Raw genomic sequence first — 57,671 nt, forward strand, 5'->3', positions numbered from 1 at the left:
TGCTTGGTCACTCACATCAGGTGTGCTGATTTTGAGTAAGTCGCTAATCTCACAATCCAGTAACTTGGCTATCTGAGCTAAGCGTGCCAATGTCGGCGCGATATGGCCAGTTTCAATCCTACTGACTGTTTCTTTTTCAATGTCCATGCGCTCGGCTAATTGTGCCTGAGTCAATCCCTTGGCTTTCCTGCGAATCGCAATAATCCCACCGACTTCACGAGCCAATTGCTTTTCTGGACTAATTTCTTCTTGTTGCATGACACACCCCGTCATATTAGATCTTGAACTGTGATCTTTTTACGTCAACCTTGGAATGACTCAATGCGTTAATGTAAAATGACATATTAAATCATTATTTGTTGATTTTATAGGTCTATTCAATTAATGGTTGCACGTTACCTATCTCGACAAATAGAAAGAAAAAGCTATGCAATGTCCTTACTGCAAGTCAGATCACACGAAAAAACTTTCCACTATTTACTACGCAGGAACAACGGTCTCAAAAGGAACAGGTTTTGCCATTGGTTCTCAGCCCGGTCAATTTGGCACGGTCAATACCACCACGATATCAAGAACAATTGAAGCTGAAAACGCAAAAGCGCCAGAGAAATGGTCTTATTTCAGTATCTTTGCCGCGTTTATTATGTGGATAGTGCCAATGATCGGTCTGGGTATGGCTGGGAGTCGTTTTGTGCCCGTCCCATTCCTCATTGCTATGGCCTACGTTATTTATCGCTTTCCTAGCATTCACCACCAGCGTAAATACGTCTATCCAGAATTAATGTGCTTCTATAACAGTACAAGCAAGTGCATGAACTGCAATATGACTTTTCAGGATAATTTTGAATTGAATCCTGCGGTGTATGACTGGACGTGGAAAAGGTTCATTCGTGAAAATTTCAGTTTTACAAAAAAATCTATTTTGCTTTTAGGCGCTGGTGCTGCATACGCTCTGTACCCATTTGTTTTCCAGCTTGTAACCTGGCACACAATTCTTTTTGACGTGCATTTCACACACTTCTTTATGTCAGTCATTCTCATCATTTCAGGGTTGATTGTGGCGAAAAAATCCAAGCAAAAAGTAGCTGGGTAATACCAACCTAATTCTCATTTCGTCAATTTCAAACACTCAATTAAACTCAAGGACAACAACATGAAATTCAGCCTCATAGTGGTAACTCTATTCACTTTCGCACTGTCAGCCTGTGGTGGCGGCAATTCAAGCGGCAGTAATGGCAACAATCAACCTGCTATGACCACTGCAACCGATACCGAAATTATTGCGAACGTCAAATCTAGCAATATTAATTTTTTACCGATTATTTATCCAGTGAACCGACCAGCAGGAACTTGGCGGTGGCCTTCAACACCGAATCAGCATGTGCTTGTCTATATTCCTGTTCCAGCGAGTGGTAACGCGACTGAACAAGACTATGCAAGCAAGGCACAAAATGCCATTACGCAAATCAATACGAAATTGAGGAATCTTTTGATCTTAGAACCTGTTTCAGCAATGCCAGCTAATGGGAATTTCATTCAGGTTGGTTATGGCACGTCATTTGTACCTGTAGGATCGACCGATTACCAAAGTTACTGCGCCAATGTGTCGGAAGGTCCCAATATGGGGAACGTGATTCAACCCGATAGCCAAAATGGGATTAAGTCAAAACCTGTCTACCTAAACCTTGGGAATGGTCACTGCGACGTGACGCAAGCTATTGTGGCTCATGAGTTTGGACACGCACTGGGGCTTGCTAATCACTTCAATGGATTTGGTATTGGTGACTCTACTTCTACGGCGTTTTGGGACGTGCTGGCAACCTTGTACGGCAATCCGCAATCAACGACTGCACAGAACCTTCTGGTTCGCCGGGCTGGAAATTAATTGACTGTTTCAAGCTGATCAGCGTTTTAGCCCAGAGCGACGACTGAGTTCGCTAATCGTTTTTCTTTACCAAATGGAGTGGTATAAAACCGCTGCTCGATACCGTACAACAAAAATTTCAATTCTTCATCGTTTGATATTTCAAATTTACTCGCCTTATCATCAAACTTTAGTTTCCCCCCACAGTAGCTTTCAACGTAGGTATGCATATTTGATTTTTCTTGATCCGACATAGTCGCAAGTGTAGCTGCTGCAAGTGCAATTCGTTTGCGATTTGGCTTAGAGACCTTTTCCTCGTTATAGTCCGCAGTCAACTCAATGAATGATTCTTCCAAAAATTGTTTAACTTCAGCGTTTGTTGCTTCCTTATACAGTTCATCAATTCCTGTAAATATGCTTGATATAGTTGCCAAGTTGCGGAATATAAGAGTGTCCGAGGCTTTAAAATATACGGCATCTGGTTGAGTATTAATCACCAGCCGATCCTGCCCCTCTTGCACTTCCGCGACTTCTCCAAATACGAGCGTTTTCCTGCGAATAAACAATGAAGGGCTAATTTTCTGAAAATAAAAGTCATCACCTTGGACAGAAAAAACATAGGCAATTTTGATGAACTGCGCTTTTTTTAAATCGTCATAATCTTTTGAGTCAAAAACCTTTTTGAGTAAATCGATGCAATATGTTTGCTGACTAAACTGCTCAACTTTAAACCATGAATCTTCGTCCAGATTGTGGTCTGGATTGTATTGGATACAGTTTGGCAAATTCACAGCAATGGTGTCGAAAAGGCTTAGATCCGAAACCAGTTTAAAAAATGGCGTCTTGAGACGCCCTTTGACCTTAGCCAATGCATAATCCATCTTTAATTTCGCTCTATAAAGGTGTAGTCGTTAATCCGATATGCCACAGAAATATCAATCTCATCTGGCTTCTTGTATTGCTGTCGGCTAATCAGGAAAATAGCTGTGCCGCTGTTAGTTTTTATGTTGTAGAACTCGTATCTGAAGATCAAGAATAACGGATTAAAGTACAACGCTTGAGATAAAAAAGTAAAGAGAAATAACACGCCATAAACGAACCAGAGTGTTTCCCAGTTACCGACACTCAGGGCAACAAAGAAATAGCCGAAATAGCTCGGTAAAAAGCTATTGTTCGCATGTTCAATGCTTTGGATAGTTCCTTTTTTAAACTCGTCTTTTCCAAGCCTAGAACTAAGCAAAATACTCAGCCCGGTGAGGAGAACTGGAACACAAAAGTAAACCACATAAGAAACTACATTAGGTAACTGCACCAACCAAGGTTTACTCTCAAAAACACATTTCAAGGTGAGACCTTTTTGCACCAGAAACACGATCACGAGCAAGGAAGTAGCATTAAATGTTAGCAGCAGCCTGAACGCGATATTTATCATTTCACGGTCACTTGGCCGTTCATTAGCATGGGCAGTAGCCATTCTCTAAGATTGATTAGATCACGATTTTCAAGACTTTTTTCAAAAATCATTTTGTTATAGCTAGAAACAATATCGTCGTATTTTTTCAAGAGGTCAAATGTTGGGTATGCCAATGAAAGGCCATGCAGATCATCTTTAGTAATAGATCCAAAGGTTGTACCTTCAGAATTACGTCGATCGAAGATTTGCTTGAAATACTTCATCACATAGAAAAGAAAACCGTTAAATCCAGTCTTGCTATTTAGAGCAGCCAAACCACGCCCTATACAACAATCACTATTTGCAATGTTCATATCACCAACTGGGGCGCGAACACTTAACAAAATATCGCCTCTCTTTGCCATTCTGGCTGGAGCTGTGGTGTACTGGCGTATTGTTGGGAAGAGCCAGCCAAAATCTGTAGACCCTTGAAAGAAAATAGTACCGTTACCCTCTTCGTTGTAAGAACTGCCTTCGGGCGATTGCCCCATGGTGATGTTGGCAATATCTGACAGTATTTTGTCGCTCCATCCTTCAGGTATTTCCCGTTTCAAAGTTGAGTTGAAGACCATCGCCCCCCCGGTAGTTTTGTAAGGCTTACCTTTGGTATCGGGGAAGTCAAACTGTACAAACCAGTAATCGAAAAGGGTTTTTGCCATTGCCTCCAACTCGGCATTGATGCGGTTATTAAGTGCGATTTTCTTATCGATAGCATAAAGAGATGCGACCACTTTTTTCTGGTCTTTAATCTCTATGGGAATCCTAACTGGATACTTGTTAAGAGATACAAGGTCGACACCTGTTTGTCCGCCAGTTCGTGCAGATAATTTATCAACATATTGAAAGACTGATTCTTGCTTTAAGAAATAATACAAGAATTCAGTATCAATACCTTTTTTTGGTTTAGCCTTTAGTAGTGCTACGTTATAGGCTCCTTTTAGACCTCGGCAAATTTGGAAAATAGGTGGACCGTATCTCCCGATCATGACATCTTGCTCATCGCAAAATTTTTTCGTCGAATTTTCTAGTATAAATGTGGGAAACGAATCAGTTTTATAATCACGCGTCTGTATTAATCTCACATAGCCTGGCTTGAGTTCATTGATAAACTCAGATTTTGGTGGTTGACTACCGCCAACAAAATCACAAATATCTTCAACTCTTAGATTACTAACCTCCATGTTTCAATCCCGCCAATTGTTTTTTTATCTCTGCTTCCAAGTCGCGGGATTGATCAAAAAGGTTATTCAAACTGTCAGTAAAGTCTTTCATCGTCGTCGCAAACTGATCTTGAGTTAAATCCGCGTATTCAATCTTTACATCGAAATACTGCCCTGCACTCAGGCTATAGTTTTTCTTCGCAATATCGTCATAGCTAACAGTCACAGAAAAATCTTCTACCGCCTCCTTGACGGTGAATACATCAATGATGCGTTGTTCTTCCTCAGAGGTTAGTACCGTTTTTTGGTTTTTACCGTCTTTGATTTTTTGACCAAGCTTAGAAGCGTCTATCAAAACAACGTCACCTTTGTTGCTGTCATCAATGAATAGAATTGAAACGTTAGTACCAGTAGTCGCAAAAATATTGGAAGGCATCGACACAACGCCTGCAAGCATTTTGTGTTTAACCAAATGTTCGCGAATACTTTTATCAATGCCTGATTGGGCGATAATAAAACCAGTCGGCACCACCACAGCCGCTTTGCCTCCTGCCCTAAGTGAATAAATAATATGTTGCAAGAACAATTGGTAGATCGCCATTTTGTCCTTAGCAGTTTTCGGCTCATTTGGAATACCAGCAAAAAAACGCTCTTTGTTCACCTTGGTGTCCAGCTCACTGCGAAAGTCACTGAAGTCCAATTTAAATGGTGGGTTAGAGACAATGTAGTCAAAACGTTTTAGCTCTTTACCGTCTTTATGGTAAGGATGTAGTACCGTATTACCTTGAATGACATTTGGAATAGAATGCACCAGATTATTCAAAATCAGGTTTAAGCGTAGCAAATTAGAAGATTTTTGTGAAATGTCCTGCGTATAAATGCTGCAACGATTTTCACCAATAGCATGTGCGACGTTCATCAATAATGTGCCAGAACCGGCGGATGGATCGTAACAACTCACGTTCTTCACCTTGCCACGCTGATTTTGCGGCACCAAAATTTCTGCCATAATGCGTGCCACTGCATGCGGGGTAAAGTATTCAGCGTACTTGCCGCCTGAATTGCTGTTGTAATCTTTAATCAGGTATTCAAAGATCGTGGCATAAAAATCGAATTTTTGGGTAAAAATCCGTTCGAAACTGAACTCCACCAGCTTATTAATAATTGCACGGCAAAAGGCGTCGCGCTTTGATTCGTCTGCAATATATTGACTCAGTCGGTCAAACAAAACAACTTTTGCACCACCGTCGGTTTTAACTGCGAATACCTCATTATTGGTGACCGCAATATCCATCAAAGTGTCGTCAAACAATTTGGCAAAATCTGCCGCATTTTGCTGACTGAACAAATAACTGATGAAGTGACTAGGCTTTAAACGAGCTGTATCAGCACCCATTTGCAATTGGAGCATATCCTGTTCATCTTCGCTCATTCGGATGAGCGCTTCTTCCCACTTTTCGGCTTTGGCTATTGCCTTATCGATTTTTTTTGCCTCATAGGCAAATTTATCATTGAGAAACTTGTACAGAAAAATCTGGGTAATGATTTTGAACTCATTACCGTCATTGCCTAATCCGTAATTAGCGCAAATGCTTTTTAAGCTGTCGATTAGGACTTTTGTTTTTTCTCTAAATTCTAGCTCTACCACGTACGTGCTCCAGTATTAAATTCTTTTAGGTATTCAGCAACAACCAAATGGTTGATGTAACGCGAAGCGTCACCATTCAGTTTGATTTGTTGTTGTGTCATAAAACGATTGATGACTAGCGGCATCATCTGACGTTCAAAATAGTTTTCGTTATCTAGTATTTGGGTATTATTCAGCACCTGCTCATCGGCATCCTGTTTAACGCCTGTGAGGGCCTCGAAAATTTTACGTTCAGAATCAGTGATTCCTTCACGCTCCTGCAAGCGTTTATGAATGCGGGTGTATTTAGCATCGCCATGATATTTTTGGCGTAACTGGTTGTTCTGACGATTAAGTTCTTTCACCCGCTCATGGATTTTATTGAGTGCATCGATATTAGCGACCATTTCATCTTGGGTGACCTCACTAAGATTTTTTTTCTTAAATAAGCGTTGAAGCTCCTCTTTTAAGGTGACGAATTTTGGGTCTTGTTGGTCAAAGTTACTAGCCAACGCTTCGCGGGTTTGTCGCAACGTGTTTTTCAGTTTGTCAGCTAATACCAGCTCTTCTTCGCCTATTTTCACAAATTTGAAAATGACGTCTTCCAGCGCTCGATTCAGTAAATTCGTCGTATCGGTCCCTTGCTCTAAATCCTCTTTCAAGTTGAGCAAATCAAGGTGGTTGCTGGTTTCACGATAGAGAACGTTGAGTTTGGCAAAATCTAACTCATTAAGGAAGCTATATTCACCTTGCAGGCGGATCAGGTTATAAAGACTTTTTGCATCTGCCAATGCTTTCTTAATTGCCAGCACAGCTTCTCTATTTTGTATTTCACTGATTTGATCAGCAAATATCTCTGCGTTTTGAATATCAAAACGGAATAGCACGTCTTTAATAAGCTCAATCTCTTGTTTGATTTCTTCCTGAGACTTAAACAGTTTGGAATAATGCTCGATTTCATCACCCAACTCTGACTGAAGCTCGTCAAAGTACGCTTTATTGGTTTCGTCAAATTCTTTACGAATGTCGGCAAAATCCACCACATATCCGTAGCGAAAATCCTTGTAGGTACGGTTAACCCGAGTTAGCGCTTGTAGGAGATTGTGCTTGCGAATTACCCGACCAAGATAAAGTTTTTTAAGACGCTTAGCATCAAAACCAGTGAGTAGCATGTTATAGACAAACAGAAAGTCAATTTTTCCTGATTTAAAATCATCGACCCAATCTTTACGTTCCTGTTTTGTTCCTATGTCATGCAAGATTAATGCGGATTTTTTTACTTTATTTGCTTGCTTTATTGATTCCGCATAGGTCGGTGGTGCTTGCTCTGCAATGGTCAATGGAGTGCCGACGTCACCAACAATGGTTGTCGTGCTAAACGGTTTTTCAGCATAGACAGCATTAAATACTTCAAACAAGTTTTTGGCCTGTTGAGAACTGTCGCAAATCACCATGCCGCCGATAGAAGAATCATTCAGCGCACCTCTGCTTTTTTCGAAATCACTGATGATGTAGTCCAACATGGGTTCAACAAAGCTTGGATGTGCGTAGATTACCTCCCGATCTACCTCGCCCATTTTGACTTCAACTTCTTCTAACGCTTTTTGCAGCACCAGCTTGTAATTGGTAGCTATTTCTTCACGGATTAGCCGTAAGGTGTAACCATCAGCAATTGAAGCGTTGTAATAATATTTATGGATATAGTCGCCAAACAATGCCCGCGAATTATAGTCATCACCCAGAAGTGGCGTCCCCGTTAAACCGATTTTTATCGCGTTGGTATCAGACTGACTTAAATTGGCTAGAAAGCTACCCTTGGGATTGTAGCTACGGTGGACTTCATCTAGGAAATACACTCGTTGAATACTGACATCGTAATCTATCGTTGATATGACATCTGGATCGTCTTGGAATTTTTGGATATTAACGACAGTAATTTCAGGCTTCCCAGAATGATTATGAATCACCTGTGTGGCCTTAATATCGCGAGCGAAAGCTTCACGGGAACTGACGGTATGAACTATCAGCCCACGAGCTGTAAATTCACGCTGTGCTTGTTGAAGTAAATCAAGGCGATCAACAATAAAGTAAAACTTCGGAACGACCTGTTTTTTTTGAAAATAATCAGTTAAAAACTTTACGTTGTAAAAAGCTAGCGCCGTTTTTCCACTGCCTTGAGTATGCCAAATAATACCCTTTTTGACTCCTTGATCCAGCTTGTTTTCTACAGCTTTTGTAGCGAATAATTGTGGGTAGCGCATGATGTGCTTTTGTAAGCCATCAGTCTCCGATACGTACGTCAGCGCATAACGCAAAATAAATGCCAAGCGCTCTTTGCTCAACAAAGAGCTGCAAACTCGATTGGTGGGTCGATTTGGATCTTTATTGGTAATGTATTCTGGATTGCTGCGGATTACTTCCAAGTTGTTATCCTTGAGAATCGCTAGTTCATCATCCGAAGATAGGGGCTTCAGTAATGCTGTGAGATTTAAGACTTCTTCCTCACGAAAATAATTAAACACAGGCTTGTGGTAAGAACTGCTCGCATAAAAAGCGCCTTGAACCGGCTCAGGATCACCGTCGTCATACTCCATGTTATTGGAGAAGATCATAAATTGAGTGATATTGGCAAAGCGCTTAAATTTTTGGTTTTGAAAACGTTTATTAATGCGATCGCGTTCAGCCAAGACACCTTCACGGTTATTCGGTTTTTTTACCTCAATAAAAACCAGAGGCATGCCGTTGATTAACAGTGTAATGTCTGGTCTGAATTCTTCGTCACCATTTTGGCAAGTAAGTTCAGTCACTACATGAAAGCTGTTATTACCAAAATTCTCAAAGTCGATTAACCTAGTGTTGGAGCGGTCGGATAATTTTTCAAAAAAAGCACGTCCAAGATCCTCGTTGTCCAGCAACAGCTTCACATCTTCGAGCAAACGAGCGACATTGTCTGATTCAATACCCGGATTAATTCTTGTGATGGCTTGCGAAAACAGCTCAGGAAAAATATTGGTATCCAAATCCCATGTTTGATCCTTGAGTGACAAGTAACGATACCCCAATCTTACCAAGTGAAGAATTGTTGGAATTTTTACTCGTGTATCTTCGTTAAACTTCATAGCTCTCCACATTTAAAATTAAGTTTGCTTCTTAGGTCTGTATTTTCAAGCAAGCAGCAGGTACAGGCTTTCAATTGTCTAGTAAATACATTACTAGCTGTTTTCTAAATATTGTATTGGTCCGATTACATAACCCTCAAAAGTCGTCGGGTAAGTAACGATTCCATATCTCTTCTAACATCGACAATGACATGCACATAAATAGTGTCTTGCCTTACTTCGTAAATGAGACGATTCATTCCAGATAAGACTTGTCTGTATTGTGTGAGGTTTAGTTTTTCAATTTCGTCTGGAATGCAACCAGTCTGCGGAAAATTTTGCAGATTACGGATTGCTTCTTTTATCTTGGCGTAGGTAGTGCTCCAAGTCTCAGCGGCAAAGTTCTTGAGAATATAGGCTCTGAGTTCTTTCAGATCTTGCTCAGCCGAATCGAGTATGACGACTCTGAAGCCCATTAGTGATCTGCCTTGTCCAGTTCGGCAAACATATCCTCAGCGTCGCGATATTTGCCTTGCTCAATTTCACGATTGCCGAGCGCCAGAATTTTGAGCAGTGCGAGTGTTTCTTCTTGTTCTTCAAAGCTCTTCACGTCCATGACAACCAGCTTGGCTTCGCCATTCTGTGTAATCAACATAGGCTCACGATTTTCCGTAATGTCTTTGATAATTTCAGCAGCGTGACTCTTGAGGTAGCTGATAGGCTTTACCTGAGTTGAGAATTTCATGATCAGATCTCTATTGCAAAGGAATAAAGACTAATTTTAGTCCTAATTAAGACTCATGTACATAGTCGGAATTTTTATTTTGACAATAAAATCAATAATATTTGCACCCATAAAGAATGTAAGTATGCATGGACAGCCCGGACGCTTGGACCTATTAAATTTTCAATCGTGGAAGATGAACCTGTTCCGAACCACCAGCACTACTGCCATCTGATTTTTCAACGACATAACTTTTAATGACATTGCTGTCGTTGACAATCTTCAGCGTTGGTTTGCAATCGCGTATGACTTCAAGGTCGGATTTGCTTGGTTTGTATCCTGTAATTTGTTCTGGTCGGAATGCACCTGACAAAATTGCTTGCAGAAATACTTGTGACTTGAATTCATCACTGCCAGTCAAGTGAAGCCCTAGCCAGCCCTTTTCTATGGCTAACTTGATAGCAATCTTGACTTCCTCGTCTGTACCATTCGCTATTTTTATTTGACTACCGTAATCATAAATTTTGCCGCCACCATTGAGATTGATTTGAAAACAGATACCGATATCGGTGTCAATCTCGTCCACGCTAGTGCAATCGCTGGCAAATATTTCCAACAAAATCGGAATGTAAGTTCTGACAAAAATCGCTTCACGGTATTTTCTATTGTTCTTTGTGTCGGTGGAATTTAAGAATAAATGCTTGGATTTTTTTGCTTGAATAATTTCTTGTTGGCTTGGACTGGTTTCACCTTCCAATTTCAATGAAGTGATGAATTGCTTACTTTTTTCGTTACTCATATTTTTCTCCTTGATTAGTGTGTTGAGTGCCTTTCGTTTTGAGGTAATACCTCGTTTGTCCATCGCATGACAATTTGCACCGACATGCACAGTCGGAATTTGGTCTAGTCCCTGGTCTTGTAAACTGCGGTGGCCAATGCGACTTTTACTTGATGCAATGGATAATCTTCTGTTGCAATGCTTTGCCCACTGCTCGCGCCATCCTTCCAATTGCTCTTTACTGTTCCAATCACGATTTTTCTTACCGAATCCGTCGTTAGTGATATTGACTTCACGGGTGGTCAGCAAAATATGAGCATGGGGATTTCCTTTTTTATTGTGAATGACGACATCGGCAATCATGCCTTTGCTAGTTAGCTGTGTATGTACAAATCGTTCAAGCAAAATAATCTGCTGTGAAGCGCTCAACTCAATCGGTAAGGCGACTTCTATTTCACGGGCTACCTGTGCATCCTTTCTGGTTTCGGACTGCTCTACGGCATTCCAAAGCTGTTCACGGTCTTTCATCCATTGCGGTGCATTGGGTGGTGTGAAGATACGGCGATAAGACACTTCTTTTTTGCGGGTGTAATCAAAGGTTTGACCCGTGCGGTTATCATGGATTTTTTCTCCAGCACGATAAGCGGCTGCTGCCGTAGCACTTCTGCCCGTGGTTCGGGTAATGAGTTTTACACTCAAGTGGTAAATAGCCATATTCATTCTCCTGAACGTCTTTGTTTGGGCATTCAGCTTTGAGCACACGTTGAGAGATTTATCCTCAACGTATAAGTGCGCTGTTCTGCTCTTGACGTTTCTTTTTTGTTTGTTATTTATGTACTACAGCGTGAATTTGAAATGTCAACGCTCGCACAATAAAAACAGGAGATAAAAATGAGCAAACCGAATTTAGACAAACTACTTCAGCAAAGAGCTGAGCTTGAGGCTCGCATTCAGCAAACAAGAAATTATGAAATGGCAGAGGAAAGAAAACGAGATACCAGGCGAAAAATATTGGCTGGTGCTTATGTGATTAAGCTGGCTGAGAATGACTTGAAAAAATTAGGTAGGGAACTGATTTCAGCAGGAATGCTTGAACCAAGGGACTATGCTTTATTTGGAGTGGATAATGATTCTGCTGACTTTGATTCTAATCGCTTGTCCTTGGAGTGATTGATTTTTACGGCAAGATTAGAAAAGTGCATGGACGGGCTGGACACCTGGGCAGACTAGGCAGAAAATCAAAAAATCATAACTTTCTGCCTAGCTGTAGAGGCTAACTCTTAACCATAAAATGCCTGTTCAATTTCGTTTTTTTCAAAAGCAACTTGTTCTACCAAGTCTTCGTTGCAAAAAACTCCAGTCGTTAAATTGATACAACGGACTCGTTTTTTATCGACCCCTTTTCCAAGCATAATTCGTGTTGCTTTGATTTCCGAAAACTCAGTGTGAAGACGGGTAAAAAACTGTTGACCAGCACATGCCTGAAATCCATTTTCACGACAAAACTCTTTATAGTTCTCGAAAAGAATAGCTTTGTCGGTATAAGGCTGATCATCATCGGAATAGCTAACCCCATTTGATTCAACCCAGTTTGTCACATTGTTGGATTCAACTTTCGCTGAGCGAACGGCTTGCTTGGAAGCTTCAGGAATGGTGAACATTCGGTTTTTTTCCAACCTTTGTAAACCTGCCAAAGCCCAATCTAAAACAATGTGTAATTCGGATTGAATGATTTCTTGGTCAAGGTCAAGAACGAGCTTGTCACCTGTAAAAGTCTGGTTCCATTCAACTACATGCAGACGGCGCCAGAAGGCATCGGACTGGTCGGTTAATGCTGGCAAGTGATTGGCACAAATAATGAATTTGGCGATATTCTGATAGCTCAATACATCTTTGAACTTTCGGTCAATTGAGGTCGTGCCACCGGAAATCAAGGACTTCAAAACCTGCTGGTTAATTTTCCCTTTTGGTGTTTCGTCGCAGACGACCAAGGTTGCACCGACTAAATTAGATAAATTAAAACCGTCAAGTTTATCTAACTGCATGGCAACGGCTTTTTCATGCAATGCCATGACAATGTTCAACATCGTGCTCTTGCCATTGCTGCCCTTTGCACCAATCCACAAATGCCCGGTCTGGTGTTTGACATGGGAACACAAGGTATAACCCACATAGGTTTGCACCAGCTCCCGGACTGCTGGATCAGGCAAGGAGGATTCAATAAACCTAGCAAACAATGAGTTGGCGGGAACAGGTACTGGAACATACTCGCCAAATGGTGCAATCGTTTTAACTGGCACACAATGGGTAACTCCGATATGTCGTTCTGGACTGTTCAATGTAATAGAAAAATCATTGTTGAACTTAAACCAGCCACCATGCACTGGAACAATAGTGCCTTTTGGTTTTGGTGGTAACGATTTTACCAATAACAGGGCGGTCTTTACACAGCTCACTGCTGTTCCCGCTTGGGCTCGCTGTGGCACATTTTTACCCAACCACATTAAAGCATGTCGGGAATTTTCGGAATCCGTCTGCAACTTCCAGAAGCTGGAGTTCCAGCAGTAGATCAATTCGTCTTTTTTTGTGACGGAATGGTCGCTTTCCATTTTTTGAGCATATTGAAATTCTGCTGCAATTTTTGTTTTACTCGTACCAGTTGCAGTGTTTTGTCCTCCCACTGGTGTACGGTTGGTTGGGAAATTCATTGTTCCCACCGTGACAGGTGTGTCACCAAATGGGTCCAAAGATTCTTCATTTAAATTGACTGTTGTGTACATGATTTTTTCCATTATTTAAGTTATTTTTTTCCATGGATACGGTGGAATTCCAAAATCTGCACCCGCAGACCTGAACCGTTGTGTCACCGTGAACCCCGCATAACGGGGTTCTACACATAGGTGCGTCGCTGAATATTTTGTCGATTAATGTAAGGTCGTCGCTGTACCGTCTTTGTCTTGGACGATAATTTTTAGGGCAAGACTGTTTCCTTGAGAGACAAGCTCAATATCAATGATGTCGCTGATTAAATGACCTTTTTGGGCGACATCCACCAAAATACCCATCATGAGTCCCAAGGCTTCACCTGACATTTCTTCACTCAAGGCTTCACCGACTGATGCCCAGAATCCCATGCTGCCTTGGCGAGTCATGTTATCAAGCGGTGTCTGCAACTGTTCTGCTGTATCACGAATGGTTTTAATGCCGCTAATGGCACAGCCAATCATATAAATTTCGTGCGTTTTGGTATTCATTTTTACTGCTCCTTTAAGTGAGTTAGGGTTGTTATTTTTATTACCTGTCGTCGCTATGCTGGAGTCTTCGTCGCTTTGTATTTCAAATTTCGTCGCTGTATTTTTACTGATTTGTATGACCTACGAATACTGATTCAGTTAGTTGTACAGTGCCTCGTAGTAAGCACTGCCAAAGTCTTGGTATCGCTCAAATTGCCCGTCTTCTGGAAGATCGGTGTAACCTGCTGCAACCCTCGCTTCGGCCCATCTAATCGTTTCGCAACGAGCGATATAAGGTGGCAATCCTCGCTTGGGCTGGTAATCCTGAAGAAAACCGTCAATGGCTAATTCCTCGTTAGAAGCACGGACGATTTTTTCTTCAAACATACCCATATCCCAATAGCCGATCAGATAGTCTTTTTCGGTGAATTCCTCGTCGGTCACGATATGGATATAATCGCTCCATTCCTCTTCTGTTAGCTCGCTGGATGTACTCATATCCAAGTCACCAAACCAATCGTCAAAATCGAATTCATTGTTAATTTCAGTGTTCATATTTTTTCCTTTATATAAGTTGTGTTTGCGGGGAAAATTATATAAATTTTGCGCATATATGAATATTGAACGTTCTGGCAAAACAAGGCTTGGTAAAATTGCAACAGTTTCTGTTGTAAAAAAATTCCCTATTTATTGTTGAAATCGAAAATGAACAATAGTAAAAAAACTGATAAAAAATTGACGGGATTACCGAAATTAAAGACCCAGCTTTGGTTAGCTTCAGTCATAGAAGGTAGCCATCAAGTATCCCTTGAGAAAACGCTTTATTGGCTGTATGAAAAAGGGTTGGAAGGCGATTCAAACAAGTGGTATCGGTATAGTTCTTGTTCTTCCACGCCACGACCAGAACTCATTGCAGCGGTAGATAAAATATTGCCTGGCACAGCAAAAATATACCGCTCAGGGTCTGAGCGCTTTCCACTGTTTCTTGTGCTGGAAAAGAATGAAGGTGCTTGTAAAAGGGTGGTGTCTAGCTTGCTTGCGGATGCAAGGCTATATCAGTCAGAAAAAAGTGTGGCTGAAAAATGTCGTACGCTGCTTCAATATATGGTTGAGTACCAATTTGAAGAAGCGTGGTGCGGTTCGCCCGTAGACCTAGATAAGTTAGTCGTCAGTCCAACCAACAATGCGATTGCAAAGAGCTACAAGGATAAAAATCTGAATAGACGTACCGTGCTGGCAATCGTCGCGCTGTGGATACTTGCACAGTCTGGTGAAGACCCCAAGGCAATTAATTACACGGATTATTTTTTGCTGGGAATTTTATACGAGCCACTGACGGATAATTTCGGGAAACTTATTGCGGAATTTATTCAAGAGATGTATCGGGAGGCTGGGTAGATAAAGACAGCCTGTCCGGGTGGCCGGGCTGTCCATGTGGATTTCTAGTTGTGGGAATAAATCTGTCTACTGCATATCGGTTGTTATGCTTTTTCGACTTAGAAAATGATGCTACCGCTGGTGCGGCAAGCCTGATAATGTCCAGCCTAAATCACCGCTTTCATCCAAGTAGATTGATGTGTTCATAAAAACCCAAAAAAATGGCCTCTCATAGAGAGACCATTCAAAATAGTTCGGTGCCTAGGTTTGACGCGCTCAAAGCACGCTTACGATTATGACGGAATTTGTCGCAAATTCTCTGGGCGTTAGCTACTTACACCGAATCCGTCACTACGAACTCACTTTACACGTTTAAAGGTGTACATGTACACCACGCCATCAAAAATTTCCCCTCTGTAGCCCACTTCTGATTCCTATAAGAAATTATAGCCAATTATTTGTTTTCAAAAAAATAATTTTACTACTCTCGCAAATGAAAACGCCGGAATTCTATTTGGAACACCAAAACCACGATTTCTTGGACAGATTATTGCTGTTTATTTTAGTCCGAAATCCAGCGGCGATTTGGTGAAAGTGAGGCCAGCACTAGCGCGGCAGCCGATACCAATTTTTGGGTACTGGTAATTTAGAAAAAATGGCGTCAAAATGTGGCATTAAGTGTTCCAAACAAGTGGAACACCTGTTGGTAGCGATTTTGTGATTAACACCTATATAAATCAATCACTTAGGTGTTTTGGTAGCCCGTCCGCCCCGGGCCACCAAGAACAATTACAATCAAATCAATAAGATACGATTGAATTTAATAAAAATTAGCTTCTCTAGGGAAGCTTTTTTTATGTCTTTCTGACAAATTTCTGACACTCGTACTACACCTTCCCGAGCAACCTTGAGCTTGATCATTATTATCTGCAGCACCTCTGCTCGCAAATCGAGGAACTTGAAACTCACCCCATACGACAATTAGCACTGCCTATGTAACTTAGGCTAACGAACACATTGTTACTCCTTTTATATGAGCTAGTACGCTAATCGATTCTTAATAATTAATCGAACTACTATCATATAAATTCAGCACAGAAAATTATTATTTAATCATTACATTCCTCTAGCACTATCTAGTAAACGATGACCTCATGGGCTACACTAAAAACTGTAACTTGTTGAAAATAAACGACAAAGCGATATCTGAATCAAAGGCTTGTGTTATTATTTAATTAATAACTTATTGACATGTAAAACTTGGGGTCGGCATCTATCATGAATCAGACATTACCAGCGGAGACAATGGAAACAGAGAAACACCGCTTTATCCTTGAAATGTTAGGATTTTCTGATGCGGAAAAAACCATGCTGTCCTCTACGTTCCGCCTAACGGGAAGACGTTCATTCTGTTACGCAGAACCAAGCAGCGAGCATGACCGCGCTGATATTTACCTGGTGAATACTGATAATGCCGAAGCAATACAACAATTAGAGAAACGCTCTCCTAGCATCCATGCGCCAGCAGTACTGATTGGGCGCACTGCAACAGAAACTGCCAGTTGGCCGCTCATACAAAAACCGATACATTGGATGCGTTTGTTTGGGCAGTTAGATGATTTGATGCAAGCGGCGCTGTTAGAACGTAACCGCCGCACACAAAACATCAACCAACATTGGGATGGGCAAACCTACCGTCGCAACATCGATAAAAAATTGGCGCCAGAGTCCCCAATCGCCGCTCCTAAAAAGCCTGTTGAATCCGTTTTAGTCGTCGATGACAGCGCTACCGTCCGGGCATTTATGCGCATCAAATTAGCGCCGTTTCATTTTGATGTGGATTATGCCGAGAACGGCGAGCAAGCAATTGCGATGGCCGAGATTAAAAAATATACCTGTATTTTTCTCGATATTATGATGCCTGGCATTGACGGCTATAAGGTCTGTAAACATATCAAAGCCAACCCGTCAACTAAAAACACCGCTGTAGTGATGCTGAGCAGCAAATCTTCTGCATTTGATAAATTCCGCGGCGCTTGGGCAGGTTGCGATACTTATCTGGGGAAACCAGTTGATGAAAATGATTTGCTCGCAACGATCGCCCGCTTTTTACCAAGTTCTCGTGAGATGCATGTTGGGCAGGCTACGCTAGCCTGACATCAACAGTCTGAGTAGCAATCACACCTGATATCTACTCAATATGTATCCAATTAAAGATCCGGCGGTAGCAAAAATATTTGAAAGCTAACCGCTACCAATCCGCCAAAAGCTCTTGTTGCTGAGAGATCTTATTTTATCGACGGCGGCTGCGACTGAAGGTGTGGGTAAGATCGAAGAAACGCTGAAATGGGGCGAACCTGCGTATCTGACCAGCGCCAGCAAAAGTGGCAGCACAATCCGCATCGCATGGAAGGCTGCTTATCCGTCAAAATATGCGATGTACTTCAAGTGCCATACAACTCTGATCGACAGCTTCCGTACATTGTTTCCAAATGATTTCGTCTTTGAGGGTAACCGCCGCATTGTCTTTGCAGAAGAAGCCGTGTTACCCACAGAGTATCTATCGTTTTGTATAGCCGCAGCACTCACTTATCACATCTGTAAAAATACGCCTCAGCACAAGCTATCGTCTTGAGCCGCATGGGTCTTTATTCTCTGTACCAAGCGCCCCACTAAAACACCGGCAGCAATGCTGGCCAAAAGATGCTTCATTGTATGGCCGCTAATAACACTACCTAGCTGAAAGATGTCGTGATCGTATATTTCTGTCACCTTCGCAAGGATATATAAAAGCAAGGCGCCACCAAAAGCAATACGATCCGATTTAGGCGCCCGATAAATCGTTTGCCAAAGCGGAATTAATATCAGCGGCAATCCTTGCAAAAACAAATATGGACGCAAATCTCCAGCACCGTATGCGTCAGTGACGTACCACCATGCGACGCTAAAAATAGCAAAGAGAACGAGTACATTTGCATCTGTTTTGCGATTTACGTTTGGCACATTCTCCGCTCTCACCGCAGAAAGCAATCCAGCGCAGGCGAATGCAATCGGTAAGCGATCCCATAGCAAGCGCGCATTATCGGGGGCAAGGTGGTAAAAGCCCGAGCCCAATGCCGTCAATAGCAAACCTGCTAAAAATAATCGATAACCAATCCAACCTGCTTCGATACTTGCGTGTTTTCGCATTGGCCACAAACGATACATGCCCCAAATGGCAACGACAGCGAAACCAAGGTTAGAAAAAACATCGGCTGCATGCGGCACACCAAGAAAATCCGATAGATCGGCAAACTCGTGATAATGCGCCAGCTGCTCGATTGGGCCATGTGCAATGAGTAAAACGCCACATAAAGTAGTGAATAAAAATGGCAAGCAAATAAAAATGCGCCTCAAAGTAAGCCCCCTGATTGATGAATGTTGATTCATCAGAAGCTTGCCCCTGTCTCGAATAAAATGATACCTTCTTTAAAATAGTTCTGATTTTTATTAAACTAAGCATCAAATATCAATACTCAATATAAGCTCAAACTAAGCTAAAACTAAATTCAAACGAAGGCAAAAACCCAATGACAGAAGTAAAGCAATTGGTCGCGACGCTCAAAAAACAGTTACGACTGCAAGGTAAAACTTATAAAGATGTGGCGATCGCTTTTAACTTGTCGGAGCCTAGTATTAAGCGGCTTTTTACTTCAGGACGCTTCCCAGTTGATCGCCTGGTGCAGCTTAGTAATCTGCTCGGCTTTACCTTGGCAGAATTAGCGCAAGAGGCTAGCGCGACCGAGCCGCGACTAAGAACGCTCAGCGATGCGCAAGAAAAAGAATTGATCTCCGATCCCAAGTTGCTGTTAGTTGCTGTGTGTGCGCTCAACCACTGGAGCCTAAACGATATCGTAGGTAGATATCAATTGACTGAGACGGAGTGTCTGCAAAAGCTATTACGACTAGATCGTTTACAACTCATCGCCTTATTGCCAGGTAATCGCATTCGTCTGAACGTCGCACGTGACTTTGACTGGCTTGCAAACGGACCTATTAAACGTTACTTCCAAGAGCAAGGTTTAACCGATTTTTTGAACAGTCCTTTTTTAGAAAGCGATGAAACTCTGAGTTTCTCAAGCGCCATGCTGACCGAAAATGCCATCACAAAAATGCAAAGCGAACTGAGACAACTACGTTTGAAATTTGCAGAGTTGCATCAAGAAAGTTTATCTTCACCTTTGCCCAAACGTCGTGGCAATGGATTATTACTTGCGATGCGCGAATGGGAGCCGATGGCGTTTGTTGAGCTTCGCCGCTAACTTGCAGGTAACTTAAAACATGAGTGGAATTACGCGATGGTTTGCACCCCTCACGCTGCACTAAACACTAAGCACAGGCAAGGCAGTCGTATCTTTAATCTGCTGCAAAGCAAAGCTCGACTTTACATCCAATACCGCCGGATGTCGTAATAGCGTTTCCATCATAAAACGGGAAAAGTGATCCATATTCTCGACATGGACTCTGAGCAAATAATCCATCTCTCCCGTCATCGCATAGCAAGCGACGATTTCTGGCCACTGATCTACCGATGCGGCAAAATCATTACGCGGTGAGCGGGATGCGCCTTTACCCGGCGCGTCGTTATGCTTTTCTAGCCGGACATTGACATAGGCGAGCAAACCCAAGCCAATTTTGGCGGGCTCTAGCAGTGCGACATACTTGCGGATCACGCCGCTGTCCTCCAGCCGCTTGATGCGCCGCAGGCAAGGCGATGGTGACAAATTAACGCGCTCAGCCACCTCTTGATTAGTCAATCGTCCGTCGGCCTGCAAGATCGCCAGAATCTTACGGTCAATTTTATCCAATGGAACTGTCGTCATAGTCTGCCAATAATTAATCAATATCAGCAATATTATTGCTTAAAAAAGAAATTTATTGGGTAATTTTGCAATTTAATGGCGTGATTGGCGGACTATACTGAGATCTTAATCTGTGTCAAAAAATCGCTCGATTGGATGACCTTGATTGCCGCCTTCCAGCGCCTGCGGTGTGTTTTAAAGAATTGATAGATTCAATTGAATCAACTGACGAATCAACTCACTCACTTTGCGCGGACAACTGTATTATTTTTTGACGACTTAAATTTAGGAGACAAGCATGGAATTCCAGCCTTGGGACAACCCGATGGGTACTGACGGATTTGAATTTATCGAATACGCCGCAACCGAGCCAAAAGAAGTCGGCGAATTATTTGAACGTATGGGCTTTACCGCCATCGCCAAACACCGCACCAAAGATGTCACGCTGTATCGCCAAGGCGGCGTCAACTTCATCATCAACGCCGAGCCAGATTCATTTGCCCAGCGTTTTGCCCGCAAACATGGTCCATCTGTTTGTGCGTTTGCCTTCCGTGTTAAAGATGCCAACGCAGCGTATAAACGCGCATTGGAGCTCGGCGCATGGGGTTTCGACAATAAAACTGGCCCGATGGAACTGAACATTCCAGCTATCAAAGGCATCGGTGATTCTCTGATCTATTTTGTTGACCGCTGGCATGGCAAAGATGGCGCGCAACCGGGCACTATCGGTAACATCAGCATTTACGACGCAGACTTTGTCGCCATCCCGGGCGCGGATCAACATCCGGTTGGCAATGGCCTGACCTACATCGATCATTTGACGCACAACGTCCACCGTGGCCGTATGAAAGAATGGGCTGATTATTACGAAAGCCTGTTCAATTTCCGTGAAGTCCGTTACTTCGATATCGCCGGTAAGCACACCGGTTTAAAATCCAAAGCAATGACCTCCCCTTGCGGCAAAATCCGTATTCCTATCAATGAATCATCGGATGACAAATCCCAAATCGCGGAATACCTAGATCTGTACCACGGTGAAGGCGTACAACATATTGCGATGGGTACAGACAATGTGTACAAAACCGTCGCCGATATGAAAAACGATGGCGTCGTGTTCCAAGACACGATCGAAACCTATTACGATCTGATCGACCGTCGTTTGCCTAACCATGGTGAGAACCTGGAAGAATTGCGCAAGCTGCGTATCTTGGTCGATGGCCATAGCAGCGAGAATAAACGCGAACTGTTATTGCAGATTTTTACGACGACCGTGATCGGCCCAATCTTCTTTGAAATCATCCAGCGTAAAGGTGATCAGGGTTTTGGTGAAGGTAATTTCCGCGCTCTGTTTGAATCAATTGAACTTGATCAGATACGCCGCGGCGTGCTCAAAGACGACACAGCACCAGCGTAAGCGCCAAGCTACATCAAACCAGATTGCACGCTTGGTTTGCAAAGGCTAACAGGATAGTCAGCGATGTTCTGTTAGCCTTTTTGTCTATCAAAGAAGAGGAAAAATCATGTTGACAGCAACTGCAACTGCGAGCGTTACTAGAGAAGAATTTTTGGCTACCGTGGCTGAAAAATCCTATGGCGCCGTGCTGCGTGGCGACTACAGTCTGGCCGATACGCGCTATGTTGTGCAGCAAGACTGGGATGCCTACACCGAAGCTGAGCATGATCTGTGGCGCAAACTGTATCAACGTCAGGCGGCTCTATTGCCCGGTCGTGCCTGCAATGAATTTATCGATGCCTTGAATAAAATGGATGCGGCCAATGGCATCCCCAACTTTGAACAAACCTCAGAAGAATTATTTAAAGCGACCGGCTGGCGCATCGTTGCGGTACCCGGTCTGATACCTGAGTTGTCATTTTTTGAGCATCTGGCCAATCGCCGTTTTCCGGTCACAGTGTGGCTGCGTACACCGGAAGAATTTAACTACATTGTTGAGCCGGACGTATTCCATGATTACTTCGGCCATGTGCCTATGCTATTCAATCCGGTGTTTGCCGACTACATGCAGTTATATGGCAAAGGCGGTTTAAAGGCGATGGACTTAGGCGGGCTGGATTATCTAGCACGGCTGTATTGGTACACGGTGGAATTTGGCCTGATCAACACAGCGGAAGGCGTGCGCATTTATGGCGCCGGGATTTTATCTTCGGGTGGCGAGGTGGAATTTTGCCTGAAACCGAATACCAGTTCCCATCATATTCATCTGGACATACAACGCTGTCTGCGCACCTTGTACAAAATCGATTCGTATCAGGAAACCTATTTTGTCATTAACAGTTTCCAAGAATTGTTTGAGGGTACGGCACCCGATTTTGCACCTTACTACGACAAGCTCAAGCAACTTGACGCTTTGCCAGCAAACACCTTACTTGAAGGTGAGATCGAACTCGTCAGTTAAACTCAGATTGACAATCAGGTGCTCCAACTTCGGGCGTATATTCTTTGAATAGTACGCTCTTTTTTTGTCTGTCGATTTACCACAAATAAATATACTCCCCTATGAAATTTATAAAATAGACTTATTGCCCAACGATTACTTGGACAATTTAAATATACCTATAGGGAGTATTTAATAAGCAAAGAGTAATTATTCTGCTTTCGCTTCAGCATAAGTCGCTAAATAAGCCAGAAACGCAGAGGCAATCGGTGATAAACGCTTGCCATGCAAAGTCACGATATACCAGTTGGCATGGATAGGAAAACCTTCTACCTTAAGCACACGCAGAGCGTCATCAATCAACGCCTCGCCTAAAGCGTTACGCGATACGACAGAGATGCCCATGCCACCGGCGACCGCCTGTTTGATCGCCTCGTTGCTACCCAGCTCCAGACGAACTTGCGGCTGAAAATGTTGCGCGGCAAAAAATCGATCACAGGCTAACCGTGTTCCCGAACCTTGCTCACGCAAAATAAATCGTTCTGTCGCCAATTCAGCAAGCTGGATATGGTTCTGTTGTACCAGACGATGCGTCGCTGGTGCGATCACTTCTAACAGATTAGGCAGAAACACTTGCTGATCAATATCAATGTCGGTCGGCGGCATAGACATGATGTAGAGGTCATCACGGTTATCGCGCAATCGCTGCACGACGCCGTCACGGTTTAACACCTCTAAAGCGATGTCAATTTCTGGATATTGCTCACAAAACGCACCTAGCAGACGGGGAATAAAATATTTTGCCGTACTGACCACAGCAACCCGCAAGCGGCCTCGCGTCAGCCCCTTCATCGCATCAATCCGCTGCTCATATGAGGACAGCTCATCCACCATCATGCGCGCGGATTTCGCCAATTCTTCCCCCGCCGGGGTCAGCGACAATCGCTTGCCGATGACTTCATACAGCGGCAGACCAACCGCGTCGGTTAATTCCCGCAGCTGCATAGAAACCGTTGGCTGCGTCACATGAAAAGCTCTGGCAGTCGCGGTAATGCTCTTCAATTCAGCGAGAGATAAAAATAAGTTGAGTTGCCGGAATGTGACGTTCATCTAGTTTTGATTATGGTTAATGCTAAATAAATTGATTTTACCTGATGAATTATTCCACATAAGATGCGCCCAGTCCAACTACTCACATACTCTTATGCAAAGCATCTTAGACCCCGCGATCTTATTTTTTGCCTTTGGTATTTTTGCCGGCATGATCAAATCCAATTTAGATATCCCGCCTCAGCTCTCACGCTTTTTATCGCTCTATCTGTTAATGGCATTAGGTTTAAAAGGCGGATTTGCGTTAGCGCATTCGGGACTGACGCCCCAAATTGTCAGCAGCCTTGGATGCGCAATCTTGCTGGCGGTGCTGGTACCAGCGCTTGGCTATCAATTGCTAAAACGCTTTATCAATCACTATGACGCTGCCGCGATCGCGGCCACTTATGGATCGGTGAGTGCAGTGACATTTATCACCGCCGTGCAGTATCTGGAAAACCATCATCTGGCCTATGGCGGTCATATGGCAGCGGCGATGGCGCTGATGGAGTCCCCCGCAATTATCATGGCAGTGATCTTTGCTAATACCTTGCGAAAAAAATCGGCTAGCGGTTCGCCCCATCCAACCTCGCTCAGCAAGGTGCTGCACGAATCGTTGACCGACGGCGCGCAGTTACTATTGCTCGGTTCGATGGTGGTGGGAATTATTTCAGGCGAGAGCGGCAAGGCTGCCATGCGACCTTTTTCGGGCGATTTATTTAAAGGCATGCTCGCCTTTTTCTTGCTCGATATGGGTTTGATGGCAGCGCGTAAATTACCTGAAATCAAAGGCCAATCGCCATGGATTATCGCCTATGCCATCGTCACGCCGCTATGTCATGCGGCATTAGCTTTGGGTCTGGCATGCTTGCTGAAACTACCCGCAGGCGACGCCAGTTTGTTGATGGTATTGGCTGCCAGCGCATCGTATATCGCGGTACCTGCGGTATTACGCTACACCATCCCCGAAGCCAATCCCTCGCTGTATTTGGGTATGTCGCTGGGCATCACTTTTCCACTGAATATTTTTTTGGGAATCCCTTTGTATATCGCCATTGCGCATCAGGTCATTGGCGTCGGGTGACTTGACTGGCGGACAGGAAATCCGGCGTAATATCCATCTGCATCAGATGGCATGAATTAAACCCGGATATCCCATTCGACCGTTATCACTTCGTAGAAAAGCAGATGGCGTGCGGCCTTAAGAGGAATAACGCCACAGCAGTATGAGTAGATAACTTGTCGCTGTTCCAATGGAAAACTGGGCTTAAGGCATCGTCATTTAAGGCGTCGTGAATATCATCACTGACGCTGCAAAACCCATAAATCTACTAGTTCATTTTCTGTATCCAACTGAGGTCCCACGCACTTGAAATGGAGTTTTTGTACAACGCGAGCAGAGGCAAGATTATCGGGAAGGATTTCAGCGACGACTTGCGCTGCCCCCATACTAAATGCATCGTCGACCAACTGTCGGATCGCGGTTGTTGCCGCACCTTGGCCACGGTAATTGGTAGAAATGCTATAGCCGATTTCTACCGACCCTTGTTTGAGTTCGCTCTTAAATCCACAGCTTCCGATAATCATATTGTCCGGTTCTTTGACAATATAAAAAACCCGGCACCATTGTTCCGATTGTCCCTCACTAATTTGCGTTAAGGCCCGCGCGGCAACAAATGCCGGAGGTAGTGCGTCCTCTGCAAATGCATACTGCAAATCGCCAGGGTTGTGTGACTGAGCTAACTCGGTCAATTCTGGCAATGTGATAGGAACAATGAAGACGGACACCGGAGCATGCTCCTTGTTGTAATGCGTTTGGAAACGATACATGCCATGCGTAAATTATGCACGACGTGCGTGATGTGCGCGATGTACATATGCGAGGAACAACACATTTAGCGTGCCGCAAAAAAATTATGGCATCTGCTTATCTTGGTCGTGCGTGAACTGCTGAACAACGCTCTGTCCCGGTAAATCCAAGATCGCTAATTGTCGTCTGGATAAAATCGATTCTAATTTTTTTTGCAAACTCATTAGCTTAAATGGCCGGACGATATAGCCATCAGCACCTGCTTGCGCCGCAGCCATAATATTTTCTTTATTTGCTTGCGCTGTGTACATCAAGATAGGGAGCTGACTGGTCTCTGGATTTTGCCTGATCGAGCGTATCAGGTCTAATCCGTTCATCAATGGCATGGCGCAATCGGTAACCACAAAACCGATGGGAGAACCTAACAGTTTTGCCGACTTAAAGGCACGTAATGCCATTTCACCATTCTGGGCTTCAGAGATGCGGGTATAACCGATTTCTTTTAACAGGGCGATCAAAATCAGACGCATATTCAGATCGTCGTTGACCACCAAAAAATGAAGCTCAGTATTCATAAAGTCTTTTTTATAGCAGTACACGTTTACCCATCAGTCACATCGGTACGAGATAACTATTCCATCTTGCGTTTGAAAACATCAACGCATTTTCAATACTAGGGCTTACGCAAAATTGTCCGAACAAGGCGCGGCTACGACGTTAGTACTTTGTTACAGCCAAGAGCTACAAGGCAGCTGGGGCGGTCTTGCGTAAGTGCTAAATATACGACGGAACTACTTATTTCTTTGTACGTTACCCAACGCAAATTGAATAGGAAGGATATAACCAATCTACAAGCCAACAAATGATGCTAAAGCAAGGTACGACCTTATGTGAGACAACACACAAACTACGGCCTAGAGACGGCGTATGATCATTTTATGGTTACCTCACTGACCCCTTTATCGACAATTACACCTCTGGTGTTACCGACCATTGTGCAAAATCCGTCGGCTTCAAACACGCCCATCGTGACTGCCACTCCAGCCGTCGGATTGGTGCCTGACGCACTGCCGGTGGATAGCGCAATACCCTTGAGCCCGACCATTATTCAAGCTTTGCCATCATCGGACGGAATTGATGCAGTCGGTACAGCCAGTATTGTCGATTTATCAGCAGCGGCGCAAAGTCTTGCAGGGACCAGTGACACTGCGGCGGCAACGCTGGCTAGCATTGCTAGCAGCGACCCTTTACTGGTTGAGCAACAAATTACTGAGCAGTTGCTCGCCGCAGCATCGGCTTTGCGTAACCAGCAATCGAGTACTGCTTTATATTCAGCACAAACTGTGGAGCAAGAAGCGGCAAGTAATGCTGCCCTGCAAAGCACACTCGCAGACGTAGCACTGGCGAGCGCAATTGAAGAATCCACCAGCGCTGGCGCAACTTCAGATACATCAACAAAAGCAAATAGCGCCGCGCCCCAAACAAGCACGACGCAAGCATCGATAACAAGTGCTCCAGCCACCCCGGCAGACGTCAGCACCCCAGTCGTGACGGACACGACGCTGACACCGGCTACGGTTACCACCTTGACGACAGGCTTGACCGATCAAGCAGAAACTCCGGCAGAACTAGTAAATGCGGCAAACACAGCAAACACAGTAACCACATCCACTAATACCGCCGACGCCGAACTACAACTACTAATCAATTCGCTGACAGTTCCCTCCAGCGATCCGGTAGTTGCTGCGGCGATTGCAGCGCATTATCTGGCCAACGGTATTGGTACCAAGAAAATCGACGTCGATGAAGATGCACCGCCCGAGAGCGACAACGAAGTGGAAGCGATCACGCCAATCGCACCCACGCCGCTGGATCTGCATGGTGGTACCAGAGATGATGCTGCCAACGGCGTCACTTGGCATTGGAAACCTGTCAACCCGATTCAGCGGTAACTCAATTAACCAAAAAACAAAAAATATACTCCCCTCTAGTAATATTAAGATGTCCATATAATTACTGGGCATCAAGCCATATTTATTAAAAATAATTGGGAGTATATTATCTTATGTCTAAAAATCTACAAACGCCAGTACACGCCATCCTCACGCTTCATCAACATATTGGTAATCATTTCTCGTCGCAACGTCGCGTAGTCTTCGTGGTATTGCAGAAAAAACTGATTGATTTCTGATTCTGCGTAACGTCGTTCAGTTTGCAGTTGATTGACCAGCCAGCGCAAAATCACGAGCCGCTTTTTACGTTGATCGGGGATTTTTGTCAGGCGATTATTTTGGATAAAAGTGTGTATTACGCGCTGCGATTCTGCGTCTGTCGACTCCAGATCCAACAGCGTTTGTCGCGCATCCCAGGCTGCGTTAAAACGCTCGATGCGACTAGTTTGTAGTCGCTGTTGCGATAGCGCCAGCCAGCTTGCCGAACCATAACCAAGAACAAGATCGTTTGCGATTGGCTGCCACCATGCTGCATCCGTACTCACACCCAAGGCATGCAAATACTCGGCTTTAACGACGATAAACTGAAGTCGGTAAGGTAGCAAATACGATGCTGGGTCTGACTGCAACTGCAACTGCAACTGCGCTTCTGCATAACTGGCATACCAATGATTGGTGTAGCCGCTAACTTCTTTACCATGCCAGAAGTCACCAAAATCATCCTTTAAATCTCCCGTCTGGACTTCTCCACCGAGCACAGCACGCGCATGCTCCCAATGCTGAAAGCCTGCGTCAGCGGCAGCCAGATTCAAACAATGTCGCAATTGCCATGTCTCCGGCAAGGTCCAGTTGTGCTGCCGGCTCAGCAACAATGCACGTTTAGTCGCGGCGACATTATTGGTTTGCAATAGCTTGATTAACAGCCGGGTGCGGGTCTTGATTTCTGTCGTCAGCGCATTCATAGCGATGCTCCTGAAATAGTTTCAGAAAATCGCAGTACAGAGCATGGTGACAAAGCAGTGGTAAGGTAAAACTGGGAAACGAGAATTAACATGATAAGGCTCCTGTTCGCTTATCGACGACCCGCTGACGTCAAACGAAACTTGGATTCATCACATTAAAAAAGAATGGATTGCAGGGTGAGAGCCTCTTGTGCGGGCAGGCGCCCCAGAGCACCTGTGCCGCGATTGTAGGATGTGATGAAGGTGCGTGTCAACTAACGTGAACTAAGCAAATCCACACTGCGTATAAATAAGTTGTACCGATTTCTGCTTGAACCCAGCTTTCCCATTAGACCGCTACTAACTACTTCGCAAAAAACGCGCAAAAAACGCAGACGGCGTCCGGTCTTCAGAGGGATAACACGACCGCGATTTGAGTGGGAGCGCTACAGCGACAATTGCACCTTTGGCGAACTGCCTGGCGTTGTTGCTCCTCCTAGCAAGATGCAGCTTGCGTCGTCGCGTCTAGCCAGTCAGTCCGCCAAAGGCACACTTGTCGCTGTTCTAATGGAAAATCTGGGTTAAATTTCAAGCTGAAATTCTGCTCATTTAGGACTGACGCAAAAAACAAAACCCCTCACCACAGAGGCACAGAGGAACAACAAAGAAAGAGAAAGGCAAGATTTCGCTGTTCTCATGATTTTCTCTGTGCCTCAGTGTCTCTGTGGTGAGAGGTCTTGATGTTTTATATTAAGCGATCTGGTTCCATGTGAATGGCAGCGAGTAGCTTTCCGTTTTTGCGTAGTCCTATTAATAAATGCTAGACTCGCCGGGAGGCCGGGTTTTAAAACGCTTGTGTGCCCAAAAATATTCCGCTGGTGCTTTCAAGATTTCGGCTTCGATAAACGTGTTCATAAAACGGGTTGCGGCAATCATATCTTCACCAGGATAATTTTCCCAAGCGGGATGAAATGTCACTTTCCAACCCTGATAATCAGGCAGCATTGTTGCAATCACGGGGATCACTTTGGCGTGGGTCGTCGCTGCAATTCTGGCGGTTGCGGTGAGGGTCGCAGCAGGTGTGCCAAAGAAGGGAATAAACTCAGCATCCTTAGGACCGAAGTCCATATCGGGCAGCATAAAAAAGGGCAGGCCTTCACGCATCGCACGGATGATAGGCTTGACTCCCTCGGCACGCGAAAATAGTTTTACCGGACGAAACCGCGAGCGACCTTTGCGCAAGGCCTGATCAAATACTTTGCTGCGCTGCTGGGTATAAATGGAGCATAAAGAAGACTCCAGCATGACCGCCACACCAGCTACATCTAGGCTGACAAAATGCGGACACATCAAAATCGTCGGTCCTTCTTGTATGCTGGCGAGAGGGACTGCGGGATCAATCTGAATTAGCTTTTTTAAGCGTTGTTCTGACGCCCACCACAAGATGCCGCGCTCCAATACGCTGCGTGCATAAGCCTGAAAATGTTGCCGGGCGAGTTTGACTCTTTCTTCCTCGCTTAAGTGCGGCAAACACAGTCGCAGATTCGTCAAAGTGATATGACGACGTGATTTGATGATGCGAAAAAGGAGCACACCGACAGCATCCCCAAAACGTCCTAATACCGGCAAAGGCAACCAATGCAACAACCACATGAAACCCAAGACCAATTTCATGCAACGTCCCTGTAAATCGTATTTGCATCGGTGGGGCCGCTCACCCCATCAGGTACTTTATAGCGGTTATAACTCCAGAAATATTGGGCTGGACTATGCGCAATTAATTTCTCCATCGCCGCATTAATGGCTTGTGCTTGCTCCGTCGCATCACCAGTCAGCTCTTCATCAAACGCGACAAATCGAATGATATATCCACGTCCAAACGACAAGCGCTCTGCGTAAGTCAATATCAGCGGTGCGCCTGTCATCGTTTGTAATTTGGCCGACAAGGTCATGGTGTACGCCGGCTTACCAAAAAATCTGGCCCATACGCCCTCACCTTGCTGTGGTACCTGATCTGGCAACAGACCAATCGCCTCCCCTTTTTTTAAGGCTTTTGCCATTGTTCTGACACCCAATAAATTCGCAGGCGCCAAGATCAAATTCTCACGCGCTCTTGCACCTTCGATCAGGGGTTTTAACGCAGCTTTGCGTGGCGGCCGATATAAGGCAGTTAAACGGGTTCGGGCAGCGATAGCCTGGGCGATGATTTCAAAACAGCCGAGATGTGGCGTGAGTAAAATCACACCTTTTTTAGCATCTAAGGCCGCTTGCACGATGTCCCAATTTTCTACCGATGCGGTACGCAAAACCCGCTCCGGGTTGGCGCACCAGATGAAGGGAAGTTCCAGGACGTTTTTTCCGGCCTCCCGCACTGCGGTAGAAATATGCGTGGTAAAACCTGCGCGGGTAATATTGGCTTGCAAACGACGGCGATACGATCCGGAAAAAAGATAAACCAGCCAGCCCAATGCGGCGCCAATGGCATGCAAAACAGGCAATGGGAAAATCGACAAAAATCGGAATAAAGCGACGAGCATAATGTCTCTCAGCATGAGAAAAATGAGCACTAACCCAAAACTCGTTCAGGAAAACCTTGGCAAACCCGGGCAAATTAGACATAGTGCAGAGAAGAGGCGTAAAATATCACATTCTTAGTGACGACTATTGCAAAATTAAACTCGGCACCAATATCAATCCTAATAAATTGATATCAATGCAAAAATTAAACTGACAATTGTTTTCATGACGTAAAGCAGTAACCGCCGAGTTAACAGACAACTTGCGAGGCGGTATACAAGTTCCGCTAAAGCGTCGCAGGTTCTCTTTCCGACTGCGGCATGTTTAATACGGTCATTTTTTACAAGGAGCCTGCGATGGCTAATGATTTTCTCTTCACCTCTGAATCGGTCTCTGAAGGACATCCCGACAAAGTCGCCGATCAAATTTCCGATGCAATCCTCGATGCGATTTTTGAGCAAGACCCGCTGTCACGCGTGGCGGCTGAAACATTGGTCAACACTGGCTTAGTTGTTCTGGCAGGCGAAATTACCACCAATGCCCATGTCGATTACATTCAGGTTGCACGCGACACCATCAAACGCATAGGCTATGACAATACTGAATTTGGTATTGACTACAAAGGCTGCGCGGTATTGGTTGCTTACGACAAGCAATCGAATGACATCGCGCAAGGCGTGGATCAGGCCAGCGACGATCATCTCAACACCGGTGCCGGTGATCAGGGATTGATGTTTGGTTATGCCTGCGACGAAACACCTGAACTGATGCCAGCACCGATCTACTATGCACATCGTTTGGTCGAACGTCAGGCGCAGTTGCGCAAAGATGGGCGCTTGCCGTTCTTGCGTCCAGATGCCAAGAGCCAGGTCACGATGCGTTATGTCGATGGCAAACCGCACAGCATTGATACCGTCGTGTTGTCGACACAACATAGCCCCGATCAAAGCGATGGCACTAAGATGAAGTCGTCTTTTATCGAAGCCGTCATTGAAGAAATTATCAAACCAGTACTACCAAAAGACTGGCTGAAAGACACCAAGTTTTTAATTAATCCGACCGGACGTTTTGTCATCGGGGGACCGCAAGGCGATTGCGGCTTAACTGGCCGTAAAATTATTGTCGATACCTACGGTGGCGCTTGTCCACATGGTGGCGGCGCATTCTCCGGCAAAGACCCTACTAAAGTGGATCGCTCCGCAGCTTACGCAGCACGCTATGTGGCAAAAAATATCGTCGCAGCCGGATTGGCAAAACAATGCCAGATCCAAGTGGCCTATGCGATTGGTGTAGCACGTCCGATGAACGTGACGGTTTATACCGAAGGCACAGGGGTGATCCCGGATGATCAGATCGCTGCTCTGGTGAATGAGTATTTTGACCTACGTCCAAAAGGCATTATTCAGATGCTGGATCTGCTGCGCCCGATTTATTCTAAAACGGCGGCGTATGGTCACTTTGGTCGTGAAGAACCGGAGTTCACCTGGGAACGCACTGACAAAGCAGTGTTGTTGCGTAAAGCGGCTGGTTTGTAATTTTTTCGATACGTATTAAGTTGTAAGGTTGACGCATGCGATGGTGGACTCAGTTGGACGGTAATAATTTATCCAGTTCTACCTCGTCCGTCATTGCATGTGTCAGCCTGATGTTATTGATTTCATCAGCTAATGCGTCAGTCGTTACTGGCGCTGTTACTAATACTGCTGCAGCTAGTGCAGCGGCTAGTGCAAGCAACAGCGCGAGCAAGCCGCCTCTAGCGTCCACCTTATCCCCCAATCCCAAAGTCATCACCGACTGGTGCACGCCACTGGTGGCACGCTTGCCTAAAGTGTCGCTCAATGATTGCCGCAACAGTAAGGTAATGCCGACTGGGGCGAAATCCGTGAATGGCTTCCCGATTTTGGCGCGCGATTTTGAGGCGGTCTCTAAAATTATCACTAAAGCGGATACTAAACCTGACACTAAACGTAAGCCAGCCATCAAAATTCTGCTAATCGGCGGTATTCATGGTGATGAAAAAACAGCGTCGGCGATCGTATTTAAGTGGCTGGACAGTATGCAAAAACCTGCCGCGCAAGAATTTCAGTGGAAGGTCGCACCCATCGTCAACCCGGATGGTTTGCTGGCGGCCAAATCCAAACGTGTGAACGCGCATGGCGTTGACTTAAATCGTAATTTTCCGACGCCGAATTGGGAACAAGATGCGCCGCGTTATTGGGCCAACACCACACGCAGCGATCCGCGCCGCTTCCCCGGCAAAGCGCCGATCTCGGAGCCAGAAAGTCGCTGGGTATTTGATACGATAGAAAAATTCAAGCCCGACGTCATCATCTCGGTGCATGCCCCGTTTGGCGTACTGGATTTTGATGGCCCGGTCACACCGCCGATCCGCTTTGGCCGCCTGATGTTCAACCGGGTTGGCGTATATCCAGGCTCGCTAGGCAATTACAGTGGTGTCCACAAAGACATTCCAGTGGTCACGATAGAGCTACCCAACGCCACCGTCATGCCGCCAGACGCCGAAGTCCAGCGCATCTGGCAAGACATGCTGGGCTGGATCAAACGCAATGTGCCTGCGCAAGCTAAATTAGCACAGCGCTAACTGCAAAATCACTATACTCCCCCTATTTTTTATAAAAATAGGCTGATTGTCCAATAATTCTATGGACAATTAAATATACATATTAGGAGTATATTAAAATCAATCAAATCACTTTCCGCTCACAGAATCGCTAAAAGTGAGTTAAACCGACAACAGCTATGCCTCAGACATCACTCCATTGCCGCAGCAAATTGTGATAATGCCCGGTCAAACTCAAGACTTCATCACAGTCACCTAAACGTCCGCGCAGCTTTTGAATATTCTGGTCTAGCTCAAACAACATCCCGCGCCGGCTGTCGTCGCGCACCATACTTTGGGTCCAGAAAAAAGAGCAAATACGCGCACCCTGTGTCACCGGCTCTACTCGATGCAGGCTGCTGGACGGATAGACAATCAAATCACCGGCGGGCAATTTGACCTCATGCGTGCCATAGGTATCGACGACGACCAGCTCGCCACCCTCATACTCTTCCGGGTCGCATAGAAAAAGTGTGGAAGATATATCAGTACGCATATACGCAGCACCCGACAGTTTGCGTACCGCACCGTCGATATGTAAGCCGTAATGTTCGCCGCCTTCGTAAGAATTAAATAGTGGCGGGATTGTCCGCAAAGGTAAGGTGGCAGCGAAGAATAAAGGGTTACGCGCCAGCGCGGCCAACACCGTCTCTCCCAGTTCTATGCTGAGCGGTGAACTCTCTGGGAGTTGCCGATTGCGCTTGACTTGCGCACCCTGCTCGCCGACGGTGGCTTTGCCATCAATCCAGTCTGACTGATCCAGTTTTGCTCTGATCTGCGCGACCTGATCACGGGTCAATACTTCCGGTATGTGCAACATCATCGTATCTGCTCCTTGTCATGCAAAAGCCCCTCGTGCAGACGAAGGGCTTTTGATTGCGTTATTTCTTGTTGGCTATTTAGCTCTGGCTATTCATTTATAACAATCAACATAGCCAGAAACTAAAGTTTCAAGTTCAATTAAAACTTAATATTCGCCATCAAAGTTGCTGAGCGTGGCGTACCCGGCGTGTACCGGTACCCGCTTTTATTGATCGCTGCAACATAGGCCTTATCGCCTAGGTTATACATGTTCAATTGCAGATCGATATTTTTATTAATAGCATAACTCGCCATTGCATCCACCACCCAATACGAATTGGTATAAGCCGGTGTGCCGACCGCACCATCAGTGCCACGCAACAAAGAATCAACAAAACGTGCGCCGCCACCGAGCTTCACACCGAATGGCAATTCATACGAGGTCCATGCGGTGAAAGCTTGTTTTGGCGTGTAGGCCAGATTGTTGATACCGCTGGCAGTGGTGATTTTTCCGCTCTCTACTTTGGTGTCCATCTTGGTATAACCTGCACTAACTAACCAGGTTTTAGTGATCGCGCCGGTCACACCCAATTCCACACCTTGTACCCGCTTTTTACCCGTTTGGTAGTACAGCAGATCGACCAGATTTTGCTCCACTTCATTCGACACTTCGGTACGATACAAGGCCGCGGTAAACGACAACTTTTGATCTAACAAATCCCATTTGGTACCGATCTCAGCATTCTTGGTCTCTTGCGGATCAAACTTAGGATTTGCAGCGCTGCTCGCCGAGGCACTTAAAGCAAAGTTAGAACCGCCCGGCGGCTGTTTGGACGTGGCATAGGACACATACACACTGCTGGCTTCGGTCGGTTTATACAGACCACCGACTTTCCAGTTCACCAGATTACCATCCATATTTAAATTGGTCGGGATCAAGGTATTGACTGGCAAAGTAGGATTAGCAGCCAGCGTCGATAAACTAGTGGCAGAATAATCTGTGCTGTAGTGATCAATCCTGACACCACCGCTTAATTGCCATTGCGGATTAAATTTTAAGGTGTCAAACGCATAGGCACTCACCGTGGTAGTTGCACCGCGGGTGAACACGCCGTTGCGCACTAAATTCAAGCCGCTGACAGGATCATTTGGATTGGGATTATAGAAGTTGGCGGCTGGCAGCGTGCCTGTGCCGCTGTAGCCAAAGGTGTTTTGTTTTTCGTTGGTCAGTTCAACACCAGTCAACACCGTATGCTGGAGTCCTTTCGTATCAAAATCAAGCAACAGATTGGTTTGATTCGTCAAAATTTCATTTTTTTGATCCTTGAGCGTACGGATGCTACGCGCCAAAGTCCAGGTAGATTTGTCACTTGCAGATGGCGTCACCAGATTCGCAGTCGAGCCCATGAAGGCAGTCAACAAATAATTTTGCGAGGTTTTGCCGTAGCGGGTGGTGTTGATCAATTTCGCTTTAGGATTAAAGTCATGTTCTATCCGCCCCGTCAACATATCGGCTTTGACTTTATCAAAATCGCTCGCTGATCCGTAGAAATTTTTTGGATCGACCATCGGCGCAGTCGAGAGGAAAGGACGTTTAGGATCCGGACTGCTGTAGCCAGGCAAACCTATTGTTGGCACGCCGCCATCCGGCACATTATTTTGATCAACATGCAGGTAATTCAGATAAATCCGGGTCGGACTACCAAGCCCAAATGCCAGCGACGGTGCGACACCCCAGCGTTTATTTTTGACTTCGTTACGGCTGGCGCTGCCACTATCTTCATCCATCACATTTAAGCGAAATGCGGTGCCTGTCTCTGCATTGATGACTTTATTCCAGTCCGCCGTAACGCGCTTTTGACTGCCGCTACCGAATTTGACCGAGCCGTAAGTCGCATCATCTTTTTGCGCTTGTTTACTCACCAGATTGATTGATCCGGTCGGTGCACTACGACCGCTATCGGTCCCTGCAGCGCCTTTTAATACATCGATCTGCTCGATATTGAACAAGTCGCGCGAGATTGATCCCAGATCGCGCACGCCGTCTACATAAATACTGCTGGAAGAATCAAAACCGCGCATATAGACCGCATCGCCTGTATTCGTGCTGCCGTTTTCACCCAGGAAGAATGCACCAACGCCAGGGGTATTTTGCAAAGCTTGGGTCAAGGTCACTGCGCCTTGTTGCTCTATCAGCTCGCGCTTAATCACGGTAATCGTTTGCGGGGTATCGACCAGAGGCTGGGTATATTTTGGCGATGAAGCCTTGTCCGCTTTAAAATCATTTTCTTGTTTCGACGTCACTTTGACTTCTGGCAAAGTCGTATCAGCCGCCTGCGCAAGTGCTGGCAGCATCACAGCAGCGATCGCTGCGGCGGTCAAAGTTTGATTGAATTGGGGGCGTGCATGCTTACGACTTTTAATGTGTGACATCTTCGTTCCTGAAATATAGGTTAAAAAACCTGAAATAAAAAATCTGAAAAGCCCTGTCCGGGCGTATCTGTAGCGATGCAGGCATAACTGGACGACCGATGCTAAATATTGAGGCAACACCGATCCCAAGCATTGAATGCCAGAGCGTGTTGAACATGATCAGAGTTGATAAGCGCAGATCGGTAAGATTGCGCTACCGCCAGTTGCACTTTGCAAAAAAGGTGGCTGGCAGACAGAGGGGGAAGAATGTCGAAGCTGGCTTGGGTCTAGTACGTTTGTAACGAGATGTAATTTTAAATGAGAATCATTCTTAATCGCAAGAGAAATTTTTATTATTTCATCCCTAAAAAAGAGCTCGGCAACATCGCAGGACAAAACCAGTATCGTTTTTTATCTGCACACACTATCCAAAGAATCCAACTCACGGAAAAAATGATGAACTAAAAGCATAATTAACTTGTCCATCAGCACTGCTTAATTCGATAATCAGCCTGTCTGCATCGAAGTAAGTCACACAGGATGTTTAGTAGCGTTTCGGAAGTCAACATACACAAAAATAACGACAAGGAAAATAATGGAACACAAAGTAAAATCAAAAAAACCTGCTGTGCTCATCGCCTCATTCAGTCTTGCGCTATTGGGTTTAGCAACCGCAAGTATCAGTCAAGCACAAACTACGGCGGCAGGCGTAATGACAGAATCAGCAGTCGCTGCCGATCCGCAGCAATGGCTGGAAGATGTCACCGGCGAGAAAGCCCTGGATTGGGTCAAGGCACGTAATCAGGTTACACGCAGCAAATTGGATAGCGATGCTGGTTTCATCAAGCTGCGCAGTGATTTGCAAGTCGTGCTGAACTCCAAAGACCGGATCCCGACCGTGAACAAAATGGGAAATTATTATTACAATTTTTGGATGGATGCCGATCATCCACGCGGCGTCTGGCGCAAAACGACGCTGGACGAATATCGCAAACCCCAACCAAAATGGGAAACCGTGCTCGATATCGATGCACTGGCAAAAGTAGAGAATGAAAATTGGGTATTTAAAAACAGTAACTGCCGCGATCCTGTCTACGACCGATGCTTAATTCAATTATCACGTGGCGGCGCAGATGCGGTCGTGATGCGCGAATTTGATCTGACCACACAGAGCTTTATCAAAGACGGTTTTACCCTGCCGGAAGCCAAGATGAACATCGATTGGCGCGATAAAGATACGCTATTCGTCGGAACCAATTTTGGCGAAGGCTCACTGACGGATTCTGGCTATCCGCGCATCGTCAAAGAGTGGAAACGTGGCACACCGATCAGCTCCGCCAAGACTTTATTGGCAGGTGAAAAAACCGATATCTCGGTCTCAGCCCGAAGCTACGATCAAGATGGTATTCATCACGAAATCGTCAGCAGAGGTGTGACCTTCTACACGTCGGAAGAATATTTAAAAGAAGGTAGCAAGCTAACGCGATTAGATGTGCCAGCAAAATCCAATATCAGTTTCTTTGGCAAACAATTCGTCGTTAGCCTACGTGAAGCATGGATCACTGGCGGCAAGACCTACGCCACTGGCAGCCTGCTGGCGATTGATTTTGACGCGTATAAAAAAGGCAAACGTAATTTCAATGTATTGTTCCAGCCGACGGATACAAGCTCACTCAATGGTGAGGCGATTACTAAACATTATCTGCTGGTGCAGTCATTGAATAATGTCAAAAGTAATCTGACTGAATGGCAGCTAAAAAAGGGCAAATGGGTCTCACGTGAAGTCGCCCTGCCCACACTAGGTAGCGTCGGTGTCAGCGCGATTGATGCCAATCACTCTGACGATTATTTCCTGAGCTACTCCGACTATCTGACTCCTAGCGTTTACATTTTGGCGCATGCGGGTAACGATCAGCGCGAAACCTTAAAATCTGCCCCTAGCTTTTTTGATGCAACGCCTTACGAGACCGTACAAAAGTTTGCAACCTCCAAAGACGGCACCAAAGTCCCCTATTTTATGGTGCGCAATAAAGACGTGAAATACGATGGCAATAATCCAACATTGTTATACGGTTATGGCGGCTTTGAGATTTCGCTGACACCGGCCTACTCCGGTAGTCTGGGTAAGACCTGGCTAGAAAAAGGCGGCGTCTATGTGGTGGCCAATATCCGTGGCGGTGGCGAATACGGTCCGCGCTGGCATGAAGCTGCATTAAAAGAAAACCGTCAGCGTGCGTATGATGATTTTGCCGCAGTCGCGGACGACCTGATCGCCAGCAAAATCACTAGTCCACAACATCTGGGCGCGATGGGTGGCAGCAATGGTGGCTTACTCGCCGGTGTTGCCCTGACCCAGCATCCAGAATTGTTCAATGCCGTCGTAAGTCAGGTGCCATTGCTAGACATGCAGCGCTTTAACAAACTGCTGGCAGGGGCGTCGTGGATGGGGGAATATGGCAATCCAGATATCCCTGCTGAATGGGATTACATCTCACGCTACTCACCATACCAAAACGTCAAAGCAGGCGTTAAATATCCGAATGTCTTGTTCATCACATCAACCCGCGATGACCGGGTACATCCAGGACATGCTCGTAAGATGGCGGCAAAAATGATCAGTCAGGGACATGACAATGTCTGGTATTACGAGAATATTGAAGGCGGTCACGGCGGTGCGGCAAACAACGCACAACGCGCAGATATGGCAGCGATTACCTATTCGTTTTTGTGGAATATGTTGAAGCGGGATAATGCCGACGTGGTGATTAAGCGTTAGTTTTATCTATTACTTTTCTGCGCTGGTGTTGGCAATAAATGTGCGCATTGAGTTGAAAAGCCGCTGGTATTGAAGCCAGCGGCTTTTTTTTATAATACCGGACAAGGTTCACTTTATCACTGCAATACAAATTAAGCGGATAAATATACTCCTAGTATGTATATTTAAATAGTCCAAGTAATTATTGGGCATCTAGGAATTTTTCAGATTTTTTCGTGGGAGTATATGTATATACTTCTAAGATATGCGTAGCGATTTACACCAAATATGGGCTTCAGTTGCCCTATATTGCCATCGATTTCTGAGGCCAAAATTACGGCGAAAAATTCAAATGCTGTATCATCGTTGACTCTGAAGTTACCGGATTCTCCTACCCAAGAAATACCTGGGAAACTTGTTTTCACTCGCTTCGATCGCAATTCCGCTTCAAGATCACCCAATCCAATCGAATACCTTATGAGTTTGTACCAACTACTTGCCCAATTTATCAAACAACACAAAAGGCACTATATAGCTGCAGGCGCAATGTTACTCAGCGTCGCAATATTGACTGTGCTAATCCCGCGCAAAGTCGGCGCGGTGATTGATGCGATGGTGGCGCACACCTTAGATAGCCGCGGGCTGGCGATGCAGTTGGGGCAACTGATATTAATGGGGGTAGCGATTTACTTTCTGCGCGTGGGCTGGCGCTTACAATTGTTTGCGGCGTCCTATCAATTGGGCGTGCAATTACGCACCAGGCTATATCAGCGCTTGAGTTTACAAGGTGCGCCGTTTTTTCAGCAGCAACGCACTGGCGACTTAATGGCGCTGGGCACCAATGATGCTGATGCGATTGAACTGGCGTCAGGGGAAGCCATGCTGGCGGGGTTTGATGGCACGATGACTTTTGCATTGGTGATCGGCATGATGTTGCTGGGTGTCGATTGGCGACTGGCGCTGGTGGCATTGCTGCCCTTCCCTTTTATGGCGTGGGCGTTTAAGAAAATCACCCATCATGTGCATGACGCATCCCGTGACTCTTTAAACCGGTTTAGTAAGCTCAACGATCAGGTACAAGAAACTCTGGCAGGCGTGCGTACCTTGCGCGCCCTCGGCCTGGAGCAGCGCAGCGCAGCCCAATTTGCTGAACTGGCGGAGCAGGCTGCGGATGCCAGTCTGAGCGCACAGCGCTGGGAAGCCGCTTACGAACCAGCGGTCGGTGTTGCACTGACTACCGCGGGTGCGCTGACGCTGGCAATGGGTGGATATCTGGTCTGGAATCAACAAATGACGATCGGTACCTTAACCAGCTTTACGATGTATTTAGGTCAGTTGATCTGGCCGATGTTTGCCGCAGGTTGGGTATTGTCCTTGCTAGAACGTGGCAAAGCCGCATGGAATCGTTTGCAGCCTGTTCTGGCAGCGGAACTTAGTGTGCAGGATCATGGTCAGATCACCACATCGCCGCAGGGTAGTTTGCGTTTCCAGGACATCAGTTTTTCGTACCCTGGACAATCTGCCATCGCGCTGGATCATGTGTCGTTTAACTTAGACGAGGGAAAAACGCTGGGCATCGTCGGACATACAGGATCGGGCAAATCGACAATTATCCGTTTGATACTGCGGCAATACGATATCGCTGCCACTGGGAAAGGTTCGCTAGGTTCGCTGCGTTGGGGCGAACATGCGCAATCGGATTATCGCTTGCATAGTTTACGGCTGGCGATCAATTGGGTATCGCAGGAACCCTTTTTGTTCTCTGCATCGATTGCTCATAATATCGCTTTGGGCAATCCAGACGCGACCCGTGAACAGATTATTCACGCCGCTACGCTGGCAGCCGTACATGAGGATATTGTGCGCTTCCCGCAGGGCTATGACACACCGGTAGGTGAGCGCGGTGTGACGCTTTCTGGTGGACAGCGTCAACGGGTTGCGATTGCTCGCGCTTTACTGACCGATAGTCCTTTACTGTTACTGGATGACGCCTTGTCAGCAGTCGATACCGATACCGAAACCCGCATCCTGCAACACCTAAATGAATTACGTCAGCAACGTAAAGAGCGCAGCGCCATTATCGTCAGTCATCGCCTGAGCGCCGTTGCGAATGCAGATCATATTTTAGTGCTGCGTGAAGGCCGGGTGATTGAACAAGGCACGCATGACATGTTATTAGAGCAAGCGGGATGGTATGCAGCCCAATGGCGCTATCAACAATTGGAAGCCAGTCTTGATGCGGCGTAAACCTGTCAGTAACCGGCTGTGGTATTCCGCAGCCTCTGTTAGCTAAGCCAACTATTCTTCGTCAACTATCCACTCTACAAAAGTTAAAAGTAATGTCTGAAGTAAATGCGATAGGCAGCCCAGTAATGAGCGCCCCCGAAAGCAAGTCTGAAAAAAAGCTCGCAGTGAATTTGCTCATGCAAGCGGCACAACCCGAACGTCGCCACGTGCTGCTGGGGATTCTATTTTTATTTGTCGCTGCAGGACTGGAAGCACTGGGTCCTCTGCTAGGCAAAGCGTTTATTGATCGCTATCTATTGCCTCATCAAATGGATACCGCCATCGTAGTCGGCTTGCTGGTCACCTATCTGGCCACAGGCTGGTGGGCAACCTGGCTGCGGTATCTGCAACTCTCACGCTTGGCTGGTGTTGCCATGCGCTCGGTAACACGCCTGCGTGAACAAGTGTATGAACATGTACTGCGCCTGCCGATGGCTTTTTTTGATAAAGCGATTACGGGACAATTAGTCAGCCGCGTGACCAACGACACGGAAGCTGTTAAAAATCTGTACGTCCAAGTTTTGTTTGTCATGCTGGACTCTTCCATCGTCGTGATCGGCGCACTGGTAGCAATGGCGTGGCTGGATTGGCGGCTGATGCTGATCGTAGCAATGCTGATCCCGGCCGTAGTGATCATCGTTTGGTTTTATCAGCGCTGGAGTGCGCCAGCAGTAAGTCGTGCGCGCCAGTTGCGTAGCGAGATCAATGCGCAGGTTGCGGAGAGCATTAACGGTATGAGCACGCTGCAAGCCAGCAACGCCGAGCGACGTTTTGGTGCCAGGTTTGATGCGACCAATCAACAGCATTACCACGCGCGCTTAGACGAATTGCGAGCCAATGCTTGGCTCTTGCGACCTGCACTAGACCTACTCAATTCGCTGCTATTGGTGGTGGTGATCTTTTGTTTCAGCCAGCGTGATTTTTCCGGTATTGAAGTCGGTATCTTATATGCGTTTGTAAGCTATATTGCCCGCGTGGTAGATCCGCTGATCCAGATCACCTTGCAATTCGGTCAGATACAACAAGCAGTGGTTTCGGCGGCACGGGTGAATACTTTATTGCGAGAAAAAACCACGACGAGCGTCAGTAGCGACGAGCAAATTAGCCAAGGTGATTTGCGTTTACAGCATCTGGCTTTTGGTTACGATCCTGCCAATCCGGTGCTGCATGATGTTAACTTGCATATTCCTGCCGGTAGTTTCTTTGGGATTGTCGGTCACACAGGCAGCGGCAAGTCCACCCTGCTCAGTCTATTATTACGTTTCTATACCGCACAATCTGGTCGTATCACGATTGATGATATTGATCTGACCAGTTTTAGCGATGAGCATTTCCGCGCCAGTGTCGGTCTGGTGCCGCAAGAGCCATTTTTATTAGCAGCCAATGCGCGTGAAAATATCGCGATGGGCCGCAATATCAGCGAGGCAGATATCATCATCGCCGCCAAAGCGGCACGCGCGCATGACTTTATTCTGCAACTGGAACAAGGCTACGACACACCGCTAGGTGAAGGTGGAGCACGCCTTTCTACAGGTCAAAAACAATTGATCGCGATTGCCCGTGCGCTGGCGGGCAAACCCCGCATCTTGTTTTTGGATGAGGCCACATCACATATCGACAGCGAGACCGAGCAAGTCGTACAAACAGCGCTGACAGAACTGCGTGGCAGCGTGACCATCGTGGCGATTGCGCACCGTCTATCCACGATCCGCGACGCAGATCAGATTGTCGTGCTCAATCACGGCAATATTGCAGAACAAGGCACGCACGGACAATTGATGCTGCTGGACTCTGGCATTTATCAAAAACTGTATTTGCTGCAAACATTAGAAGACTAAGGAAGACATGAGTACTTTGATGAAATTAATCTTAGGCGGTATCGCGGTTCTGACGGCCTGTTTTCTCGGCGCTCTGATTTATATTTTTTTTGGTATCTTGCCCAATTTGCCGTCACTGGATGCAGTCACCGATTACCAGCCAAAAATACCGCTCCGCATCTATACCGCTGACAATGCGCTGATCGGCGAGTTTGGTGATGAACACAGAGATTTTGTCGCAATTAAAGATATTCCACCCGTCATGAAAAACGCTTTATTGGCGATTGAAGACAAGCGGTTTTACGAGCATAGCGGAATTGATTTTCGTAGCGCTTTTCGTGCACTGCTAGCAGATTTGAGCGGCGGTTTTCATCAGGGTGGCTCGACTATCACGATGCAAGTCACCCGTAATATTTTGCTGACACAAGAAAAAACCGTGATGCGCAAGTTTAAAGAAATTGTCTTAGCCTACCGCATCGAAGCGGCATTAAGCAAAGACCAGATTCTTGAGCTATACATGAATCAAATCTATCTCGGTCAACGTACCCATGGTTTTTCCAGCGCGGCGAACACCTACTTCGGTAAATCGCTGCAAGAGTTATCGATTGCAGAAGCCGCCATGCTGGCAGGTTTACCGCAAAATCCGGCGCGCCATAATCCCGCAGTCAATCCGCAACGCGCCAAGCAACGTCAGCTGTTAGTTTTAAAGGCGATGCAAGATGATGGTTATATTACGCAAGCCCAATATGATCAGGCCAGCAAAGAAGAACTGCATATCAGTAGCCGCCAGCAGTTTGATGCGCATGCTGATTATGTCGCAGAAATTGCGCGTCAAAGTATCGTCGCTGAGTATAAAGACGCCGCCTATACCAGCGGCCTGAAGGTCTACACCACGATTTATAAAGCCGAGCAAGACGCCGCATACGAATCATTACGTCGTAATGTCATGGCCTACGACCAGCGTCATGGATATCGTGGCCCTGAGGCGTTTATTGAGTTACCCACAGACGAAGATGAACGTGATGATGCCATCGATGCCTTGATGCTCAAGCATCCTGCCAATGATAAATTGCTGCCCGCCGTTGTGCTGGAAGTTAGTCCAAAATCACTCAAAGCAGAAATGGCGTCCGGCGATACAATTACCCTCAGCGGAGAGACCTTGCGCTTTGCGGACAAAGCCTTGCAAAACAATGCTAACCGCGATTTAAAAATACGTCCCGGCGCTTTGATACGTGTGATGCAAGACGCCAAAAAGCGCTGGACGATCAGTCAATTGCCGGAAGTAGATGCCGCCTTCGTCGCCCTGAATGCGCAAGATGGTTCGTATCGTGCGATGGTCGGTGGATTTGATTTCAACCGCAAACAATTTAATCATGTGACCAGTGCGTGGCGCCAGCCTGGTTCGTCGATCAAGCCCTTTATTTATTCTGCTGCGTTGGAAAAAGGCTATTCGCCAGCCACCATCGCCAACGACGTGCAATTGTCCGAAACCAGTACTGAAGATTTAAAATGGGATCCACGCAATGACGATGGCAAATACGATGGACCTATCAGTTTGCGTACCGCATTAGCACAATCTAAAAACGTGGTCTCAGTGCGTTTGCTGCGCGCAATCGGTGCCAGCTATGCACGTGATTACTTACCTCGCTTCGGTTTTGATATCACCAAACAACCACAAAATCTGACGCTGGCGCTGGGTACCGGATCAGTCACGCCACTCCAGGTTGCGGCTGCTTATGCGGTATTTGCTAATGGCGGTTATCAGATTAAACCGTGGCTGATTCAAAAAATTACCGACTCACGTGGCAAAGTATTATCCGACATTAAACCACCCGCCGTTGCGCAAGAAGATGCCAGAGTTATTGACGGTCGTAACGCCTTTATCATGGACAGCATGCTGCGTGAGGTCGTCAGAACAGGCACCGGTGCATCTGCTACACCACGCTTAGGACGACATGACATTGCGGGCAAAACGGGTACCAGCAGCGATGCGGTCGATGGCTGGTTTGCAGGCTATGCGGGCAACTTAGTAGCAGTAGCATGGATGGGATACGACGATCCAAAGTCACTGGGCGGCAGAGAATTTGGCGCGACTTTATCGCTACCAATCTGGATCGACTATATGCATCAGGCAATGGCAGGCAAACCGGAACTACAACGCGCTGTGCCAGAGAATGTATCCAATGCAGAAGGCGATTGGATGTATAACGAATTTATGAACGGTGCAGGCGTTAAAACTTTTGATCTCGACCTCCCCGCCATACCGTCAACTGCGCCAGCGCCACTACCTAATCAAGAAATCATCAAATAAAAAAAGCCCGCTACAAGAGCGGGCTAAAATCCTTACCTTTGGAGAGTATCAAGGATGAAACAAGTATATGGTGAAAATATTACGGAGTAATGACAAGCCGAACTTGAGTCTGCTTTTTTCGGACTGTAGATTACTCTAGATTACTGTCCGTTACTGACCATTAATGACCGGGGGCGCTCGAACCCCAAGTGCAAAAAAATGCCCGCTGGACTAGCGGGCAAAATCTACCATCTGGAGAGAGTAGAAACCGGTAAGTTACATCGTGCCAATCTGTGTAAGACCTGTCTTAAAATTGGCTACAGAACATGGACAAATTAGGCGGCAATAGGTTCCGCACAATCAAGATTTCTCAATGCCTCAAACCCCTGCTGCAAATCATGCTGCAAATCTTGAACTGCTTCCAGACCGATATGCAAACGTATCATCGGCGCCTGCCATTGGCTGGCGTTGACGGTGCGGCAGTTTTTTGGCTTGGTCGGCAAAATCAGACTCTCGTAGCCGCCCCAGCTAAAGCCGATACCGAATAATTCCGTGCGGTCTATCAGCTCGGCAACTTGTTGTTCTGTGATGTGTTGATGAAAAATCGCCCCCATTAAACCACAGGCATAATCAGGATGAAAATCGCGCTTCCATAGTTCATGCCCTGCTGCACCTGGCATCGGTGGATACAGCACTTCGGCGATTTCTGGCTGAGCTTGTAACCACTGCGCGATATGTAATGCGCTGACCCTGTGTACCGCCAGGCGCGCCGACATCGTGCGCAAACCGCGTAAAGCCAATGCTGCATCGTCAGCACCGACCGATAAGCCCAGTTGCTTGTAGGTGTCGCGCAAACGAGGATGCAAGGCTTCTTTGGTTAAAATCACACCCATCATGGCGTCAGAATGGCCAACAATATATTTTGTCGCCGCGTGGAGAGACACATCAATGCCCAGTTCAAACGAAGACCAGCCTATCGGCGTTGCCCAGGTGCTGTCAGACACAATCACTGCGCCGCTTGCATGCGCAACTGCGGCCATCGCAGGAATGTCCTGCACCTCAAACGTCAATGATCCTGGTGATTCGACAAAAACGACTTTGGTATTAGGCTGCATCAATGAGGCGATATTCCTGCCGATCAGGGGATCATAATAAGTGGTGCTGATACCCATTTTTTTGAGCAAGCCATCACAAAATAAACGGGTCGGATCGTAAGTCGTATCCACCATCAGTAAATGATCGCCCGGTTTTAACAAAGCCAGCAAAGTAGTAGTGATCGCAGATAAACCCGATGGTGTCAGCAAACAAGCGGCTGCGCCTTCTGCTGCACATAAAGCATGTTCCAGTGCCAAAGTCGTCTCATTACCGTGACGGCCGTAAATTGCTCGGGTGCCGGTCGCCTCTTTCAAACCTGCCACATTGGGAAATAGCATGGTTGAAGCACGGATGACCGGCGGATTCACTGGCCCGTGGTGCGCTTTACCTTTGCGCCCTGCGTGAGTCAGTTTGGTGGCGGTTTGCCATTGCGGATCGTGCTTACTCATGATGCGTCCTTGATTGTGCTGAATTACTCTGAATTTGTTCGATCTGATCGATTTGCCCAATTAACTGCGATGCCGTAGCTCACCAAAGCGCGCCAGCTGCAGCCTCGTCGTACCTTGCTACGGTGAAATTGGCTAAGTCTCATCGTAACAAAGCCGAGATGAAATTTTTTACCAAAAAATCATAGATAATTCATCTTATTGAGAATAATTTTCTATAAAATTGAATCTATGGATAAAAAAGATATCGAAATATTACAAATTCTTCAAAAAGATGCCTCCATCGCTTTGGCCGATCTGGCGCAGGCGGTGCATTTGTCGGTCACGCCATGCTGGCGGCGCGTGCAACGTTTGCAAGACGATGGCGTGATCCGGCAACAAGTCGTGCTATGCGATCCCGGCAAGCTCAATCTGGGACTGACCGTAATGGTTGCCTTAAAAGCGGCACAGCATAACGAAGGCTGGATGCAGCGCTTTATCAGCGGCACCAAGGACATCCCGGAAATTGTCGAAATTCTGCGTATGAGTGGTGATACCGATTACCTGCTGAAGGTGCTGGTACCGGACATGGCCGGTTACGATCAGGTATATAAAAAATTGGTCAAGGTCGCTGATTTGCAAGATGTCAGCTCTAGCTTTGTAATGGAAATCATCAAAAGCACCACCGCGCTACCGCTGGATTACGCAGTATTGAAAACGCTGAAAGTGTGATTAAGTGGCATTTCGATGAAGAATTTTAAAACATCCGCTCCCATGATAATTAATATACCCCCAATATGTATATTTACATGTCCATATATAACTTGGGCAATCGGCCATTTTTATTAAAAAAATGGGGGAGTATATTAAAAATCTCTACTCTAATCGCTAATAACACATACCCATGGAATTATTTGAACGCATCATCGCTATCATCTTGCCGGTGTTCATCATCATCGCTCTAGGCTATCTATATGCGCGCTTTAGAAATACTGCCGATAAAGGGGCTGGCGTCAAAGACGATATGGTGGCGATCAACCGCGTCAGTATGGATGTGCTCTGTCCGTTGCTGGTGTTTTGCGCTTTGGCCGCAAAAGAATTTGATGTCGCTCACAACGCCTGGCTGATCCTGGCCGGCGTGCTGATTGCGCTCGGCTCTGGCTTGCTGGCGTGGCCAGTGGCACGCTTGCTGGGCTACGATGTACGCGGCTTTGTGCCGCCTATGATGTACAACAATTGCGGCAACATGGGCTTGCCTCTGGCGGCACTGGCGTTTGGTGCAAATGGACTGTCGGCAGCGGTTGCTCTGTTTATGGCGTGTAACCTGGTGTACTTCACGGTTGGCATTAAAATTATTCAGCGCGGCCACCCCGGTCATCAAGGTTCACCGCTCAAATTTTTACGCAGTCCGATGATGTTATCGATGATGCTGGGGATGATTTTCGCGCTGCTGCATGTGCACCTGCCAGCGTATTTATTCATCGCACTTAAAATGACGGGCGACGCCGGTATCCCCATCATGTTATTTGCGTTGGGTGTGCGTATGCTGGACATTAATTTCGCCAGTTGGCGCATCGGTCTGGTCGGTGCCATCACCTGTCCGGTGGCGGGATTGCTGCTCGCACTGTTGCTAGATCCAGTCTTGCCGCTAAGCACGGCACAACGCGGCCAAATGTACTTATTCGCCGCCCTGCCACCCGCCGTTTTTTGTTTTATGGTGGCAGAACAATATCAGCAAGAACCAGACAAAGTCGCTTCGATTGTGTTACTGGGAAACCTGGCGGCGCTCTTGTTTGTGCCGGCAGGTTTGTGGCTGGGGTTGCGGTAAACGACCATAAAAATATAATGATAATTCCAGAGCCACGTCGGCGCGTCATAAGGCAATCAATGAGTACAGATAAAGCATTACTGCTCTCCAATACTCAGTTAACTGATGTACTTCAGATAAAAAAGTTAAAATCTTCCTTCAATCCAACTCCCCAATAAGCCATGAGCGACTATATCCAAACCTCCGTCAACAATCACATCGGCTACATCACACTTGACCGCCCTAAAGCACTCAACTCTTTATCGCTGGAAATGGTACGGGCGATTACGCAGACTTTGCTGGCTTGGCATGATGACGCCAATGTGCATGCGGTGTTTATTCATAGCAGCGCAGAGAAAGCGTTTTGTGCCGGTGGTGACATCCGCTTTTTCTATGATGTCGGCACTGCGACACCCAAAGGCGATAGCGCCTTGCTGGAAGATTTTTTTACCGAAGAATATGCGCTGAATCATCTGATTCATTTTTATCCTAAGCCTTATATCGCCTTGATGAACGGCGTGGTGATGGGTGGCGGTATGGGCATAGCACAGGCAGGGGAAGATTGTCGTTTGAGGATCGTGACAGAGCGCACCAAGATGGCAATGCCGGAAGTGAATATTGGCCTGTTCCCCGACGTTGGTGGTGGTTATTTTCTGTCGCGCGCGCCGGGACAAATCGGGACGTATCTGGGTCTGACCGGAGACATCATCAATGCGGCTGATGCTTTGTATGCAGGCTTGGCTGATGTGTTTATACCGACTACAGAATTACCCGCATTGATGGCGCTGTTGGCGACCACAACTTCTGGCGATATCCGCCACGCCATCCGCGAGTTTGCTGCTCCGTTTGCAGAACAGGCAAATACCACAAGCAGCCGTTTGGCTACTCATCGTGCGCTGATTGATCAGCATTTTACGAGCAATGATGCGAAGGCGATTGCAGCATCGCTAGCGGGTGATGCGAGCGAATTTACGCAACAGGCTGCAGCAGTAATGCAAAAGCGTTCTCCCTTATTGATGAGCGTGACGCTAGAACAGTTACGTCGCGGCAGCACAATGTCAGTGGCCGATTGCTTGCGTATGGAACGCACGATGGTGCGTCATTGCTTTAAACATGGTGAAGTCCTGGAAGGCGTACGAGCACTGGTGGTGGATAAAGACAACACACCGCAATGGTCGCCGGCTACATTAGCCGAAGTGAGTGCAGAAATGGTAAGTAGTTTTTTTGCGGAAGTGTGGCCAGCACATGCGCATCCATTGCGGCATTTAGCCTAGGTTTACTGATATTGCCTTACTGGTTTATTGAGAAAAAAGGAGCCTACCAATTCGCCTGGTACGCCCCTTTTATTTTGTTTATTCAATCAGAAAAATAAATTAATGCTAATCACCGTGCCGCTGCGCACGGCATCATCCCCTTATAGAACATCACCCTTATTTCAGCAGGCCAAACACCTTGCCGATGATCTTGCTGCCACTGCCAATCGGGTCCTGGCGTATGGCTTTTTCTTCTTCGCCTATCATCAGAAATAAACCGTCCATCGCACGTTGAGTTACGTAGCCTTCTACCGTGGCCTGCTCTTTCGGTACTGCTCCCATTTTTTCTGCTTGTCCCATTACGCTATTGTATTTAGCCGATAAGCCAGCTTTGTCTGTGACACCTTTTACCAGAGGTAAAAACTTAGTAGCGAGCGGCGTGGAGGTTTTTTGTTTGAAGAAATCTGTTACCGAGGTATCGCCGCCGGTGAGAATATTTTTGGCGTCGGTGACTGACATGGATTTAATCGCATCCATCAGCAGTGGCTTGGCCATTGGCACCGCAGATTCGGCAGCGCGGTTCATGGAGATCACCAGATCGTCCAGTTGTTGACCACGTCCGGTCATTTTAAGTAGCGGACGCGCTTGCTCTAAGATGGATGGCAATTGGATTCTTACTTTGTCGTTATTTAAGAAGCCGTTTTCGACACCTAATTTAGCCACCGCCAAAGACGACCCTTTATCGAGCGCGGCTTTTAAACCAGCACTAGCGTCCTGATTGCTCAGGTCGCTTAGCGACGCCGCAAATGCAGAGGACGAGACGATCAACAAGGTGGCGGCAGTAAAGCGATATGGGAATGGCATGGTGATCTCCGGTGGATTAGGTTTGCGATGAATTGAAAATCAAATTGACGAATTTGATGACGAATTTGATGCTGCTACTGATGACGACCTTATTTAGTTTGAGAATATCTTATGGAGCGCATTCAAAACATAGTCGGGCAACAGCTTGACCCTATTTATTCTAGACGCAATTTAGATTGACACAAGCAAAACAATTGTTAAAAAACAAAAAAGGAAAGCACATGGCTTTCCTTTTTATTTATACATACTCCTGATTAGTATATTTTAATCGTCCAATGATTCTATGGACAATCAGTATATTTTTACTTAATGACTGGGGGAGTATATTTAATTTCACTCTATTGCAAGAACATTTTTACGATACTTGCTTACTTATGTACTTACGCTGCCTTCTTTTCATCTCGCAATTCACGGCGCAAAATTTTTCCGACATTGGTTTTTGGCAGATCCATGCGGAACTCAATGTATTTCGGTTTTTTGTATGCAGTGAACTGTTCTTTGCAATACGCCATTAACTGATCGACAGTGAGCGCCGGATCTTTGCGTACCACAAACAGTTTAACGGCCTCGCCTGAGTTGGCATCTGGTACGCCGACACAAGCGCACTCCAATACGCCCGGGTGCAAGGCGACAACGCCTTCGATCTCATTTGGATATACGTTAAAACCGGATACCAAAATCATGTCTTTTTTACGATCCACAATCGTGGTGTAACCACGTGCATCCATAATACCAACGTCGCCAGATTTGAAGAAGCCATCGGCAGTCATGACCTTGGCTGTTTCATCCGGACGATTCCAATAACCGACCATGACTTGCGGGCCGCGGATCGCGATTTCGCCCGGTTGTCCCAAAAGTACAGGGTTACCGTCGTCATCCAAAATAGCGATCTCAGTAGACGGAATAGGCAAGCCTATCGTGCCAGAGAATTCTTTGGTCGTTACCGGATTGCCGGTTGCAACAGGCGATGTCTCAGACAAACCATAACCTTCAGAAATCGCGCAGCCAGTGACTTTAAGCCATTTGTCGGCAACCGCTTTTTGTACTGCCATACCGCCGCCACTACAAATTTGGTAACCAGAGAAATCCAGTTTGGCAAACTCAGGATTATTCAGTAAGCCGTTGTACAAGGTGTTAACCGCCGGGAAAATATTGACCTTGTACTTGGCCAGTTCCTTGATAAAGCCGGGCATATCGCGGGGATTAGGAATCAACAGATTCAGCGCACCGATGCGAGTGCCAAGTAAGCTGCAGACGGTCAACGCAAAGATATGATAAAGAGGCAAAGCGCAAACGATGGTCTTTTGTTGAGTCATATCCTGACCCTGCATACCAGGTGCAAGCCATGCTTCGTTTTGCAGAATATTGGCGATGACATTACGGTGTGTCAGCGTCGCACCTTTCGATACACCAGTGGTGCCGCCGGTGTACTGTAAAAACGCAACGTCATCGTGACCAATGCTGACAGGATTAAATGTCAGGCGCCCCGACTCTGCGAGAACTTGCTTAAAGCGAATCGCGTTGGGCAAAGAAAAAGCAGGTACCATTTTTTTGATATTGCGCACGACAAAATTGACGATCATGCCTTTAAGGCCACCCAACATATCGCCCATACTGGCAACGACCACATGCTTAATCGCGGTTTTATCAATCACTTGTGCCAAGGTGTGCGCAAAGTTTTCCAGAATAAAAATCGCCTCTGCACCAGAGTCTTTTAACTGATGCTCTAACTCACGTGGCGTGTACAAGGGGTTGACGTTGACGACGGTATAACCAGCGCGCAACACGGCGGCCATAACAACAGGATATTGCAGTACATTTGGCATCATGATCGCGACGCGCGCACCTTTTGCCAGACCTTTATTTTGCAACCATGCACCCATTTTTTGGGACAAGGTATCTAGCTCGCCGTAAGTCAGAAACTTGTCCATACAAACGTAGGCATTACGTGCCGCGTATTTTTGGAAAGCTTCTTCCAGCAATTGCACCAGCGATTTATATTGTGAAAAATCGATTTCTTCCGGTACGCCTTGCGGGTACGATTTAAGCCAAAACTTATCCATGCTGTTTTCCTTGTCTCTGATTGTTGTTTTGATCGCGTGATGATTCATGCAAGCGGTGCACATGGGAGCCTCGAATTAATACAACTCTCGCGTGCTTCTTATACACCTCATAATACTTTGCACTTGCCTACTTTTAATTAGCTCGATGCTTCGCGCAGAATGCGCGCGAAATAGATGTACAACCGCTGTAGTCGCTAGTATTGACATTATGCAGATAATTGATGCTAGCGCCTAGGAGAAATCTAGGCAAGTCTTTTGCAAATAAGTCGAACGCACACTCTACAATTTGCTGCGACGCACAATGCAATTTCATCCTTGCGCGTCGCTTAAGTTCAATCAAAATGCACTAAGGGAACCGATGACAAAGCTAACAACTGATTAGTGCAACTTAATCCGGGGATTGCGCACCCTATCAATTGTTTCCGCCCAGGTGGATAGCCATGTATGAAACAAGCCATTGACAGCAACCTGGTGGTTTTTGTGCAGTGACCAATACATCCATTTGGCGAGAGTACCTTCAATGAAGACCGAGCCATTTGCCAGTGCGCCCATTAAACTGCCGACTGTAGTGTAGTTGCCTAACGAGACCAGAGAACCATAATCTTTGTAGGTGAACTCTTTTAGCGATTTTCCCTGCAACATCCGGCTTAGAGAATCTGCCAACAGACTTGCTTGCTGATGCGCAGATTGGGCGCGGGGCGGGACCGTCGGTAAGCCCTCGCCTTGCGGGCAGGCGCAACAGTCGCCAAGAGCAAAAATCGATGTATCACGTGTGGTTTGCAAAGTCCGGTGCACGACTAACTGATTGATGCGGTTGGTTTCCAGACCGTCCAGATCTTTTAAAAATTCTGGCGCCTTAATCCCTGCCGCCCAAACGACAATGCCACTGGGGATAAATTTTCCGCTAGACATGCTGACACCTTCTTTGGTGACTTCTACCACACGTTCGTTGGTATGCACTTCTACTGCAATACTGCGTAATTCACGGGCAACTGCGTCGGATAAGCGCTCTGGCAGCATCTGTAACAAACGCGGAGCCGCATCCACGATGACGATTTTTAAATCTTTTTCCGGATGAAAATTGACCAGTCCATAACTAGATAAAATTTTAGTCGTCATGTGCAGTTCGGCAGCCAGCTCCACCCCCGTAGCGCCGCCACCGATGATCGTCACTGTGAAGCGTCCTTCACCAGATTGCTGCGCTTGTGTTTGCGCACGTAAGCAGCAATTGACTAGCTTCTGGTGGAAGCGTTCTGCCGCGGGAAGCGAGTCCAGCATGATGCTATTCTCGCGCGCACCCGGCGTACCAAAATCATTGGTCTGGCTACCTAACGCAATCACCAGACTATCGTAAGCAATCGCCTGACGCGGCAGCAATTCACTACCATCTTCATCACAGGTCGCGGAGAGATAAATTTCTTTCTTCTCTCTGCTCAGACCATCCATACGCCCTAAGCGAAACTCAAAATGATTCGAGCGCGCCAGTGCGAAATACTCGCGCTCGTCCGCATGACTGTCCAAAGTGCCTGCAGCGACTTGATGCAATAAAGGCTTCCATAAATGAGTGCGGCTAGCATCAATCAAAGTGATGATTGCTTTCTTTTTTCTACCTAATTTTTTACCAAGCCTGACCGCCAACTCTAAACCACCGGCACCGCCGCCGACGATAGTAATTTTATGCAAACCGGCTGCTTGATTTTTTGCTTGATTTTCTGTGTTGCTCTTTACTTGGATAGTACTCACGGCAGCTCCTTAAAGTTAAAAACATATTTCATCCTTGACTGATTAATACCGACTGAAAATCAGTGATGAAATAGGCTTTAAAAAAGACTTTAGAAGCGATCAATACTTAGTTGAAAATTAGAATCAGATAAAAATTGATACGCCAAAGTAAGTCAAGGCTGCTATTTGTCAGCAACTATACACAAAGATAATTGCAAATTAGCATCTCTATAATTTTATGCCGTTTAAATAGAACGACGAAGACCCTTTTTATGAAGTATTCAGAAAACCAAACTATCATTAAGTCAACCTAGATAGATAAAAATATTCTGATTTTAGGTCAAGTATTTTGCTAATTATTTAGGCACATTTCAGGTAGAATACTTTTCCTTGCCGATCTGGCTTTTCGCTACTCTCTACCCCAATTTATCTCCATTATGCAAATCGGATCCCATCAGTTGCGGAATAATCTTTTTGTTGCGCCCATGGCTGGCGTGACGGACAGACCGTTTCGCCAGCTATGTAAAGAGTTGGGTGCTGGTTATGCGGTATCTGAAATGGCGGCGTCGAATCCAAAGTTGTGGGATACCGAGAAGTCTTCGCGCCGCACCAATCACGAAGGTGAGATGGAGCCAAAAGCCGTTCAGATCGCCGGAGCAGATCCGACTATGCTGGCGGAATGTGCCAAGCATAATGTGGACAGAGGTGCGCAGATTATTGATATCAATATGGGCTGCCCGGTCAAAAAAGTCTGTAACGCCTGGTGCGGTTCGGCGCTGCTACAAAATGAAAAACTGGTCGCAACGATTTTAGAAGCGGTTGTCAATGCGGTCGATGTGCCGGTCACGTTGAAGTTTCGTACTGGCTGGGACAGAGCCAACAAAAACGCCTTGAATATCGCACGCATTGCCGAATCCGCAGGGATCGCCATGCTGACGCTGCATGGGCGTACTCGTGCAGACGGCTATAAAGGCGATGCAGAATACGAGACTATCGCCGCCGTCAAAGCAGCAGTCAATATTCCGGTAGTTGCCAACGGCGATATCACGACACCAGAAAAAGCCAAGTATGTTCTACAAGTGACAGGTGCAGACGCGATCATGATAGGTCGCGCGGCACAAGGACGACCGTGGATATTCCGCGAGATCGAACACTTCCTGAAAACCGGCACTTATTTACCAGCCCCGATGGTGTCCGAAGTCAGCCGTTTGATGGATGCACATTTACGCGCTCACTATGCTTTCTACGGTGAATTCATGGGAGTACGAACGGCGCGCAAGCATATAGGTTGGTATGTACAAGATTTAGTTGGTGGCGAAGATTTTCGACAAGAGATGAATTTACTAACCTCATGCGAAGACCAGTTAGATGCAGTAAAAATGTTTTTTGATCGTCAGACCAGCGAGCGGTTACAATACCGCCCCTCCGAAGAAAAGTTGGCAGCGTAGTTCATTTTTTCTGTTTTCATCTTCGTCAAAAGCGAAAGAGAAACAGTAGGGATTTAAGAAAAAACGTATTCAACAAGAATAAGTCAAACAAGCACTGATAGAAAATTAAAAGCATGAGCAAAGATAGCATTCAAGAAGCCGTTCACAAAAATTTGGAAAAATACTTCCGTGATCTGGGAGAACAACCTGCCTCCAATATTTACGATATGGTCGTGTTGGCTGTAGAAAAACCAATGTTAGAAATGGTCATGACCCGAGCGGAAAGCAATCAATCACAAGCAGCAGATATGCTGGGCATCAACCGCAATACGTTACGTAAAAAGTTACAGCAACACGGCTTGCTGTAATAGCCAGCTAGCATCAAAGGCGTGGGCAGATCTCGCAACTCCTGATCTGTTTTTGCTACCGAATTCTTCCACTTCACAAGCTCCTTAGCTCCTTATCATGATCAAACAAGCTCTCATCTCCGTCTCCGACAAGACCGGCATTCTTGAGTTCGCACGTGCGCTGTCCGGCATGGGTGTCAAGTTATTGTCCACGGGTGGTACGGCAAAACTACTGGCCGACAACGGTTTGCCAGTGACCGAGGTTGCTGACTACACCGGTTTCCCTGAAATGCTGGATGGTCGTGTAAAGACTTTGCATCCGAAAGTCCATGGCGGAATTCTGGCGCGGCGTGATTTTCCTGAGCATGTAGCTGCATTAGAAAAGCATGGTATTCCGACCATCGATATGGTGGTCGTCAATCTGTACCCGTTCCAGCAAACCGTTGCTAAAGGCGAATGTTCTTTGGAAGACGCGATTGAGAATATCGATATCGGTGGTCCAACGATGTTGCGCTCGTCCGCCAAGAATCATAAAGATGTTGTGGTGATCGTTGACCCTAGCGACTATCAGGTCGTGCTGGATGAAATGACAGCAAATCAAAACGTCGTCAGCTACGATACTAAATTCACGTTAGCGAAAAAGGTATTTGCGCATACCGCGCAATACGATGGTGCGATCACCAATTATCTGACTAGTCTCGGCGAAGATAAAGTGCATGCGACTCGCAGCAGCTATCCACAAACGCTGAACCTGCATTTTGAAAAAGTACAGGAAATGCGTTACGGCGAAAACCCGCATCAGTCCGCTGCGTTCTACCGCGATCTGATTA

49 protein-coding genes (2 of these 49 only partly in view) are annotated in these 57,671 nt (G+C 46.2%); 23 read left to right on the forward strand and 26 right to left on the reverse strand.

Going from position 1 to position 57,671, the window contains the following annotated elements; genetic code table 11:
• On the reverse strand, positions 1-258 hold the 5' portion of the coding sequence (locus tag RGU72_RS12960; protein ID WP_322120121.1) for a helix-turn-helix transcriptional regulator. 153 nt of this gene lie to the left of the window's left edge; 258 of the gene's 411 nt are visible here — the first part of the coding sequence; its start codon is at positions 256-258; the stop codon falls past the left edge of the window.
• 169 nt (positions 259-427) lie between these two features.
• Between RGU72_RS12960 and RGU72_RS12965 the strand changes: the two genes are divergently transcribed.
• The gene (locus RGU72_RS12965) at positions 428-1,093 is read left to right on the forward strand and encodes a hypothetical protein (RefSeq protein WP_322120122.1); all 666 of its coding nucleotides are present in this window, start codon (positions 428-430) and stop codon (positions 1,091-1,093) included.
• A gap of 60 nt (positions 1,094-1,153) precedes the next feature.
• Positions 1,154-1,885 carry a hypothetical protein gene (locus RGU72_RS12970; RefSeq protein ID WP_322120123.1) on the forward strand — a complete coding sequence of 244 codons (732 nt, stop codon included), beginning with the start codon at positions 1,154-1,156 and terminating at the stop codon, positions 1,883-1,885.
• A 26-nt stretch (positions 1,886-1,911) separates the two neighbouring features.
• Here RGU72_RS12970 and RGU72_RS12975 read toward each other — a convergent pair whose 3' ends face one another.
• From RGU72_RS12975 to mobQ, 8 genes are all read right to left on the reverse strand, one after another.
• On the reverse strand, positions 1,912-2,745 hold the full coding sequence (locus RGU72_RS12975; RefSeq protein WP_322120124.1) for a hypothetical protein: 834 nt from the start codon (positions 2,743-2,745) through the stop codon (positions 1,912-1,914).
• 2 nt (positions 2,746-2,747) lie between these two features.
• On the reverse strand, positions 2,748-3,338 hold the full coding sequence (locus RGU72_RS12980; RefSeq protein WP_322120125.1) for a hypothetical protein: 591 nt from the start codon (positions 3,336-3,338) through the stop codon (positions 2,748-2,750).
• Positions 3,293-4,498, reverse strand: coding sequence for a restriction endonuclease subunit S (locus RGU72_RS12985; RefSeq protein WP_322120126.1), 1,206 nt, complete (start codon positions 4,496-4,498; stop codon positions 3,293-3,295). Before RGU72_RS12985 ends, RGU72_RS12980 begins: the two co-directional genes overlap by 46 nt.
• Positions 4,488-6,125, reverse strand: a complete 1,638-nt coding sequence (locus RGU72_RS12990) for a class I SAM-dependent DNA methyltransferase (RefSeq protein WP_322120127.1) — start codon at positions 6,123-6,125, stop codon at positions 4,488-4,490. Before RGU72_RS12990 ends, RGU72_RS12985 begins: the two co-directional genes overlap by 11 nt.
• Positions 6,119-9,223, reverse strand: a complete 3,105-nt coding sequence (locus tag RGU72_RS12995) for a type I restriction endonuclease subunit R (RefSeq protein ID WP_322120128.1) — start codon at positions 9,221-9,223, stop codon at positions 6,119-6,121. The genes RGU72_RS12990 and RGU72_RS12995 overlap by 7 nt, the downstream gene beginning before the upstream one ends.
• Before the next feature lie 125 nt (positions 9,224-9,348).
• On the reverse strand, positions 9,349-9,678 hold the full coding sequence (locus RGU72_RS13000; protein ID WP_322120129.1) for a type II toxin-antitoxin system RelE/ParE family toxin: 330 nt from the start codon (positions 9,676-9,678) through the stop codon (positions 9,349-9,351).
• Entirely contained in the window at positions 9,678-9,947 is a 270-nt protein-coding gene (locus RGU72_RS13005) for a type II toxin-antitoxin system Phd/YefM family antitoxin (protein WP_322120130.1), read from the reverse strand. Before RGU72_RS13005 ends, RGU72_RS13000 begins: the two co-directional genes overlap by 1 nt.
• Before the next feature lie 154 nt (positions 9,948-10,101).
• Positions 10,102-11,466 carry a MobQ family relaxase gene (gene mobQ / locus RGU72_RS13010; RefSeq protein WP_322120131.1) on the reverse strand — a complete coding sequence of 455 codons (1,365 nt, stop codon included), beginning with the start codon at positions 11,464-11,466 and terminating at the stop codon, positions 10,102-10,104.
• Between the two features lie 129 nt (positions 11,467-11,595).
• Here mobQ and RGU72_RS13015 point away from each other — a divergent pair, with 129 nt between their 5' ends.
• A complete protein-coding gene (locus RGU72_RS13015; protein WP_322120132.1) occupies positions 11,596-11,874 on the forward strand; it encodes a hypothetical protein in 279 nt (92 codons plus the stop codon).
• A gap of 110 nt (positions 11,875-11,984) precedes the next feature.
• Here RGU72_RS13015 and RGU72_RS13020 read toward each other — a convergent pair whose 3' ends face one another.
• From RGU72_RS13020 to RGU72_RS13030, 3 genes are all read right to left on the reverse strand, one after another.
• Positions 11,985-13,484: a phage/plasmid primase, P4 family gene (locus RGU72_RS13020; protein WP_322120133.1), complete on the reverse strand. Its 1,500-nt coding sequence runs from the start codon at positions 13,482-13,484 to the stop codon at positions 11,985-11,987.
• A 144-nt stretch (positions 13,485-13,628) separates the two neighbouring features.
• Entirely contained in the window at positions 13,629-13,958 is a 330-nt protein-coding gene (locus tag RGU72_RS13025) for a hypothetical protein (RefSeq protein ID WP_322120134.1), read from the reverse strand.
• A 138-nt stretch (positions 13,959-14,096) separates the two neighbouring features.
• Positions 14,097-14,492 (reverse strand): hypothetical protein, encoded by a 396-nt coding sequence (locus tag RGU72_RS13030; RefSeq protein ID WP_322120135.1) that lies wholly within the window; start codon positions 14,490-14,492, stop codon positions 14,097-14,099.
• A gap of 150 nt (positions 14,493-14,642) precedes the next feature.
• Between RGU72_RS13030 and RGU72_RS13035 the strand changes: the two genes are divergently transcribed.
• From RGU72_RS13035 to RGU72_RS13045, 3 genes are all read left to right on the forward strand, one after another.
• Positions 14,643-15,335, forward strand: a complete 693-nt coding sequence (locus RGU72_RS13035) for a hypothetical protein (RefSeq protein ID WP_322120136.1) — start codon at positions 14,643-14,645, stop codon at positions 15,333-15,335.
• 1,257 nt (positions 15,336-16,592) lie between these two features.
• A complete protein-coding gene (locus RGU72_RS13040; protein ID WP_322120137.1) occupies positions 16,593-17,471 on the forward strand; it encodes a response regulator in 879 nt (292 codons plus the stop codon).
• Positions 17,472-17,586: 115 nt separating this feature from the next.
• Positions 17,587-17,949 carry a DUF1801 domain-containing protein gene (locus RGU72_RS13045; RefSeq protein ID WP_322120138.1) on the forward strand — a complete coding sequence of 121 codons (363 nt, stop codon included), beginning with the start codon at positions 17,587-17,589 and terminating at the stop codon, positions 17,947-17,949.
• On the opposite strand, the gene RGU72_RS13050 is transcribed toward RGU72_RS13045, so the two are convergent.
• Positions 17,928-18,689, reverse strand: a complete 762-nt coding sequence (locus RGU72_RS13050) for a hypothetical protein (RefSeq protein WP_322120139.1) — start codon at positions 18,687-18,689, stop codon at positions 17,928-17,930. The two genes, RGU72_RS13045 and RGU72_RS13050, sit on opposite strands and share 22 nt — an antisense overlap.
• A gap of 194 nt (positions 18,690-18,883) precedes the next feature.
• On the opposite strand from RGU72_RS13050, the gene RGU72_RS13055 reads away from it, so the two are divergent.
• Positions 18,884-19,615: a transcriptional regulator gene (locus RGU72_RS13055; protein ID WP_322120140.1), complete on the forward strand. Its 732-nt coding sequence runs from the start codon at positions 18,884-18,886 to the stop codon at positions 19,613-19,615.
• Between the two features lie 60 nt (positions 19,616-19,675).
• Here RGU72_RS13055 and RGU72_RS13060 read toward each other — a convergent pair whose 3' ends face one another.
• Positions 19,676-20,176 carry an Lrp/AsnC family transcriptional regulator gene (locus tag RGU72_RS13060; RefSeq protein WP_322120141.1) on the reverse strand — a complete coding sequence of 167 codons (501 nt, stop codon included), beginning with the start codon at positions 20,174-20,176 and terminating at the stop codon, positions 19,676-19,678.
• Between the two features lie 277 nt (positions 20,177-20,453).
• Here RGU72_RS13060 and hppD point away from each other — a divergent pair, with 277 nt between their 5' ends.
• Positions 20,454-21,569: a 4-hydroxyphenylpyruvate dioxygenase gene (hppD, locus tag RGU72_RS13065; RefSeq protein WP_322120142.1), complete on the forward strand. Its 1,116-nt coding sequence runs from the start codon at positions 20,454-20,456 to the stop codon at positions 21,567-21,569.
• A gap of 106 nt (positions 21,570-21,675) precedes the next feature.
• Positions 21,676-22,569, forward strand: a complete 894-nt coding sequence (gene phhA / locus RGU72_RS13070; RefSeq protein WP_322120143.1) for a phenylalanine 4-monooxygenase — start codon at positions 21,676-21,678, stop codon at positions 22,567-22,569.
• Between the two features lie 189 nt (positions 22,570-22,758).
• On the opposite strand, the gene RGU72_RS13075 is transcribed toward phhA, so the two are convergent.
• The gene (locus RGU72_RS13075; protein ID WP_322120144.1) at positions 22,759-23,658 is read right to left on the reverse strand and encodes a LysR family transcriptional regulator; all 900 of its coding nucleotides are present in this window, start codon (positions 23,656-23,658) and stop codon (positions 22,759-22,761) included.
• A 94-nt stretch (positions 23,659-23,752) separates the two neighbouring features.
• On the opposite strand from RGU72_RS13075, the gene RGU72_RS13080 reads away from it, so the two are divergent.
• The gene (locus RGU72_RS13080) at positions 23,753-24,721 is read left to right on the forward strand and encodes a sodium-dependent bicarbonate transport family permease (RefSeq protein ID WP_322120145.1); all 969 of its coding nucleotides are present in this window, start codon (positions 23,753-23,755) and stop codon (positions 24,719-24,721) included.
• A gap of 218 nt (positions 24,722-24,939) precedes the next feature.
• On the opposite strand, the gene RGU72_RS13085 is transcribed toward RGU72_RS13080, so the two are convergent.
• Both RGU72_RS13085 and RGU72_RS13090 read right to left on the reverse strand, forming a co-directional pair.
• Complete coding sequence (locus RGU72_RS13085) at positions 24,940-25,467, reverse strand: GNAT family N-acetyltransferase (protein WP_322120146.1); 528 nt, start codon at positions 25,465-25,467, stop codon at positions 24,940-24,942.
• A gap of 84 nt (positions 25,468-25,551) precedes the next feature.
• On the reverse strand, positions 25,552-26,022 hold the full coding sequence (locus RGU72_RS13090) for a response regulator (protein ID WP_322120147.1): 471 nt from the start codon (positions 26,020-26,022) through the stop codon (positions 25,552-25,554).
• A gap of 363 nt (positions 26,023-26,385) precedes the next feature.
• On the opposite strand from RGU72_RS13090, the gene RGU72_RS13095 reads away from it, so the two are divergent.
• A complete protein-coding gene (locus RGU72_RS13095; RefSeq protein ID WP_322120148.1) occupies positions 26,386-27,399 on the forward strand; it encodes a hypothetical protein in 1,014 nt (337 codons plus the stop codon).
• Between the two features lie 125 nt (positions 27,400-27,524).
• Here RGU72_RS13095 and RGU72_RS13100 read toward each other — a convergent pair whose 3' ends face one another.
• The 3 genes from RGU72_RS13100 to RGU72_RS13110 all read right to left on the reverse strand — a co-directional run bounded on the left by RGU72_RS13100 (position 27,525) and on the right by RGU72_RS13110 (position 30,877).
• Positions 27,525-28,361 carry a DUF2087 domain-containing protein gene (locus RGU72_RS13100; protein ID WP_322120149.1) on the reverse strand — a complete coding sequence of 279 codons (837 nt, stop codon included), beginning with the start codon at positions 28,359-28,361 and terminating at the stop codon, positions 27,525-27,527.
• Between the two features lie 789 nt (positions 28,362-29,150).
• A complete protein-coding gene (locus RGU72_RS13105) occupies positions 29,151-30,014 on the reverse strand; it encodes a lipid A biosynthesis acyltransferase (RefSeq protein WP_322120150.1) in 864 nt (287 codons plus the stop codon).
• On the reverse strand, positions 30,011-30,877 hold the full coding sequence (locus tag RGU72_RS13110) for a lysophospholipid acyltransferase family protein (RefSeq protein ID WP_322120151.1): 867 nt from the start codon (positions 30,875-30,877) through the stop codon (positions 30,011-30,013). Before RGU72_RS13110 ends, RGU72_RS13105 begins: the two co-directional genes overlap by 4 nt.
• 336 nt (positions 30,878-31,213) lie before the next feature.
• Between RGU72_RS13110 and metK the strand changes: the two genes are divergently transcribed.
• Together metK and RGU72_RS13120 are read left to right on the forward strand one after the other, a co-directional pair.
• Complete coding sequence (gene metK, locus RGU72_RS13115; protein ID WP_322120152.1) at positions 31,214-32,392, forward strand: methionine adenosyltransferase; 1,179 nt, start codon at positions 31,214-31,216, stop codon at positions 32,390-32,392.
• 35 nt (positions 32,393-32,427) lie between these two features.
• On the forward strand, positions 32,428-33,459 hold the full coding sequence (locus RGU72_RS13120; protein ID WP_322120153.1) for a M14 family zinc carboxypeptidase: 1,032 nt from the start codon (positions 32,428-32,430) through the stop codon (positions 33,457-33,459).
• A 163-nt stretch (positions 33,460-33,622) separates the two neighbouring features.
• Here RGU72_RS13120 and RGU72_RS13125 read toward each other — a convergent pair whose 3' ends face one another.
• Complete coding sequence (locus RGU72_RS13125) at positions 33,623-34,300, reverse strand: Fe2+-dependent dioxygenase (RefSeq protein WP_322120154.1); 678 nt, start codon at positions 34,298-34,300, stop codon at positions 33,623-33,625.
• A 137-nt stretch (positions 34,301-34,437) separates the two neighbouring features.
• Positions 34,438-36,711 carry a catecholate siderophore receptor Fiu gene (locus RGU72_RS13130; protein ID WP_322120155.1) on the reverse strand — a complete coding sequence of 758 codons (2,274 nt, stop codon included), beginning with the start codon at positions 36,709-36,711 and terminating at the stop codon, positions 34,438-34,440.
• Positions 36,712-37,285: 574 nt separating this feature from the next.
• Here RGU72_RS13130 and RGU72_RS13135 point away from each other — a divergent pair.
• The 4 genes from RGU72_RS13135 (at position 37,286) to RGU72_RS13150 (ending at position 45,859) form a co-directional block, all read left to right on the forward strand.
• On the forward strand, positions 37,286-39,466 hold the full coding sequence (locus RGU72_RS13135; protein ID WP_322120156.1) for a prolyl oligopeptidase family serine peptidase: 2,181 nt from the start codon (positions 37,286-37,288) through the stop codon (positions 39,464-39,466).
• Positions 39,467-39,922: 456 nt separating this feature from the next.
• Positions 39,923-41,692: an ABC transporter transmembrane domain-containing protein gene (locus RGU72_RS13140; RefSeq protein WP_322120157.1), complete on the forward strand. Its 1,770-nt coding sequence runs from the start codon at positions 39,923-39,925 to the stop codon at positions 41,690-41,692.
• A 92-nt stretch (positions 41,693-41,784) separates the two neighbouring features.
• Positions 41,785-43,569, forward strand: coding sequence for an ABC transporter ATP-binding protein (locus RGU72_RS13145; RefSeq protein ID WP_322120158.1), 1,785 nt, complete (start codon positions 41,785-41,787; stop codon positions 43,567-43,569).
• 19 nt (positions 43,570-43,588) lie between these two features.
• Positions 43,589-45,859: a penicillin-binding protein 1A gene (locus tag RGU72_RS13150; RefSeq protein ID WP_322120159.1), complete on the forward strand. Its 2,271-nt coding sequence runs from the start codon at positions 43,589-43,591 to the stop codon at positions 45,857-45,859.
• Between the two features lie 314 nt (positions 45,860-46,173).
• Here RGU72_RS13150 and metC read toward each other — a convergent pair whose 3' ends face one another.
• Positions 46,174-47,382 (reverse strand): cystathionine beta-lyase, encoded by a 1,209-nt coding sequence (metC, locus tag RGU72_RS13155; protein ID WP_322120160.1) that lies wholly within the window; start codon positions 47,380-47,382, stop codon positions 46,174-46,176.
• Between the two features lie 228 nt (positions 47,383-47,610).
• On the opposite strand from metC, the gene RGU72_RS13160 reads away from it, so the two are divergent.
• From RGU72_RS13160 to RGU72_RS13170, 3 genes are all read left to right on the forward strand, one after another.
• The gene (locus RGU72_RS13160; protein ID WP_322120161.1) at positions 47,611-48,090 is read left to right on the forward strand and encodes an Lrp/AsnC family transcriptional regulator; all 480 of its coding nucleotides are present in this window, start codon (positions 47,611-47,613) and stop codon (positions 48,088-48,090) included.
• A gap of 172 nt (positions 48,091-48,262) precedes the next feature.
• A complete protein-coding gene (locus RGU72_RS13165) occupies positions 48,263-49,186 on the forward strand; it encodes an AEC family transporter (protein ID WP_322120162.1) in 924 nt (307 codons plus the stop codon).
• 161 nt (positions 49,187-49,347) lie between these two features.
• Complete coding sequence (locus tag RGU72_RS13170; RefSeq protein WP_322120163.1) at positions 49,348-50,439, forward strand: enoyl-CoA hydratase/isomerase family protein; 1,092 nt, start codon at positions 49,348-49,350, stop codon at positions 50,437-50,439.
• Positions 50,440-50,595: 156 nt separating this feature from the next.
• Here RGU72_RS13170 and RGU72_RS13175 read toward each other — a convergent pair whose 3' ends face one another.
• The 3 genes from RGU72_RS13175 to RGU72_RS13185 form a co-directional block, all read right to left on the reverse strand.
• On the reverse strand, positions 50,596-51,282 hold the full coding sequence (locus tag RGU72_RS13175) for a DUF4197 domain-containing protein (RefSeq protein WP_322120164.1): 687 nt from the start codon (positions 51,280-51,282) through the stop codon (positions 50,596-50,598).
• Positions 51,283-51,662: 380 nt separating this feature from the next.
• A complete protein-coding gene (locus RGU72_RS13180; protein ID WP_322120165.1) occupies positions 51,663-53,345 on the reverse strand; it encodes a long-chain fatty acid--CoA ligase in 1,683 nt (560 codons plus the stop codon).
• 378 nt (positions 53,346-53,723) lie between these two features.
• The gene (locus tag RGU72_RS13185) at positions 53,724-55,088 is read right to left on the reverse strand and encodes an NAD(P)/FAD-dependent oxidoreductase (protein WP_322120166.1); all 1,365 of its coding nucleotides are present in this window, start codon (positions 55,086-55,088) and stop codon (positions 53,724-53,726) included.
• 416 nt (positions 55,089-55,504) lie between these two features.
• Between RGU72_RS13185 and dusB the strand changes: the two genes are divergently transcribed.
• The 3 genes from dusB to purH all read left to right on the forward strand — a co-directional run.
• Positions 55,505-56,515, forward strand: coding sequence for a tRNA dihydrouridine synthase DusB (gene dusB / locus RGU72_RS13190; protein WP_322120167.1), 1,011 nt, complete (start codon positions 55,505-55,507; stop codon positions 56,513-56,515).
• 113 nt (positions 56,516-56,628) lie between these two features.
• Positions 56,629-56,862 (forward strand): helix-turn-helix domain-containing protein, encoded by a 234-nt coding sequence (locus RGU72_RS13195; RefSeq protein ID WP_322120168.1) that lies wholly within the window; start codon positions 56,629-56,631, stop codon positions 56,860-56,862.
• Positions 56,863-56,959: 97 nt separating this feature from the next.
• On the forward strand, positions 56,960-57,671 hold the beginning of the coding sequence (gene purH, locus RGU72_RS13200; protein ID WP_322120169.1) for a bifunctional phosphoribosylaminoimidazolecarboxamide formyltransferase/IMP cyclohydrolase. 854 nt of this gene lie beyond the right edge of the window; only the first 712 of its 1,566 coding nucleotides appear in the window; it begins with the start codon at positions 56,960-56,962; the stop codon falls past the right edge of the window.

Origin of the sequence: Undibacterium sp. 5I1 (assembly GCF_034314085.1) — a bacterium.
GTDB lineage: Bacteria > Pseudomonadota > Gammaproteobacteria > Burkholderiales > Burkholderiaceae_D > Undibacterium.

Excerpts from the sequence above, each read along its gene's own strand:
- RGU72_RS12985 (WP_322120126.1), bottom strand. The coding sequence starts at position 4,498 with ATGGAGGTTAGTAATCTAAGAGTTGAAGATATTTGTGATTTTGTTGGC.
- RGU72_RS13140 (WP_322120157.1), top strand. The coding sequence starts at position 39,923 with ATGAGTTTGTACCAACTACTTGCCCAATTTATCAAACAACACAAAAGG.
- RGU72_RS12970 (WP_322120123.1), top strand. The coding sequence starts at position 1,154 with ATGAAATTCAGCCTCATAGTGGTAACTCTATTCACTTTCGCACTGTCA.
- RGU72_RS13055 (WP_322120140.1), top strand. The coding sequence starts at position 18,884 with ATGACAGAAGTAAAGCAATTGGTCGCGACGCTCAAAAAACAGTTACGA.
- RGU72_RS13085 (WP_322120146.1), bottom strand. The coding sequence starts at position 25,467 with ATGTATCGTTTCCAAACGCATTACAACAAGGAGCATGCTCCGGTGTCC.
- RGU72_RS13125 (WP_322120154.1), bottom strand. The coding sequence starts at position 34,300 with ATGATGTTGCACATACCGGAAGTATTGACCCGTGATCAGGTCGCGCAG.
- RGU72_RS13030 (WP_322120135.1), bottom strand. The coding sequence starts at position 14,492 with ATGAACACTGAAATTAACAATGAATTCGATTTTGACGATTGGTTTGGT.
- RGU72_RS12995 (WP_322120128.1), bottom strand. The coding sequence starts at position 9,223 with ATGAAGTTTAACGAAGATACACGAGTAAAAATTCCAACAATTCTTCAC.
- phhA (WP_322120143.1), top strand. The coding sequence starts at position 21,676 with ATGTTGACAGCAACTGCAACTGCGAGCGTTACTAGAGAAGAATTTTTG.
- RGU72_RS12975 (WP_322120124.1), bottom strand. The coding sequence starts at position 2,745 with ATGGATTATGCATTGGCTAAGGTCAAAGGGCGTCTCAAGACGCCATTT.
- RGU72_RS13100 (WP_322120149.1), bottom strand. The coding sequence starts at position 28,361 with ATGAATGCGCTGACGACAGAAATCAAGACCCGCACCCGGCTGTTAATC.
- RGU72_RS13075 (WP_322120144.1), bottom strand. The coding sequence starts at position 23,658 with ATGAACGTCACATTCCGGCAACTCAACTTATTTTTATCTCTCGCTGAA.
- RGU72_RS13020 (WP_322120133.1), bottom strand. The coding sequence starts at position 13,484 with ATGTACACAACAGTCAATTTAAATGAAGAATCTTTGGACCCATTTGGT.
- RGU72_RS13095 (WP_322120148.1), top strand. The coding sequence starts at position 26,386 with ATGGTTACCTCACTGACCCCTTTATCGACAATTACACCTCTGGTGTTA.
- RGU72_RS13180 (WP_322120165.1), bottom strand. The coding sequence starts at position 53,345 with ATGGATAAGTTTTGGCTTAAATCGTACCCGCAAGGCGTACCGGAAGAA.
- RGU72_RS12965 (WP_322120122.1), top strand. The coding sequence starts at position 428 with ATGCAATGTCCTTACTGCAAGTCAGATCACACGAAAAAACTTTCCACT.
- metC (WP_322120160.1), bottom strand. The coding sequence starts at position 47,382 with ATGAGTAAGCACGATCCGCAATGGCAAACCGCCACCAAACTGACTCAC.
- RGU72_RS13150 (WP_322120159.1), top strand. The coding sequence starts at position 43,589 with ATGAAATTAATCTTAGGCGGTATCGCGGTTCTGACGGCCTGTTTTCTC.
- RGU72_RS13120 (WP_322120153.1), top strand. The coding sequence starts at position 32,428 with ATGCGATGGTGGACTCAGTTGGACGGTAATAATTTATCCAGTTCTACC.
- RGU72_RS13025 (WP_322120134.1), bottom strand. The coding sequence starts at position 13,958 with ATGAATACCAAAACGCACGAAATTTATATGATTGGCTGTGCCATTAGC.
- RGU72_RS13090 (WP_322120147.1), bottom strand. The coding sequence starts at position 26,022 with ATGAATACTGAGCTTCATTTTTTGGTGGTCAACGACGATCTGAATATG.
- RGU72_RS13080 (WP_322120145.1), top strand. The coding sequence starts at position 23,753 with ATGCAAAGCATCTTAGACCCCGCGATCTTATTTTTTGCCTTTGGTATT.
- RGU72_RS13005 (WP_322120130.1), bottom strand. The coding sequence starts at position 9,947 with ATGAAATTCTCAACTCAGGTAAAGCCTATCAGCTACCTCAAGAGTCAC.
- RGU72_RS13105 (WP_322120150.1), bottom strand. The coding sequence starts at position 30,014 with ATGAAATTGGTCTTGGGTTTCATGTGGTTGTTGCATTGGTTGCCTTTG.
- RGU72_RS13015 (WP_322120132.1), top strand. The coding sequence starts at position 11,596 with ATGAGCAAACCGAATTTAGACAAACTACTTCAGCAAAGAGCTGAGCTT.
- RGU72_RS13160 (WP_322120161.1), top strand. The coding sequence starts at position 47,611 with ATGGATAAAAAAGATATCGAAATATTACAAATTCTTCAAAAAGATGCC.
- hppD (WP_322120142.1), top strand. The coding sequence starts at position 20,454 with ATGGAATTCCAGCCTTGGGACAACCCGATGGGTACTGACGGATTTGAA.
- metK (WP_322120152.1), top strand. The coding sequence starts at position 31,214 with ATGGCTAATGATTTTCTCTTCACCTCTGAATCGGTCTCTGAAGGACAT.
- RGU72_RS13135 (WP_322120156.1), top strand. The coding sequence starts at position 37,286 with ATGGAACACAAAGTAAAATCAAAAAAACCTGCTGTGCTCATCGCCTCA.
- RGU72_RS13000 (WP_322120129.1), bottom strand. The coding sequence starts at position 9,678 with ATGGGCTTCAGAGTCGTCATACTCGATTCGGCTGAGCAAGATCTGAAA.
- RGU72_RS13165 (WP_322120162.1), top strand. The coding sequence starts at position 48,263 with ATGGAATTATTTGAACGCATCATCGCTATCATCTTGCCGGTGTTCATC.
- RGU72_RS13130 (WP_322120155.1), bottom strand. The coding sequence starts at position 36,711 with ATGTCACACATTAAAAGTCGTAAGCATGCACGCCCCCAATTCAATCAA.
- RGU72_RS13195 (WP_322120168.1), top strand. The coding sequence starts at position 56,629 with ATGAGCAAAGATAGCATTCAAGAAGCCGTTCACAAAAATTTGGAAAAA.
- RGU72_RS12980 (WP_322120125.1), bottom strand. The coding sequence starts at position 3,338 with ATGGCTACTGCCCATGCTAATGAACGGCCAAGTGACCGTGAAATGATA.
- RGU72_RS13110 (WP_322120151.1), bottom strand. The coding sequence starts at position 30,877 with ATGCTCGTCGCTTTATTCCGATTTTTGTCGATTTTCCCATTGCCTGTT.
- RGU72_RS13035 (WP_322120136.1), top strand. The coding sequence starts at position 14,643 with ATGAACAATAGTAAAAAAACTGATAAAAAATTGACGGGATTACCGAAA.
- RGU72_RS13040 (WP_322120137.1), top strand. The coding sequence starts at position 16,593 with ATGAATCAGACATTACCAGCGGAGACAATGGAAACAGAGAAACACCGC.
- RGU72_RS13060 (WP_322120141.1), bottom strand. The coding sequence starts at position 20,176 with ATGACGACAGTTCCATTGGATAAAATTGACCGTAAGATTCTGGCGATC.
- dusB (WP_322120167.1), top strand. The coding sequence starts at position 55,505 with ATGCAAATCGGATCCCATCAGTTGCGGAATAATCTTTTTGTTGCGCCC.
- RGU72_RS13175 (WP_322120164.1), bottom strand. The coding sequence starts at position 51,282 with ATGCCATTCCCATATCGCTTTACTGCCGCCACCTTGTTGATCGTCTCG.
- RGU72_RS13145 (WP_322120158.1), top strand. The coding sequence starts at position 41,785 with ATGTCTGAAGTAAATGCGATAGGCAGCCCAGTAATGAGCGCCCCCGAA.
- RGU72_RS13170 (WP_322120163.1), top strand. The coding sequence starts at position 49,348 with ATGAGCGACTATATCCAAACCTCCGTCAACAATCACATCGGCTACATC.